General features: G+C 49.1%; 45 protein-coding genes and 2 pseudogenes (2 of these 47 only partly in view). 19 read left to right on the plus strand and 28 right to left on the minus strand.

The window, feature by feature from the left end; all coding sequences use genetic code 11:
* The 7 genes from AC6B99_RS05525 to AC6B99_RS05555 form a co-directional block, all read left to right on the plus strand.
* Positions 1-547 carry the 3' end of an Ig-like domain-containing protein gene (locus AC6B99_RS05525; RefSeq protein ID WP_494862604.1) on the plus strand. The gene continues 794 nt to the left of window position 1, outside the view, so 547 of the gene's 1,341 nt are visible here — the last part of the coding sequence; its start codon lies off the left edge, out of view; it ends in the stop codon at positions 545-547.
* Positions 548-618: 71 nt separating this feature from the next.
* Complete coding sequence (locus tag AC6B99_RS05530) at positions 619-2,553, plus strand: S-layer homology domain-containing protein (protein ID WP_496662942.1); 1,935 nt, start codon at positions 619-621, stop codon at positions 2,551-2,553.
* Between the two features lie 163 nt (positions 2,554-2,716).
* A complete protein-coding gene (locus AC6B99_RS05535; protein ID WP_496662943.1) occupies positions 2,717-5,560 on the plus strand; it encodes an Ig-like domain-containing protein in 2,844 nt (947 codons plus the stop codon).
* Between the two features lie 506 nt (positions 5,561-6,066).
* Positions 6,067-7,380, plus strand: coding sequence for a uracil permease (gene uraA, locus AC6B99_RS05540; protein WP_056033557.1), 1,314 nt, complete (start codon positions 6,067-6,069; stop codon positions 7,378-7,380).
* A gap of 107 nt (positions 7,381-7,487) precedes the next feature.
* On the plus strand, positions 7,488-7,736 hold the full coding sequence (locus tag AC6B99_RS05545) for a CPCC family cysteine-rich protein (RefSeq protein ID WP_496662944.1): 249 nt from the start codon (positions 7,488-7,490) through the stop codon (positions 7,734-7,736).
* Between the two features lie 52 nt (positions 7,737-7,788).
* Positions 7,789-8,127, plus strand: coding sequence for a L,D-transpeptidase family protein (locus AC6B99_RS05550; protein ID WP_494862612.1), 339 nt, complete (start codon positions 7,789-7,791; stop codon positions 8,125-8,127).
* A gap of 54 nt (positions 8,128-8,181) precedes the next feature.
* A complete protein-coding gene (locus tag AC6B99_RS05555) occupies positions 8,182-8,439 on the plus strand; it encodes a hypothetical protein (RefSeq protein ID WP_496662945.1) in 258 nt (85 codons plus the stop codon).
* Here AC6B99_RS05555 and AC6B99_RS05560 read toward each other — a convergent pair.
* Complete coding sequence (locus AC6B99_RS05560) at positions 8,417-9,217, minus strand: GNAT family N-acetyltransferase (protein WP_496662946.1); 801 nt, start codon at positions 9,215-9,217, stop codon at positions 8,417-8,419. The two genes, AC6B99_RS05555 and AC6B99_RS05560, sit on opposite strands and share 23 nt — an antisense overlap.
* A 118-nt stretch (positions 9,218-9,335) precedes the next feature.
* Here AC6B99_RS05560 and AC6B99_RS05565 point away from each other — a divergent pair.
* Positions 9,336-9,524, plus strand: a pseudogene (locus tag AC6B99_RS05565) (ATP-binding cassette domain-containing protein); the annotation flags it as partial.
* A 561-nt stretch (positions 9,525-10,085) separates the two neighbouring features.
* On the opposite strand, the gene AC6B99_RS05570 reads toward AC6B99_RS05565, so the two are convergent.
* Entirely contained in the window at positions 10,086-10,511 is a 426-nt protein-coding gene (locus AC6B99_RS05570) for a MerR family transcriptional regulator (protein ID WP_063892531.1), read from the minus strand.
* A gap of 232 nt (positions 10,512-10,743) precedes the next feature.
* On the opposite strand from AC6B99_RS05570, the gene AC6B99_RS05575 reads away from it, so the two are divergent.
* Positions 10,744-11,847 carry an S-layer homology domain-containing protein gene (locus AC6B99_RS05575; protein WP_496662947.1) on the plus strand — a complete coding sequence of 368 codons (1,104 nt, stop codon included), beginning with the start codon at positions 10,744-10,746 and terminating at the stop codon, positions 11,845-11,847.
* A gap of 116 nt (positions 11,848-11,963) precedes the next feature.
* On the opposite strand, the gene AC6B99_RS05580 is transcribed toward AC6B99_RS05575, so the two are convergent.
* Positions 11,964-12,722: an SDR family oxidoreductase gene (locus tag AC6B99_RS05580; protein WP_496662948.1), complete on the minus strand. Its 759-nt coding sequence runs from the start codon at positions 12,720-12,722 to the stop codon at positions 11,964-11,966.
* 179 nt (positions 12,723-12,901) lie between these two features.
* Between AC6B99_RS05580 and AC6B99_RS05585 the strand changes: the two genes are divergently transcribed.
* Positions 12,902-13,507 carry a TetR/AcrR family transcriptional regulator gene (locus tag AC6B99_RS05585; protein ID WP_056033489.1) on the plus strand — a complete coding sequence of 202 codons (606 nt, stop codon included), beginning with the start codon at positions 12,902-12,904 and terminating at the stop codon, positions 13,505-13,507.
* 82 nt (positions 13,508-13,589) lie between these two features.
* On the opposite strand, the gene AC6B99_RS05590 is transcribed toward AC6B99_RS05585, so the two are convergent.
* The gene (locus AC6B99_RS05590; protein WP_496662949.1) at positions 13,590-15,395 is read right to left on the minus strand and encodes an ABC transporter substrate-binding protein; all 1,806 of its coding nucleotides are present in this window, start codon (positions 15,393-15,395) and stop codon (positions 13,590-13,592) included.
* Between the two features lie 126 nt (positions 15,396-15,521).
* Between AC6B99_RS05590 and AC6B99_RS05595 the strand changes: the two genes are divergently transcribed.
* Both AC6B99_RS05595 and msrA read left to right on the plus strand, forming a co-directional pair.
* Positions 15,522-16,772: an MFS transporter gene (locus AC6B99_RS05595; protein WP_496662950.1), complete on the plus strand. Its 1,251-nt coding sequence runs from the start codon at positions 15,522-15,524 to the stop codon at positions 16,770-16,772.
* 103 nt (positions 16,773-16,875) lie between these two features.
* On the plus strand, positions 16,876-17,391 hold the full coding sequence (gene msrA / locus AC6B99_RS05600) for a peptide-methionine (S)-S-oxide reductase MsrA (protein WP_056033535.1): 516 nt from the start codon (positions 16,876-16,878) through the stop codon (positions 17,389-17,391).
* Positions 17,392-17,496: 105 nt separating this feature from the next.
* On the opposite strand, the pseudogene AC6B99_RS05605 reads toward msrA, so the two are convergent.
* A pseudogene (locus AC6B99_RS05605) lies at positions 17,497-18,182 on the minus strand (HAD-IIB family hydrolase).
* A 225-nt stretch (positions 18,183-18,407) separates the two neighbouring features.
* Here AC6B99_RS05605 and AC6B99_RS05610 point away from each other — a divergent pair.
* Positions 18,408-20,426 carry a methyl-accepting chemotaxis protein gene (locus AC6B99_RS05610; protein ID WP_496662951.1) on the plus strand — a complete coding sequence of 673 codons (2,019 nt, stop codon included), beginning with the start codon at positions 18,408-18,410 and terminating at the stop codon, positions 20,424-20,426.
* A 155-nt stretch (positions 20,427-20,581) separates the two neighbouring features.
* On the opposite strand, the gene AC6B99_RS05615 is transcribed toward AC6B99_RS05610, so the two are convergent.
* From AC6B99_RS05615 to AC6B99_RS05655, 9 genes are all read right to left on the minus strand, one after another.
* The gene (locus AC6B99_RS05615; RefSeq protein ID WP_494882053.1) at positions 20,582-21,367 is read right to left on the minus strand and encodes a hypothetical protein; all 786 of its coding nucleotides are present in this window, start codon (positions 21,365-21,367) and stop codon (positions 20,582-20,584) included.
* 180 nt (positions 21,368-21,547) lie between these two features.
* Positions 21,548-21,862, minus strand: coding sequence for a cupin domain-containing protein (locus AC6B99_RS05620; RefSeq protein WP_056033534.1), 315 nt, complete (start codon positions 21,860-21,862; stop codon positions 21,548-21,550).
* Positions 21,863-21,913: 51 nt separating this feature from the next.
* Entirely contained in the window at positions 21,914-24,322 is a 2,409-nt protein-coding gene (locus tag AC6B99_RS05625) for a hypothetical protein (protein ID WP_496662952.1), read from the minus strand.
* Positions 24,323-24,341: 19 nt separating this feature from the next.
* Complete coding sequence (locus AC6B99_RS05630; RefSeq protein ID WP_496662953.1) at positions 24,342-26,360, minus strand: heparinase II/III family protein; 2,019 nt, start codon at positions 26,358-26,360, stop codon at positions 24,342-24,344.
* A 77-nt stretch (positions 26,361-26,437) separates the two neighbouring features.
* A complete protein-coding gene (locus AC6B99_RS05635) occupies positions 26,438-27,853 on the minus strand; it encodes an ABC transporter substrate-binding protein (protein WP_056033475.1) in 1,416 nt (471 codons plus the stop codon).
* A 143-nt stretch (positions 27,854-27,996) separates the two neighbouring features.
* Positions 27,997-29,622, minus strand: coding sequence for a helix-turn-helix domain-containing protein (locus tag AC6B99_RS05640; RefSeq protein WP_494882062.1), 1,626 nt, complete (start codon positions 29,620-29,622; stop codon positions 27,997-27,999).
* On the minus strand, positions 29,619-31,391 hold the full coding sequence (locus tag AC6B99_RS05645) for a sensor histidine kinase (protein WP_496662954.1): 1,773 nt from the start codon (positions 31,389-31,391) through the stop codon (positions 29,619-29,621). Before AC6B99_RS05645 ends, AC6B99_RS05640 begins: the two co-directional genes overlap by 4 nt.
* A gap of 32 nt (positions 31,392-31,423) precedes the next feature.
* A complete protein-coding gene (locus AC6B99_RS05650) occupies positions 31,424-32,260 on the minus strand; it encodes a carbohydrate ABC transporter permease (RefSeq protein WP_496662955.1) in 837 nt (278 codons plus the stop codon).
* 15 nt (positions 32,261-32,275) lie between these two features.
* Positions 32,276-33,166: an ABC transporter permease subunit gene (locus AC6B99_RS05655; protein WP_494862647.1), complete on the minus strand. Its 891-nt coding sequence runs from the start codon at positions 33,164-33,166 to the stop codon at positions 32,276-32,278.
* Between the two features lie 285 nt (positions 33,167-33,451).
* Here AC6B99_RS05655 and AC6B99_RS05660 point away from each other — a divergent pair, with 285 nt between their 5' ends.
* The 3 genes from AC6B99_RS05660 (at position 33,452) to AC6B99_RS05670 (ending at position 36,854) form a co-directional block, all read left to right on the plus strand.
* Complete coding sequence (locus AC6B99_RS05660) at positions 33,452-34,915, plus strand: DHA2 family efflux MFS transporter permease subunit (RefSeq protein ID WP_056033463.1); 1,464 nt, start codon at positions 33,452-33,454, stop codon at positions 34,913-34,915.
* A 172-nt stretch (positions 34,916-35,087) separates the two neighbouring features.
* Complete coding sequence (locus AC6B99_RS05665; RefSeq protein ID WP_056033460.1) at positions 35,088-35,708, plus strand: TetR/AcrR family transcriptional regulator; 621 nt, start codon at positions 35,088-35,090, stop codon at positions 35,706-35,708.
* Positions 35,709-35,999: 291 nt separating this feature from the next.
* Entirely contained in the window at positions 36,000-36,854 is an 855-nt protein-coding gene (locus tag AC6B99_RS05670; RefSeq protein ID WP_496662956.1) for an alpha/beta fold hydrolase, read from the plus strand.
* A 74-nt stretch (positions 36,855-36,928) separates the two neighbouring features.
* On the opposite strand, the gene AC6B99_RS05675 is transcribed toward AC6B99_RS05670, so the two are convergent.
* The 9 genes from AC6B99_RS05675 to AC6B99_RS05715 form a co-directional block, all read right to left on the minus strand.
* Positions 36,929-37,699 (minus strand): response regulator, encoded by a 771-nt coding sequence (locus AC6B99_RS05675; protein ID WP_494862654.1) that lies wholly within the window; start codon positions 37,697-37,699, stop codon positions 36,929-36,931.
* A complete protein-coding gene (locus tag AC6B99_RS05680) occupies positions 37,674-39,473 on the minus strand; it encodes a sensor histidine kinase (protein WP_496662957.1) in 1,800 nt (599 codons plus the stop codon). Before AC6B99_RS05680 ends, AC6B99_RS05675 begins: the two co-directional genes overlap by 26 nt.
* Before the next feature lie 52 nt (positions 39,474-39,525).
* Positions 39,526-40,581, minus strand: a complete 1,056-nt coding sequence (locus tag AC6B99_RS05685) for an NAD(P)-dependent alcohol dehydrogenase (protein WP_496662958.1) — start codon at positions 40,579-40,581, stop codon at positions 39,526-39,528.
* 4 nt (positions 40,582-40,585) lie between these two features.
* Entirely contained in the window at positions 40,586-42,187 is a 1,602-nt protein-coding gene (locus AC6B99_RS05690) for a glycoside hydrolase family 43 protein (protein WP_496663012.1), read from the minus strand.
* A 36-nt stretch (positions 42,188-42,223) separates the two neighbouring features.
* Complete coding sequence (locus tag AC6B99_RS05695) at positions 42,224-43,498, minus strand: ABC transporter substrate-binding protein (protein ID WP_496662959.1); 1,275 nt, start codon at positions 43,496-43,498, stop codon at positions 42,224-42,226.
* A 56-nt stretch (positions 43,499-43,554) separates the two neighbouring features.
* On the minus strand, positions 43,555-44,412 hold the full coding sequence (locus AC6B99_RS05700; protein WP_162241889.1) for a carbohydrate ABC transporter permease: 858 nt from the start codon (positions 44,410-44,412) through the stop codon (positions 43,555-43,557).
* A gap of 18 nt (positions 44,413-44,430) precedes the next feature.
* The gene (locus AC6B99_RS05705; RefSeq protein WP_056033439.1) at positions 44,431-45,318 is read right to left on the minus strand and encodes a carbohydrate ABC transporter permease; all 888 of its coding nucleotides are present in this window, start codon (positions 45,316-45,318) and stop codon (positions 44,431-44,433) included.
* A 719-nt stretch (positions 45,319-46,037) separates the two neighbouring features.
* Positions 46,038-47,270 (minus strand): copper amine oxidase N-terminal domain-containing protein, encoded by a 1,233-nt coding sequence (locus AC6B99_RS05710; RefSeq protein ID WP_496662960.1) that lies wholly within the window; start codon positions 47,268-47,270, stop codon positions 46,038-46,040.
* Positions 47,271-47,331: 61 nt separating this feature from the next.
* The gene (locus tag AC6B99_RS05715; RefSeq protein WP_496662961.1) at positions 47,332-48,498 is read right to left on the minus strand and encodes a TerD family protein; all 1,167 of its coding nucleotides are present in this window, start codon (positions 48,496-48,498) and stop codon (positions 47,332-47,334) included.
* Between the two features lie 210 nt (positions 48,499-48,708).
* Between AC6B99_RS05715 and AC6B99_RS05720 the strand changes: the two genes are divergently transcribed.
* Both AC6B99_RS05720 and AC6B99_RS05725 read left to right on the plus strand, forming a co-directional pair.
* Positions 48,709-49,125 carry an Rrf2 family transcriptional regulator gene (locus AC6B99_RS05720; RefSeq protein WP_056033431.1) on the plus strand — a complete coding sequence of 139 codons (417 nt, stop codon included), beginning with the start codon at positions 48,709-48,711 and terminating at the stop codon, positions 49,123-49,125.
* Between the two features lie 157 nt (positions 49,126-49,282).
* Entirely contained in the window at positions 49,283-50,140 is an 858-nt protein-coding gene (locus AC6B99_RS05725) for an NAD(P)H-binding protein (protein ID WP_494862667.1), read from the plus strand.
* 900 nt (positions 50,141-51,040) lie between these two features.
* On the opposite strand, the gene AC6B99_RS05730 is transcribed toward AC6B99_RS05725, so the two are convergent.
* From AC6B99_RS05730 to AC6B99_RS05745, 4 genes are all read right to left on the minus strand, one after another.
* Positions 51,041-52,123, minus strand: coding sequence for a peptidylprolyl isomerase (locus tag AC6B99_RS05730; RefSeq protein ID WP_496662962.1), 1,083 nt, complete (start codon positions 52,121-52,123; stop codon positions 51,041-51,043).
* A 114-nt stretch (positions 52,124-52,237) separates the two neighbouring features.
* Positions 52,238-53,077 (minus strand): carbohydrate ABC transporter permease, encoded by an 840-nt coding sequence (locus tag AC6B99_RS05735; protein WP_496662963.1) that lies wholly within the window; start codon positions 53,075-53,077, stop codon positions 52,238-52,240.
* Position 53,078: 1 nt separating this feature from the next.
* Positions 53,079-53,963: a carbohydrate ABC transporter permease gene (locus AC6B99_RS05740; protein ID WP_056033524.1), complete on the minus strand. Its 885-nt coding sequence runs from the start codon at positions 53,961-53,963 to the stop codon at positions 53,079-53,081.
* A 243-nt stretch (positions 53,964-54,206) separates the two neighbouring features.
* Positions 54,207-56,345 carry a discoidin domain-containing protein gene (locus AC6B99_RS05745; RefSeq protein WP_496662964.1) on the minus strand — a complete coding sequence of 713 codons (2,139 nt, stop codon included), beginning with the start codon at positions 56,343-56,345 and terminating at the stop codon, positions 54,207-54,209.
* Between the two features lie 244 nt (positions 56,346-56,589).
* Between AC6B99_RS05745 and AC6B99_RS05750 the strand changes: the two genes are divergently transcribed.
* Complete coding sequence (locus AC6B99_RS05750; protein WP_496662965.1) at positions 56,590-56,748, plus strand: hypothetical protein; 159 nt, start codon at positions 56,590-56,592, stop codon at positions 56,746-56,748.
* On the opposite strand, the gene AC6B99_RS05755 is transcribed toward AC6B99_RS05750, so the two are convergent.
* Positions 56,745-57,671: the 3' portion of a carbohydrate ABC transporter substrate-binding protein gene (locus AC6B99_RS05755; RefSeq protein WP_496662966.1), read on the minus strand. 519 nt of this gene lie beyond the right edge of the window; only the last 927 of its 1,446 coding nucleotides appear in the window; its start codon lies off the right edge, out of view — the gene reads right to left on this strand; the stop codon is at positions 56,745-56,747. The genes AC6B99_RS05750 and AC6B99_RS05755 overlap by 4 nt on opposite strands.

Genomic DNA, 57,671 nt, shown 5'->3' on the forward strand with positions numbered 1-57,671 from the left:
CACGAAATGGTTCCGCGGTACTCAAGCTGACGGCTCTGACCGGGTGGAAATCATCGGTGAAACGGCGACTACTTACAGCCTTCAGCAAGACGATGTCAATTATTATGTGTTCGCAGAGGTAACGCCGGTTGCCGCATCAGGCGATCTGCTGACGGGCCAGGCCGTCCTCTTGAAGTCAAATGCTGCCGTAGCAAGCGCTGCTCCTTTCATTGTAAGCCGCACCCCTGTAAACGGAAGCGTCAATGTCAATCAATATGACGATATTGTTTTTACATTTAATAGAGACATTTCCGCCGTTGCTGGTAAAGAGATCAAATTTATTGATACCTCAACTAACAGTGAAGTGCTGAGCTTTCCAGCCGACTATCCGGCTCACGTTATCATTAGCGGAAATACGGTTACCCTTAGCGGTTTAACCATTTTCCTGCCATCCGATACACAATTCAGCATTATCATCGATGATGGCGCCTTCGAAGATATCGATGGAAATGATTTTGCAGGCGTCTCACTTTCTGAATGGATGTTCACAACCCAATATGTAGGTTAACAGTGTCAAGACTATCAAAGGTCAAAATACCCAGGCCCCACACATCTACCCTTACTATCATGGAGGTTATTATGCAACCATTATTGAAGCAAGCTCCTGCAAGACGCCTTCTGCTGCTCATACTGAGCAGCCTGCTCGTATTGCCAGCCGTTCTTCTTCCAGCTGCCGCACACGCTGAATCTAGCGCCCCTGCGCAGGTTACGATTACGAATACCCGAGTTGCAGTTGGACAATCAGGAAGCGTGCCTGTCATGCTGACGAGTGCTGGCGATGGCGTTGGTGCTTATAACATGCAAATCGATTTCGATCCTGCTATTTTCAGCATCGTCAGCATCACGCCTACCTATGGCGAAGTTGCTCCAGAAGACGGCAGCCCCTCTGATACGGGCTATTTCCAGTCCAACTTCGACAATACGGCTGGCTGGGTCCGGGCGATCTGGATCGATTCCACTGGCGGAAACTCGCGTATTCATGACCCGCAGCAGCTGTTTACTATTGAAATTAAAGCGCTTAGCAGCGAAACGACAGGAACTTATAATTTGACTGTTGATACGTCCAAAGATGAAAATTGGGCCATTTACCGCAGTTCCTCTTATAAGGTGCCTTCTACACTGGCAGGCGGAGAAATTGTCGTTTACAAGGATTCTCCAAATAATCCAGACCCAGGCTCCGGCTCCGGCTCGGGCGGCGGTTCCACAACACCGACACCTGCTACAAGCACACCGGCGCCGACAACAACATCGACACCGGTCATCGTCTACATCGACGGCAAGGAGCAGCCACAATTTGCGACTTCGAAGTCTTCTGTACAAAATGGACGCAAATCGGTGCTGCTTGAAGTAGACAACGATAAAGTGCTCAAGCAAATCAGCACTTCCGGCATTAAAGAGCTGGTGCTTCCGGTTCAGGATACTACTGCTGCTATCGTGACTGGCGAGCTGAACGGCCAACTGGTGAAAGAACTGGAAGGTCGCGGTGCTTCCGTTAAAATTCAAACGCCTACGGCTACTTATACACTGCCTGCGAGCGATATCAACATTAACAGCATTTCCGCACAGGTCGGCGCTTCGGTTGCCCTGTCTGATATTAAAATCACGATTTCCATCACAACAGCGGATAGCTCAGCGGCAAATGCAGTAAAATCCCAAGCCTCCAAGCAAGGGCTGAGCGTTGTTGGAACGCCAGTTGACTTTGAAGTCATCGCGCATTACAACGGCAAAAGCATTGTCGTTAACCAGTTTAATCATTATGTAGAACGTGCGATCGCTCTTCCTGCCGGCTCTGACGGCACAGCGATTACAACGGGCGTAGTGCTTGGTTCTGATGGCACCTTGCACCATGTACCGACCCATATTTCCGTTACGGGCAGCACGTATTGGGCGAGCATCAACAGCTTGACGAACAGCAGCTATGCGGTCGTTTATACCCCGGCTTCGTTCAAGGATGTTGAAAATCACTGGAGCAAAAATGACGTCAACGATCTCGGCTCCCGCCTGATCATGAAGGGCGTATCGGGAACTGAATTTGCACCGAACGCTTCCATTACTCGCGCTGAGTTCACAGCAACCTTGCTGCGCGCACTCGGCATCCATGCCGCTTCCGGCAGCACAGCGGTTTCCTTCTCCGATGTGAAGGCAGGCAGCTGGTACGAAAATGAAGTGAAGCTCGCGGTTTCGAGCAAGCTGATCAGCGGCTATTCGGACGGCACCTTCCGTCCAAACGGCTTGATCACTCGTGAAGAAGCGATGATTATTTTGAACCGCGCCCTTGCGCTTACCTCACTAGCACAAGTCAGCGATACCGCTGAAATCGACAGCCTGCTGGCAGCCTACCAAGACAGCGCATCGGTATCAGCTTCGGCTAAAGCCGCAGTTGCTGCTGCTTTGAAAAACGGCATTGTCCAAGGCGCCGATGGCGCTCTGAACCCGGATTCCAATGTAACCCGGGCAGAGACCGCTGCTATCGTGAAACGCCTGCTTGTCAAAGCTGGTCTAATTAACGGTTAAGCTTGATCTGCATGATTTCAATCCGGCTGCAAAATTCTATCGCTAGAATTTTGCAGCCTTTTCCTTCGACTTATTTCGACAATAAGATTCAGAATCCGTTCAACCGCTTGTTTTACAATAAAGGCAATATCTCATCAACCCTCTTATAAGGAGAACTGGACGAATGAATAATTATTGGCGTAAAATGACTCATTTCTCCCGCAGCAAAGGACCTGCGATTATTTTGTGCGCGACTATGCTGGGGACCGCTCTGCCACTGCCAAATGGAGCGAATGCCACTCCGGCCACCTCCAACTTTTTCACCCCGATCGTCAACAAGGATATTCCCTGGATTAAGCCTTCCTCGGATTCTACCACCCCATTTGGTGCGGCTATCGAGCATCACGGCTCCCGTATTTCCTTGGATGCAAGTGTGCTGTTCTCCGGTGTTGCTGGCCTTTCCCAGCTGACAGCCTCGTCCAGCGATTCCGCCGTTGCTACGGCAAATGCTTATCAGCTTTATACAGAATTAGAGATTATATTGGCGGGGACAACTACGATTACGCTTGAAGCGCAAACCCCAACGCTTGAAAAACTGACGGAGCAGTTCCAGTTGACCGTAACCCGCATCGGGGATACGACTGGCGACGGTGTTGTCACTGCTGCGGACGCCCTGTACATTATGAAGGTCGTGAACAGCGGCGCTGTACTGACGCCGGAAGAGATTAATCTGCTCGATATTAACCGTGACGGCGTTGTCACCGCTGCGGACGCAACCAAGCTGCTAAGCAGCTATGCGGGCAAAGGCTCCTCGGCAACCAGCTCCAATTACATCATCACGCTCAGTTCTATCAACGATGCTCCTGTGCTGCACGGCGCTTCGCTCGCTGGCTTGCTGAAAGCAGGCGAAATGATGACGGTGCAATATAATTATTTTGATGCTGAAAATGACGCCGAAGCCGCTTCCCGCTTCCAATGGTACCGCGGCACGCAGGCAGATGGCTCGGACCGCACGGCCATTGCCGGCGCAACTTCGCCAGCCTATCCCGTTGCGTCTGAAGACGTCGGCTTCTACTTATTTGTAGAAGCTACACCAGTTGCGGCGGCAGGCATAACTGATGGCCGATCCGTTATGCTAGCGACCAGCACGGTAGTGCCAGATACGTCCGCGCCTTATATTCAGAGCCGGGTTCCGGCCCATTCAGCGGGCGAAATTAGCGTAGCTGCCGATTTGGAGCTGACAATGAATAGGCCCGTTACAGCTGTTTCCGGTAAAAAAATCTATATTACAAATACGGCGAATCCGCTTGATGTTTTGGCCTACGATGCAGACGATGCTAGTCATATCATCATAGATGGCAAAAATATATCGATTAAGCATGCCGATCTAGGCAGCGAGACAAGCTATTCCATCACGATAGACGCTGGCGCATTCATCGATCAGGCGGGCAATACCTTTGAAGGCATCAGCAGTTCTTCAGCTTGGAGCTTTGCAACTGCCGATGTCGCCGCTCCTCTGCTCGTGCAGACCTCTCCTGCAAATCAGGAGCCGAACTATGCTTTGTCAGCCGAGCCTTCCCTGTCCTTTAACGAGGATATTGTTCCGGTCACAGGCAAAAAAATTACGATTCGGCAGGCCTCAGACGATACGGTCGTGCAAACCTACATCGTATCTGAATCAGATCAGGTTACGATTCAAGGCGGTAAAGCGATTCTCCATCCCTCATCACAACTTTTTCAATTCACGAGCATAACTGCTTATTACGTAGAGGTTGAGGAAGGCGCATTTACAGATGTGCATGGCAATGCATTTGCAGGCATCAGCGATGATGCAGCCTGGACGTTCCTGACCGCAGATGCGCGGACGTTAACTGCTGTCGATCTTGAGGATTTGACGGAGGATCAACTGCGAGCTTCAAGCGGGGCTATTTTCGCTGTCGCATTAGAGGAGGATACGTTCGATTCGGCGGCAAACACGGGCGACTTTGAGTTGAACCATGCTCCACAAGGCATGACCATACTCGATGTGTCGCATTTATCCCCCAATGAGATTTGGCTATCGGTAGATTACGATGGCACCGACTTTGATACGGATATTACAAACTTCAGCATTACAGCCAAGGCAAGCGCTTTGACCAGCGGACGCACACTTAAGACTATTGACATGCTCATTAGCGCAACGAATGAGCTGGAAATTACCAGCCTGTCTCCTGCTAACCATGAGCTAAATACGAATAAAAATTTGACGCTTTCGCTTACGTTTAATCGGCCCGTTACAGCGGCAGCAGGCCAAACGCTTACCGTGTATAAAGCATCAGACGATACCGTTGCCGCCAGCATCGCCCTCAATGACCCATCCCAGGTGACGTTCAGCGCCAATATGGCAAATGTCCAAGTTGCCGGGCTCTCAGGCGCGACCGCCTATTATGTAAAGTTTGCTGCCGGAAGCTTTAAAGACAGCAATGGTCTGGCATCGACGGGTATGACCTCGAAGACACAATGGACGTTTACAACCGCTGCCGACGCTTCGAGCTTTACAACCTCGCCAGTTTACATTGCCGAGTTTTTACTTGAGAATCAAAACCGGTCAGCCGTCGAAATTTATAGCAACAGCAGTGACCTTACAGGCTATAGCTTGTTTGTTTACGGCCGCAATTCTACCAATGGGCAGTACTACGAGAAGGAGCTGGCGTTTCCTTTCCTCATGCCCAACAATATTACCGTTATTATAGACACAGCATTTTATGATTTTATGGATATAACTTCAGCTGTTTATTTTAATTTTGAAGATAAGTTTGCTCCAGAATGGAATATTACGGTGAGCGGCCTTGCTCTTAAGAAAAATGGCGTGGTCGTTGATGTAGCTGGCGATATCAGCTCAAACGGAGCTTTAACCAGCACCCTGTTCCCAAGCGGCGGTACAATGGTCCGCAAGTTGGGTCAAATCGGCAAGAGCTTGTACGATACCAGCCAGTGGTCCTATTATCCTAAAGGGACGTACGAGTATATGGGTCATCACACGCCGTAAATGACGATAATACTGTAAGGATGGCTTGCACTGCCTTGAAAACCAACACGGTGCTAAGCTCATATAGCTAACGGCATCAGGCTGGAGTCCGTTCTGGGGACGGCTCCGGCCTCTTTTTTTGCTCCGCCCAAGGTGAAACGGCTGTCGCCGTCCTTTGGCGGCACGGCGCGTTTCATTCCGAGAAATAGAGAGGAAGGGCGGAAAAATCAGCTCCTTCCCTATATTTCAAGGTGAAACGGCTGTGGCCGTCCTTTGGCAGCGCGGCGCGTTTCATTCCGAGAAATAGAGAGGAAGGGCGGAAAAATCAGCTCCTTCCCTATATTTCAAGGTGAAACGGCTGTCGCCGTCCTTTGGCAGCGCGGCGCGTTTCATTCCGAGAAATATAGAGGAAGGATGGAAAAATCATACTTTCTCTCTATTTTGAAAAAAAGCTTGCCAACCTTCACCGAACTAGGTAGAATCGACAAGGATTATAGACGTAGAACACTCGGGAGGATCAATGGTTTATGAAAAACCGTAATGCAATTGGAATTATGGATCGCCCTCCGCTAGGGCAGAGCCTGATGCTGAGCTTGCAGCATCTATTCGCCATGTTCGGCTCCACCGTGCTTGTGCCGAATTTGCTCGGCGTCGATCCGGCTGTGTGCCTGCTTATGAACGGAATCGGCACCTTGCTTTATTTATGGATTTGCAAAGGCAAAATCCCCGCTTATCTCGGCTCCAGCTTTGCCTTTATCACTCCTGCCGGAGCGGTAATCGGCCAGCATGCAGCTGGTGAGCCGGGCAATTATGCCGCAGCGTTGGGTGGTTTTATTGCCGCAGGCGTTATTTTCACACTTGTCGCCTTGATTATTCATTATGCGGGAACGGGCTGGATTAACGTCGTTTTCCCTCCTGCGGCGATGGGCGCGATTGTCGCGATTATCGGGCTGGAGCTCATTCCGGTCGCAGCGAAAATGGCTGGCTGGATTATGCCGGACAACTATAAAGACCCGGCAAACTGGACGATGGACGGTTCAACGGTCGCATTGTCTACCATTACGCTGGCTATAACCGTGTTTGGCTCGGTGCTGTTCCGCGGGTTTATGAAGATTATTCCGATTCTAATTGGAATCGTGTCCGGCTATGTTCTTGCTCAATTTATGGGCATGACTGACTTTTCCGGCGTTAGTGAAAGCGGCTGGCTGCAGTCTCCTCAGTTTACAATGCCAGTCTTCCAGTGGGCAGCCATTCTTGCCATCGCTCCCGCTGCGCTCGTCGTCATTGCCGAGCATATCGGCCATTTGGTCGTGACGAGCAATATCGTCGAAAAGGATTTGTCGAAGGACCCGGGGCTGAGCCGCTCCATGCTGGGCAACGGTATTTCAACGATGATCTCCGGCTTCGTCGGCTCCACGCCTAATACGACCTACGGCGAAAACATTGGCGTACTCGCGATTACGAAGGTATATTCGACCTTTGTCATTGGCGGCGCTGCCGTCATCGCCATTGTGCTCTCTTTTTCAGGAAAATTCTCGGCGCTCATTTCGGGCATTCCGACTCCTGTCATGGGCGGCGTTTCCCTGCTTCTGTTCGGCGTTATCGCCGCATCCGGCTTTCGGATGCTTGTGGAATCGAAGGTCGATTACAGCAAGCCGACAAATCTGTTTCTGACAACGGTTGTCATGGTAACCGGACTCAGCGGCGTCACCATCAAGCTGGGCGATTTCTCCATCTCCGGCATGGCGCTTGCGACAGTCGTAGCGATTTTGCTAAGCCTGCTGTTCAAGCTGTTTGATGTGCTGAAGCTGTCCAACGATCATGAGGCATCGGGGCACTAGAACAAGCAGCAAAGCTCGAATTAACTATAAAATGACGCACAAACTAACCATAGTTTGATGCGTCATTTTTACTGTAACATCAAAATTTTTATAGAGGAGAAATGACTATGAAATTCGCATGTCCTTGTTGTGGTTACATGACTTTAGACTATGAACCGCCAGGCACATATGACATATGTGAAATTTGTTTTTGGGAGGATGACGCTGTCCAATTTAATGACCCTGACTTTGAAGGCGGAGCTAATATTGAGTCTTTAAGACAATATCAAAAAGCTTTTTTATTAGGAAGAACTAACCGAAAGCCAACAGATAAAGATAAACGAGATGAAAAATGGAGCCCCCTACCCAATGCCTAATGCCCCTGCTCCCCCTCTTACATAGGATAGAAGCAAAGGAGGGAAACCTTTCATGCCTTCATACCGCATTATCGTTGATCTATCTGACCGCAGGCTGTATTTGCTTGATGGCAATACGGTTGTAAACGCCTATCCTGTTGGCATCGGCAAAATGCTGACGCAATCGCCACTCGGCGAATTTACGATAATCAATAAACAAGCCAATCCCGGCGGACCGTTTGGTGCTTTCTGGATGGGATTATCCAAGCCGCATTACGGCATTCATGGCAACAATGATCCTTCCTCTATCGGGCGCATGGTGTCGCATGGCTGCATCCGCATGTACAATGACGATGTTGTCGCTCTCGCCCATTTGGTTCCGATCAATACCCGTGTGACCATTCGGGAATAACGGCTGACCTAGCCGGTCTCCATTAGCGCAGCTGCGGCGCAAGCGATCTGGCGATTGCAGCTGCAAGAGACCGTACTGATCGCTATCGACCACGCGCGTATTGAGCAAATGCTTGCCAACATCGTGGCGAATGCGCTTAACGCATCCTCCCCAGGCGATACGATCCGTATAGAGGCCGAGCTGGATGCGAACAAGGAGCAGCTTATGGCGGCTCCATTGCGTCCAGAAGCAATAACGGCAGTGGCACCGTTTTTCATTTCACTATTCCCCTCTGCTAATCGCATAATGGTTAACCGTTGTACCAATACATAGGATGCTCGTCTATTTGCTCAAAACAAAGCTTTTGGGCGACACTTAAGGACTCCAGGTTATCGGAATGACAGCACCAGTTTGGTGTCAGTCCTTTGTTAAGACACTCCTTAATAAAATGGACACCGGCCCATGCAGCGAGCCCTTTTCGTTTATATTTTTCTACTGTAATGATGTCGATTTCAGCGTAACCGCCTCCAACATAGGGAGAGGAACAAACACTGACAATCTTATCGTCTTTCGTCACAAAATGACCGACACCATTATCGATAAATTGTTGGGCCGAATCCCAAACTATTTTATAATACGGATAAAAGTCCTCTCGATATTGGTTAGCTATTTCTAGATTTAATCCTTCATCGTTGAATTCAGCATTGAGCACAAACGGATAATCGCAATAAGTTTGAAGAAATTTTTCCTTGTTAAATTGGAAATAAGCCCTTTTAATCTTGGCCGCATTTATTAGATTTTTTTCAGCCAGCAGCAGTTCCCAATCCGCTGAAAATAAAGCTAGAGCATAAAAACGAATAGAATGGCTGTCTCTATCGTTTAGGAACCGTATAACCCCCTCATTAAATAGAACATCGTTTGCAGCTCCCAATAAACAATAGAATCCACCAACACTCGTTATGAATGCGGCTGTAGGACTTTTCTTATCGTTTACTAACACCTTTCCTGGTTGAAGCTGCTGGATTACCGATAAAGCATAGACCGCTTTATTTCCTACCTTTTCAAGCATTGGATTAACCATATTAAACTCTGTTGCTGTTAGCTCCTGCATAGAAACCGCCTCCTTGTGAAGTGCACTTCACTGTAAGGATTTATTAATAACTTGATAAGCCTTTATATATATTGCGTAATTATAATGGGGTTAAGACAAGCTTTCGGGAGAGATATGCATGACCAAGCAAGCGATTATTCGAGCTAGAAACCTATGTAAAACCTATTCGACAGGCGGCGAGCAATATCATGCCATCCGCAATGTGGATTTAGACATTTATGAGGGCGAATTCACTGTCATTATGGGCAACTTCGGCTCCGGCAAGTCGCCGCTGCTGTACTTGCTGAGCGGGCTGGATCAGGTGACTTGCCCGTCGTCTCGTGCCTGAGTATTTTCTCGGCGGTGCTTGGCTCATGGGCCTCGTCGAAAGTGATTAAACAAGCTGCGCCGCGTATTCTCGTGACGGAGTAGACGTTAGGTATAGACAGGTTTAGATAGGCTTAAATAAGCATAGATGCATCAAAGCTGTAGGCTTGCTCGTTCGGATATGTATGCGGAGACGATATGAAGTGGCTTAATAACCGGGCTAAGTCGGTAGCGGAAATTTGGCGGACACAGACGACGCTATTTTAACCAGATTAGGGTTTTTGGCGGTACTCGCGGACTCAGGAGCCGCTAATGAGCCCCTCATACTCATTTTCACGCAATTATGGGGACAATAACGGCTTTCCTGTCCGCTCAGAGGCTGAAATCGCATTAAATGCTAAAATAGCGGCTTCTCAGTCCTTCAAAATGCAAGGTGCCCTTCACTTCCCCCTTCCTTCCCTTCCTTATCCTGTCCTACCCTACCCGCGTTGCCTAAAATTAATTCCCCTTGCTCATCCTCTTCATTTTGATTTGAGTCAAGGGGTTGTCCTAGTTGTTGCAGCTACTGAGGGCAGCCACCTTGCTCAAAAGAGGTGATTTTCAGCTTGTCATCAATGAAGTCCAGCACCTGCTGCAAATCCGCTATTTGCTGCCGAATTTGCTGCTTATGATTCAGCATTAATTGCACCAGCTCGGGGTAATCCGACGGTTTATTGATGAAGGACACACCTATAAACGGTCTTATCTCGTCAAGCGACATGCCTGTTTTCTTCAGGCAGACCAGCATCTTCATCGTTTCAATATCCTTCATCCGGTAAAAACGATGGGTGTTGTTTTTACGCTCCGCCTGCGGCAAAACGCCGATTTTCTCATAATAACGGATTGTATCCTCTGATAACCCTCCTAGCTTTGCGGCTTCCTTAATGGTGTAAATCTTTCCACTATCTTGTACCCGCTTCATTTCCATCGTTTTCTTTCCTTCCGCCATCCCGATTCCCCCTGTTTCAACATAGATATAGAAAGCGTAACAAGGTTTCGGGGAAATTGCCAGTTTATAAGATAGGGAACGATCCCTATGGTAGAACCTTACAAAAGGCCGCTTTTCAACCGATAATACTATGTAAGAAGTTTCATTCACAACAACTTTAAAGATAAGAAGGGCTGAGGTATACATGTCTATCGTCCGTCGGACTTTCATTTGTCTTATGGTGGTTTCCAGCATGCTTGGGGGAAGCATCGCTGCTGCTGAAACCTATGGACCAAGCAATCAAGGGTCAGATACATTAATGCAATGGGCCAGAGAAAATGGAATCATTGAGGGTTATTCGGATGGAAGCTTTCAACCGGATCGACTTGTAAGCGAGGCAGAGTTTTTGAAAATATTGTATGAGGCGTTCGATAATGGGTTGTTGAGGAACGCTGAAACGGATGGGACAATTAAAAGTCGGGTAAACACGCTATATCAATTTGCGAAAGAGTGGAACCATCCCGTTGTCGGAGCAGCCAAGACAGAACTTCGTACAGCACCGATCACTCAAGCACAAGCAGCCGCGATTATTGCCTCAGCCAATGGCGTCCACTTTGAGGGACAGGATAATCTGATTTATCTAATTGGACATGGGATGGTACACGGTGATGCCGCCTCGCTGTCTACCTTTAAAGCCGATTCTCCTTTGACACGGGCTGAGGCTATTCAATGGATTAGGCAGTTGACGGTTGCAGGAATGATGGGTATCGAGGAGCGTCCAAAATCCCTGTCCAAACGCAGCATGCTGCCGAGTCTGGTGAATGCGCCAAAACCTTTGCCCCTATTCAGCACGCAGCCATTAACCAAAGGGGATTTTGATTTAATTGGAACCGAGCCTAATTCGACAGTGAAATTTGGGGATACGAAATCCTCTATCGATGCACGGTTTGGGGAGTCTCAGACTGTCTCATTTGGATTTAACCAGTATCCTTCCTTCTCAGTTATATACAATAAAGCGGATCTGTTAGGCCTTTGGTCTATATCTACTGATTCAGAATATACGGACACTAGTAAGATTTTCTCTACCAGCAAAGGTATAATAGTCGGAAAAAGCACATTAAGGGATGTCCTTCTGCAATATGGAACAGCGGGCTATTTAAGACCAGGCAAAGCGTACCTCTTTTATGAGCAGGCGGAGGATGGAAGCTATTTTTCGCTTGATCCATTTTTCGATGGTACTCCCATTAAAAATAGAAACAAAACCTATGGCTTTGCCTTCTTCTTTGAAGAAGAAACATTAAAAGTCGAATACACTATGTCTTTTTGGCTGCCTGTAATCAGCGGAGATGATTCATAGTATACTTTTAAAAATCTAATATAAAAAATCCCCTCCAGTTCCCCCCTTCCCTACAATTTGTATGGGAAACGGGTCAACCAGTGGGGATTACTGCTTCTGCTTGTGATTGTAAAGCTTTAGTAAGCCGTCCAGCCCGCATCCGCAGTAACAACCGTGCCGTTGACGAAGCTTGCATCGTCGGAGGCCAGGAACAGAGCAACCTTCGCAATTTCCTCCGGCTCGCCCGTACGCGGGTTGAGGCCCATGCCTGCCATCGCACGCGACGCTCCGAAAGCGTTAGGCTCCGTTAGCGACGCCGCAATGTTCGTTTTCACACCGCCAGGTGCAATCGCATTGCAGCGAATGCCGAGGTCGGCATATTGGAAACCAATATTTTTCGTGAGGCCCACGACTGCATGCTTGGAAGCTGTATAAGCAGCGCCCGCTCTAGAGCCTTGCAAACCTCCAGCAGAAGCGATATTGACGATAACCCCACTCTTTTTCTCGGTGAAAAGAGGGAGCACTTTCCGAATCGTACGCATCGGTCCCGTTGTATTAATAGCGAATACCCGCTCCCATAGCTCATCCGTTAAGTCCCCTGCCGGAACAAAGTTATCCATAATTCCCGCATTATTAACTAAAATATCCACTGTGCCGTATGTTGCTACGGTCGTATCGATTAATTGCTGAACATCCTCTTCCTTCGCTACATTGGCAGCGATTGCAATGGCTTGTCCGCCGCTTGCTTCAATAGCGGAAACAACCGTTTGAGCAGCATCTACGCGAAGATCGGAAACGACGACTTTAGCTCCTTCTGCTGCGAACAGCTCGGCAATCGCTTTCCCCATACCTGAAGCTGCGCCAGTTACGACAGCTACTTTTCCTGTTAGTCTCACGGTTCATTCCTCCATTTGAAATCAAGGATACAATAAACACATGCTCATTACAGAACATCTGTTACTTCGAGTATAATAAAACGTAAGGTTAAGAGACAATCAGCAAAAAAACCACATTTGCCCGGTAACAGACACAATGCGGTTTTTTGTATATAAACACGTCAAGAAGGTGGAGCATAATGTCTGAAAACAATCCAAAAATCGACCGCCGAACTTTGCGCAGCAGACGTGCCATGCGGGAAGCACTGCTCACTCTAATGGCGAATAAGCCATTCCAAGCAATCTCCATTACGGAGATTGTAGAATGCGCTGGCTACAACCGGGGAACCTTTTATGCCAATTATGATAGTAAAGAAGCGCTGCTAGATGAGATTACGAATGAGCTGCTCGATAAGCTGCTGCAATCGTTTCGGGAACCCTACGAGCATGTCGAGGTCTTTAACGTTAGCGAGCTTCCTGCCCATGCAGTCACGATTTTCAGACATATTTACGAGCATTCGGGCGTCTACACGATTCTAATGAAAAATGATGTGCTGCCCAATATGAAGGAAAAAATGCTTCATGTCCTTAAACAAATTTCGATGGCGGAGCTTTTGAATCCTACGGATGATATTGATCCGGAGCTGTTAGCCACCTATAGCATGAGTTCTGTGCTTGGCCTCGTATGGCACTGGATTGAAACCGGCTTTAAGCATCCGCCTGAATATATGCAGGAACAGCTCGTTAAGATCGTTAATATGAATCCCAATGATGCAAATATGGCGCGTCCAGGAAAGCGGCCCTAATAGCTGTCTTAATAATACGCTCCCCCATTCCAAATTTCGACCTAACTGCAGGAGCATTCGAACTGCATGCCCCTTGCATCTGTCATGTCGTTCTCCGAACCCAGACATCCTTATAATTGATGTTGCCCCAGGCATTCAAGGCAATGCCCTGCAAGGACTGGTGATGCCCAACCAGCTGCCGGCTATGATGCAGAAACAACAGGCTGAACTGCTGCTTGAGCCGCTCTTGAATACGCATTAAAATGTCCAATCGGGCCTCCTGCTGCTGCTCCCGCAAACATAATGAAATATGCTCATCGACAAAGGCGCGGTCTTCAAGGCAAAGACCGCTAGCTACGAAGCTCGTCTCCGACTTATACAGCTCAATTAGCGTCATATCCGGCTGCTCCCCCAGCACCTCTCCGCCTAAAATAATATCAGCTTCCTTCCGATGCTCAGCGCACGCCACCAGCTCCTCAATTGGGAACACCCCCATTTCGATTCGAATACCCAGCTTCTCGCATGCCTTCCGGGTCCATTCCGCACTTTGCTCATTGCTGGGCATCTCATACGTGTACAGCTTGAGCGTTTCGCCTGCGTAACCCGATTCGCTTACCAGCTGCACCGCATAGGAGAAATCATAGCTGGTGCAATCGTCAGCATCTATCCCCTCTTCCAAGAAGCCCGTTGACGCCTGCTCGCGAATGCCGCCCAGATCGGCAATCATCTGCTGGCGGTTCAAGCCGTAATGAATCGCTTGGCGCAGCTTCAGCGACTGCAGCGCTCCTTTTCTCGCAAGATTAAAGGCTAAATACGTACTGCCCTGCTCCAACTGCTCCACTTGCTCCAACTGCTCCTTCTTCCCATCCGCCTGCTGCTTTAGCTGTGCTTCAAAATAGGCCAGCTGCGACTGCTGCTCTGGAACAGACCACCCTTCGCTCGACTCATAGTTTGGCCACACCCACATTTCAATGCGGTCCAGATGGGGGCAGCCTTCGAAATACAGCTCATTCGCCTCCACAATGAGCATTGATTCATCATTCCGGAGCATGCGGAAGGGCCCTGTCCCAATCGGCATTCTAGCAAATTCCTCTGCTCCCCCCAGCTCGCCCGCATGCTCCGGCACAATGCTGAAGCGCTCCGTGCACAAGCTGTGCATAAACAAAGCATTCGGCTCCTTCAGCGCAATGGTGAGGCTGTACGTTCCGGTTATGTTGATCGCTGCAATCATCGAGGTCAGCCACTCCGAAGGAGAGCTTGCCATCAGCCGCTGAAAGGTAAAAGCAACATCACGCGCGGTCAGCCGCTTCCCATGGTGAAAACGTACGCCCTTACGCAGAAAAAAAGACCACTGCGTATGCTCCTCATTGCTTTCCCAATAGTGGGCCAGCTGCGGTTGAAACGTCCCCCGCGAAAACTTGACCAGCGTATTAAAAATCTGTTCAACCCAATGCGACTCCGTACGCCGGAACACATAGGCAGGGTCCAGCCTTAAGACAGGACGATAGAACGGGAAGCGCAGCACATCCTTCTCCTCCGTATCCTGCTGCAAGCCAAACTGCCGGGTCAGCCATGCCATGAACTCGGCTTTAATCGCTTGATCCTCAAATGGCTCCATGAGCTTCCATGCCTCATTGATTTTCTCCTTTTCAACCAGCTCCTGCGCTTTGGCGAACGCCAGCTCTCTATAGGATTTCAGAAATGCCAGCTGCGATAAATTTCCCCGTCCGCGCCCTGGCGTCCATTCCACAAGCCCAAGCTCCGTCATTTTGTGCAAAAGCATTTGCGTGTTGCGGCGTGTGCAGGCAAGCAGCTCGCTTAGCTCCTCCATCGATACAGCAAACCGCTGCCGCTTCGGCATGTCGATATAATGCTTCCTTAACTGGCCGTAATAGTCGTGGACGTCCATTTAGACTCCTTTTCCAATAGGCAAATGCTAAAAGGCGAAAAATAAAATCCTCACCTTTCGCTTTTCCTTCGTCTTTTTCGAAAGTATACTTTGATCCATAAATACGGTCAAGAGGAGCAGCCCCACATGTTCATAAAAACTAATCGTCTTCCCCTATCACGGCAGCAGTCGCACACGGCAATATGGGGCCATCGGAACTTTCTTATTCTTTTCTTTACTAGCGGCATCATAGCCTTCGGCAATAAAATCTATGAGCTGGCGCTGCCGCTCATTTTATATGATTTGACGCAGTCGGCTGTCGCTATGTCGACGATGAAGGGCATCGAGTTTCTGCCGAATTTATTGCTGGCCGTGTTCATTGGCGTATTAGTGGATCGGGTGCATAAAAAGAATTGGTCGCTCGCTTCGATTTTGCTGCAAATGCTCGTTCTGCTCGGCTTGTATGCCGCACTTGCCTATGGCGACCCTTCGCTGTATGTCCTCTACGCAGGCGGATTTCTGCTGATGGCCTTCGGCTATGCCTTCTCCAATGCGCGGGTAGCGATCGTCAAGCAGGCGATTCCTACCGAGCTGCTCACCTCGGCCAACGTATCGCTCAATTTCGTTACGACGCTGATCGGCATCATTGGGCCTGTACTGACGGGACTTATGCTCATGCTGCCGCGGCTTCATGACGGTTTGTTCGTGACGGCGGTGGCGTTCGGTTTTGCATTCATTTTGCTATTATTTCTGCAATCGACTGAGCAGCCGCGGGCGCAGCGGGTATCAAGCTTTTGGAAGGAGCTGCTGGAGGGCTGGCGCGAGCTGCGCCGCAACCGCTTATTGTGGCTGATCACGTTAACCGTTATTTTCCTCAATTGCGCCTCCGGCATGGTCGATACAACGGTTATTTTTTATGCCAAGGACGCATTGCTGCTGAGCAATTTCGAGCTGGGACTCGTATGGTCGGCGGCTGGGATTGGCGGCCTGCTTGGCAGCTTCATTATCAGCTGGCTGCGCCGCAGGCTTAAGGTAGGAACGTTAATTACGCTAACGACTTTATGTCTAGCCGTCACTTATTTCATGATGTATCTTTCCCATTCTGCTGCCATGCTGGGCGTGTCGCTGTTTCTGAATGGCTGGTTCGAAACGATCAGCGTCGTCTGCATTTGGACGTTCCGCCAGGAAACGACGCCGCAGCACTTGATCGGGAGAATTAGCGGCATTACCGGCTCGCTGTTCAAGCTTGGCATGCCCTTCGCCGTCGCGGCGGCTGGCTGGATTTCCGTGTTTACTGCGCCATCCATCGTCTTTCTTGTGGCAATGCTCATCAACTTGATTTTGTTCGTCTGCTGCCGCTTTAGCCCGCTATGGGAAAAGCAGCGAAGCTTGCTTTAAAATCGGATTATACTTGTGAGGAGCAAGTGTTTATAATAAAATTAAATATAATTAGATATAAATAAATATATTTAGCCGCAATAGGAAATGAGGAAATCATATGATACAAAAAGCAACGTTTGCCGGAGGCTGCTTCTGGTGCATGGTCAGTCCGTTTGAAGAGCAGCCCGGCATTCACGGCATTTTGTCCGGTTATATGGGCGGAGAGCTGGAGAACCCTACGTATGAGCAAGTATTGACAGGAGAGACCGGGCATTTGGAGGTTGTACAAATAACGTATGACGATGACATTTTCCCATATGAAAAGCTGCTAGAGCTTTATTGGCCGCAAATTGATCCGACCGATGCAGTCGGACAAGGCAATGATCAGAAGAGCCAATATCGGGCGGCGATCCTCTATCATACGGAGGAGCAGCGCGAGCTGGCCTTGCAGTCCAGAGAAGCTCTCGCGGGCAGCGGCCGCTTTGACAAGCCTGTCGTAACAGCGATCGAAGAAGCTTCCGTCTTCTATCCGGCGGAGGAATACCATCAAAACTATCATCGCAAAAACCCGGAATTTTATAAGGAATCGCGTATTTATTCCGGCCGCGAAGCGATTATCGAGAAGTATTGGAAATAAAACGAATCCATTTAATAAAGGCAGCCCGCAATTAGGGCTGCTTTTGTTTTTGCATTTGCTTTTGCATTTGCTTTTGCATTTGCTTTTGTCGGGAACTTCACCTTGTTATACAGCATACGCTTGGGAAAGCTGCTTTATTTTTTCAATAATCGCGCCTTCGTAATCCCCTTCCACTGCGATGCTTGCCGTCGCATATGGTCCCAGCTCCGCATGATCGCCGATTCTTACCGCATAAAGCGCCGCCTGGAACATGCTGATGTCATTGGCATCGTTGCCGAAGGCGATGAACTGCTTCGCTTGCAGTCCCGCTTTTTGCAGGGCGCTCCATTTATGGATGTTCTGCGGGCCCAGATCAAGCACATTTTCCCGGCTATGCTGGTGGACCACTAGCTCAAGTGCGGCTAATTCTGCAAACAAGCGCTCCATATTCACCGACGACAGGATGAGGATTTTTACGATTGTGTTAAGCGACAATCCCACTCGCTATCAATTAAGTATGTACCCTGATACGCCGTAATTAATTCCATTATTTTACTTACTTGTTCAGTGGCAAACACTTCTCCAGGCAGCCGTTTTCCCGCTTGAGAGATCAGCGAGCCATTGCCGCCAATGAATAGAAGATGATGAAATCTCTGGTCCACCACAGGAAGCATGTCCCTGATTGGGCGGGCTGAAGCAAATACAACCTCATGTCCTGCCTCGATTAAACCCTCCAACGCGCAAAGCAAACGTTCCGATATCGGTTTTCCTTTAAAACAAATTGTTCCATCCAAATCAAATACAAATTGCATCCTCCGCCTCCACTTTAGCTGCATTTCAACTAAATTTTATTAAATAATAATTCCTACGCAAAAAATAATATTTAAATTGACTATCGCCAACTATTTTGCAAGCGATTTCATTCCCAATTCATTAAAAATGAAAAATTTTCAAAATAAAATGAAAATAATAGTAATAAGTTTGCAAGCTGCAACCGATATTAGAAGTACACACATTTTATCAAAAGGAGAATAGTAATGTCATTAAAGAACTCGCGTTTTATTCGTAATTTGCTCATTCTTGGTTCGATTCGTCAGACAGCAGGTAGAATTGTATTGTCCACCCTGCTTATTATCGTCGTTTGTGTCTCCGTGCTCTCCTACACCTTCTACGTTCCAACCTCCAGAGAAGTCCAATCCCAAGCCGAAAAACAAATGGAGCTTTACTCCAGCCTTCTGGCCAAAGAAATTGATGCCAATTTAGTTGAAAAGCAGGCGATTATGCAGGTCATTGCGGAGCAGGGCTCCAAGGTGGAAGCAGAACGGCAGCAGCAGCTTGATTTTCTCGTCCAGGCCCATAATCAGCATCCCGAATTTGAATCGATTTTTTTCTCGCTTGATTTAATCGGCGCCAACGCCGTTAACATTAAAAATACGGACGTCGATTTATCTGATCGGCCTTACATCAAGCTTGCCAAGGAAGGCAAACCGTTCATTTCTGAGCCGGTTATTTCCAAAACGATGGGCACGATGGTTGTTGTTGTCGGTGCTCCACTAATCAAGGATGGCAAAGCTTATGGATTTTATGGAGCCTCCTATTCGATTAGCCAAGCGGTAGAAAGCGTCAGCAAAGCTCAATTCGGCGAGACCGGAAAAGCTTATATGACCTTAGCTGACGGAACATTCCTTTCGTACACGGATGACTCGTTTGTGTTAAACAAAAAACTATCCGATCTGGGTATCGCTGCACTTGATCAAGCGCTCACCAATGCGACCCAAGGCCATACCGCCCCGATTCATTATAAGGAAAATGGCGTTAATAAAATTGGGTTTATGAGTGTGACTGGCCTGGGCTGGGTCATTACGATGTTCGCAGACGAAAGTGAAATTTTAAAGCCTGTCGATACTTTGCTAAACTTGATTATGTTGGTCGGCTCAGGCATTATCATCCTTGCCCTGATTATGACGGTTCTCATTGCTCTGCGGATTGTGTATCCGATTCGTCAGTTGACACATGGCATTGATGTTTTGGCGCAAGGCGATTTAACGTATCGCATTCCGGTGAAAGGCAAAACCGATATTAGCAAGGCGCTGCATTCCTTTAATACCGCTGGCGATCAAATGCAGCTGTTGATGAAGGAGGTTAATGGCTTATCCGAGCAGTTGACGGATTCTGCGAAGCAGCTTGCTGAGGGAGCGGATCAAGGCGCACGTGCGGCGCAAAGCATTTCCGAAGCGATTCTCGTCGTAGCCGAAAGCTCGGAGCGCCAAACATCCAGCTTGCAGGATGGAAGCCAAGCAGCCGACAGCATCGCTGTGCAAATTGATGGTATCGCTTCTTATAGTACAAATGCAGCTGACATCGCTTCAGAAGCCTCCAACCTCTCCGATGACGGAGCGGCTTCCATGGATCAGCTTAATGGAAAAATGGTCGCGATGGAGCAAGGCATCGGCGAGCTTGCCCAAACGATTCATGCGCTCAGCGGCTTGTCCGGCAAAATCGGCGATGTCGTAAGCAGCATCAGCCAAATTGCCCGCCAAACGAATATTTTGTCGTTGAATGCAGCCATTGAGGCTTCACGCTCGGGAGAAGCAGGACGCGGCTTTGCAGTCGTAGCGGATGAAATCCGCAAGCTTGCCGGCCAGTCGATGGAATCAGCCGAGCAAATAGCTGGCTTTATCGGAAGTATCCGCCTCGAAATTGATCGGACGCTGCAAGCCTCTGAACAGACCGTCAACCAAGCGGCTGAAGGCAAACATACGGGTGAAGAAGCCCGTGAGCTGTTCGCCCGCATTCGCTCTTCCATTCAGGAGGTAGCCGTGAGCATTCAAGGCGTATCAACCGCATCCGGCGAGATGGTGTCCGGTACAACTACATTGGTGGAATCCATTCGCCTCATCTCCGACTCGGCCAGTGAAACCGCAGCCGAATCACAAAACGTGTCCGCTGCGGCAGAGGAGCAAATGGCTTCGATGGAGGAAGTAGCGTCGTCCTCCGCAGAGCTTGCTAATATGGCCGAGAAGCTGCGTATTCAAATTAATAAATTCAAGCTGTAGCCTTGAGTTGAACGAACCGTCCCGGTGCATCGTCAAAAACAGCAAAAGCCTCATGCTTTTGCTGCTGACGATTCATCGGGATTTTTTTGCTTTCAATCCATTCAAAAAGCTTTCCAGCAGCGCTAATGCCATTTCGACGACGCAGCTCTATAAGTCTATAAGCCTGCTGCTGCTTTGATTTGGGCCCGCTGCTCCATAATCAATTTTTTCAGGCTGTCTGTTCCGAAGGCGCCAGTATGAAATCCATTCCCCTCGGGATAATACACGAGCCGGAAAGAGCTGCCATCCAGCAAGTATACCCTTAGAAAAATACCGGATTCATGCTTCGTTTTTTCATAAACCTGTTTAAACCCTACATGCTGCAGAGGAAGCAGCTCCTGAATAAATTGTGCAGACGCTTCTGCACTAAAGTCGCCGATCGGACTGCCATCCTCGGCACTTTCCAGACCTACTTTATCAACTTTGCCTTCGATATCGAGCAATTGTCCCAGCGTTGCCGCCTTTGGATTATCCATCACCTCATAAACCTTGTTGAATGCTACGACACGGAACTCCGACTTGTAGCCCTTTATCGCATAAATTTCTGTGCCGATAGGCAAAAAGGCGGCATTCCCATCCTTCTCCACATAATCCGTGCAAGCATGATCGTTCAGCATATAAGTTACCTCGCCTACTTTTTCACCAAGCTGGTCGTCAGATACCTTCCCGCTTCCCTCGTAGTTGTATTGATATTTGATGCCATTAATCATCAGAAAATCGACCCACTCGATAATTGCATTACAAGTTTCAGCCGGTTCCTCGGGTTCTGGACCCGCAGCCTTAACCTGATTTTCGGTTGCCTCGGGCGCTTCACGTTCCATCGCACTACTCCCGCAGCCGACAGCTGTCAGCATAAGGAGCAGCACGATTAAAGCCTGGCCCGTCCGTTTTATTCCATTCATCGCCAATCACCTCCCTTCCCTAGACGCTCCCGCGAATCACAATGTTACAGAAAACCGGGAAAGGCCGCGCTGACCTTCGCTCCATAAAAAAAGGGCTGCCCCCAGCCATTAATTATGGCTTTGGGACAACCCTCACAGCATAGCTTGCTCAGCTCAGCCGTCTATACTGACCTTATTTCATTAATTGATCAAATCCTGCCGAAGCGGCGTGAAGGTATCGAGCAGCTTGCTTGCTTTCAAGGCGCGGCAGCCATGCTCGGCATTGCTAGGAATAAAGATCGTCTCGCCTGCGGAAATGACGGTCTTCTCCCCATTTATCGAAAACTCCAGCTGCCCTTCCAGGCAGTAGGAAAACTGCTCATGCACATGGCTGTGCAAATAACCTTCCGCTCCTTCCTCAAAATGCACCTCCATCATCATAATCGTCTCGCCCGGTGTGAAAATTTTCCGTTTTACGCCTGGCTCGGCATTTTCCCAATTGTTCAATCTGCTCATCATTCGTCAATCCTCTCAACTATTATTGGATTAGATTACACATAATTGCGGTTAGACATATTGCGACTTGTTGCTGCTGCGGACGAAGCTCAGCTCATAATCATCCGCTGCGGTCAGCTTGAGCGCCGAACAATCGAAGGCAGGAGCAAGCCGGTAGCATTCCGCCTTAAACTGATCCCAGCTGCCGAACTCCTGCTCCGAGCCCAGCTTGCAGAAATACGCATTTTTGCGGCTGTATGCCCGGTATTCGCAATGGAATAGGCGATCATGATGGGGAACCATCGGCTCACTGCACCAGATCGCGGCATAGCCGCTGCCTTTTTGCCCAAACAGCCAATGTCCGTCCTGGACGAAATCATCAAACTTCGCCTCTGGGAAAAAGAGATGCGTAAACGCGACCGGATGCTCTTCCCCGATTTCATAAATCGCGCCGAGCGCGCTGCCCTGCTGCTTGACCGCTGGCATGATGCCATTGCCATACCAATAACCCGGCCGCATGCCGCCATCGTCAGCCAGCTCTCCCGGATGGTTCGTATACAGCACCGTATCGTTGTCCAGCGCCGCATACCACATATGCTGCTGATACCCGTACACGCCCGGCTCGAAACGCGATGTGCCGTGAAAACGCTCATTAAACGATTTAACATAATGGCCCGATTCAATGTCAACGGACTCGTCAAAGCTAATATTTTGCCAGAAGGACGGGCTGGCATCATATCTCGGTGATTGAACCGAGGTCAGCATATAATCAGGCTGCTTGTTGAGCTTCACCCATGCGTTCCCGGTCTGGTACTCCAGCTCCAAGGATTCATCCATCAGGCTTGTGAAATGCTGCGGCATCACGTATTTGCTGTTCATCAGAAAAACGATCCATTCGCTGTTGCCCATAGGCGTATCCGGATTTAACAGATGAATTAAAGACTGGGCCGACTGGGTGAATGGCAAAATGACGGAGCGGTAAATACGCGCTTGCGGTGCGACGATTGAACCACGGAACGTATGATAAGCGAAGGATTTCAGCATCTCGTCAATTAACCGGCTTGCCCGAGCAGACTCCTCTTCCTCCATATAATCGACGACATTTAGGAGCGCACCTAGCGTCACGCACATGTAATCCGCGCTGAGAAACTCCTCAAAGCCATATTCCTCGACATCATCCAGCCACTCGCGGATTTTGCCGAGCGCCACATTGCTTGCCTGAACACCCGTACGGCCCGATCTTGTGAATAGCTGATCCGGGTACTCGCGGCCTGCCATATAAGCGCAAATATAGAACATCAGCGCGTGATTTTCGCTCCAGAAGCACATGCCATCTGAGCCGTTCTCCGTCATCCAGAAGCGGTAGTCCAAAATCGCCTGCTTGGTTCTTTCCGTTAAATGGGCCGGAAGCTCTTGCTGCTGCATGAAGCGAAGCAGGCCCGCGAGGATAAAGTCCGAGCAATCCTCGCGCCGCTCAATTTGTCCAAGCGCGTGCAGAATATGCTGTTCATCATTAACACCGGGTTGTCCCAAGTTCCAGCGCGCCAGCACATAAAATAAACCAAAACGCAGCGGTTGAAACGCCTTCTCCGTGCCTATGGCGGCAATCTCCTCGAACATGGCGCCTTTAACCTCGGCCGCTGCCGCTCCTTTGCGATAAACCGGCTTTTTGTTTTGCAGCAGCTCGATTTTGCGAACCAGCTTTCTTTGTCCGATTTCACCATATACGATTGCCATTGGCGCACCCTCGTCAAGCTTCACGCTGCGCTTGCCGCTAATGTCCTCGGCGATCAGGCTGTCATTTACTTCTTCTCCATATGCCAGATAGATGCTGCAAGGCGCTTCCGCCGGGAAGCAAAGCTCATTGCCCTTCAGCGTAATGCCCGACAAAAAGCGGTCCAGCGCAAGAAATGGCTCGGCCTGCTCCGCATCCGGCAGCGTCACCGAAATCTGGTCCAAATGCTCCAATAGTTGGATGCCGAATATGTTCCGCGTATCACGCACTGCCAAATTTTGCATGCGGATGACCATCGTGTTGCTGCCTTTGCGCAAAGGCAGCTGTATTTCCTGCTTATTAATCGGCTTATACACCGGCACGGCAACGGAGCTTACCTTCTCTCCATTAAGCCATACTTCAATCGCCGTATAAGTCCATAGATTTGCCAAGACGACAAGGTCTTCTTCCGCCACAAGCACGGTAGCGGCGAGCAGCTCTACTTTTTGGGGCGTAAACGAAAACTGGCTGAAATTAACGAAGCCGCTGCACGGGTAAAGATATTCCCAAGGCAGCCCCAGCTCGCTCTCAGCGCCGATTTGGATGGCTTCTGATCCCGCTGGCGCTGGAAGCTCCCTGTCCGCGACAATCGAGCGCAAATATTGCTCGTAGCGTATTTGGTTTTTATCGGATTTGTCCGATATAAAATCACTCAAACGCAGTCCTGAAGTTAGATAATGAGTAATAAATCCGTTTTGCTTATCCACATGCTTCACTCCAATCGATTCATTCAGGCATTGCGAACACGGTAAGACGCCCGTCACGGTTTAAGCTCAGAACAGGGCGGCCCTGCTCGTCCATGGCGACGCTCCATTCAGAGATCGCCAACTGCTGCGTGCCAAGTGATGGCTTCATCACGGTAATAAACCATGCACCTTCATTTTCCGTTGTCAGCAAGCCCTGAAGCACCTTCAGCGGCTGCATCTTCATTTGGTGCACGGATTCCCAGCTATCCTCCACATCAAGCTCCAACTCTGGCGGTCCAAATACGAGCAGCTCGCAGGCGAGCGGCGAAGCGGCAGCAGCTTCTACTCCATTGGTCAAGCCGCTGCCTTTGGCATAGTAGCAGGCAGGCTCAACATTGGAGCCTGTTTCATTAGCTGCAGCAGCGCTGCCTGCTGCCCGTTTGTGTGTCTCCCACTCCAGCAGCCTAGTGTGCAGCCGGTGCTGATACGTATGCTCGCCAGTACCCGTCAGGCGGTCATAAATGACCCATTCTCCGCTATCCAGAAACCATAGGGAGCGCCTATGCGCAACGCCGCGGGAAGCATATCCGTCATGCTCTGCGCAAATCATTTGCTGATCCGGCTCCCAAGCGATTAAGGAAACGGATGCCTCCGGCACGCCCCATCTTTGGGTGCGCAAATAAGGCGTCTGATCCTGCCCGTCCACAAGAACGGTATTATGGGCAGATGTGCTTTTGAAATAACGGCGCCATGGATTTTCCATATACGTGTACGTGCCCGGATCGACGAACAGCGCTTCGCCATAGGCGCACCATTCGAAGGACAACGCATCGGCATGGCCATGAGGGCCTCCAAGCGCAGCTGCATCGAAAATGAGCTGCTGCTCCGTATTGCCAAGCCCGTAATAGCCTGCCGCCGGGAATGCAAACGGCAGCCGCTCCTCCGCATAGGAGCTCGTCGCTTCTGCTTCGCCTGCCGTTGAAGCCGCCCGCGATACTGCCGCATCTGGCGACTTTGCTGTTGCTTCTGGCGACTTTGCTGTCGTTTCTAGCGTCTTAGCTACCGCTGCCAGCAGGCGGTCGATGGCCTCAGGGCCGACCGTCCAAAACTGCTCATACAGCTGATCTTCCAGCAGCAGTCCTGGACGATCATAATACAGCGCCGCCGCATTCAAATCGGGCGGCTGGTTCGCGAAGGAATCGGCAAACGGCGCCATGCTGCCGTCCTGTCTGATCATCAGGCTTGCGAAACGCGTCATGCCGGCTACAATGCGCTCGTATTCGCCTGAGAACGCAAGCCCGCGCTTTTTCGCCATAACGGCACAATCGACGAACAGCTCCAGCGATACCATATGGTAGTGCGGCGTAAGCTCCGAATGGACGCCACCCTGCAGCACCTGCACGCGTATGCATTCCTCCAGCCGCTTCATCGCGGTGCTGCGCCATTCCGCGCTTTCCTCCCACGTCACAAAGGTCAGCCCCGCGCCCAGCAGCCCAATCATATGCATAATCGAATGATTGATTTCAATGCTCGCTTTGTAGGTGGAGAGAAACCAAGCATGCTCTTTTACCGATTGGAGGAACCGCTGCTTCGCTTCAGCATTCCAGCTTTCCGATTGATCGAAAAAATGATAGGCATATATCCATTGGCGCAGCCTAAGTCCAGTTTCCAGCAGGCGCCACGGGCCGGGCCTTTGAAAATAGGTCAGCTCCTCTGCCGGCAAATTCCGCGGGCATGGCTGCGTATCGATCCAGCCTAAAATATGCTCCAGCGCTTTAGCCGCATATTTCTCGTCTCCGGTGCACGCATAGGCGGTGCCTAAGGAGCGAAGATGCTTAAAGCGGTTAATGCCCCAAGTAAATTCCTTGTCTCCAGTTGGGTTGTAAAGCCAATTAATAGGCTGGCCCAGATCGATTTCAAAACCTTTCCAAATAATAGGCTTATTCTCGCACCAACGATCTGCCTGAGCCATTGCAGCGGCCGCCTGCTTGGGAAAATGCTGCTGAAAGCTTGCTCCCCACTCGCTTCTCTGCTTCGGCCTAAAATACAAATGATCCATTTAAGCACTCGCTCCTCTCCCATCCATAAAAGCAGAGGCTGCCCGCAGGCAGCCTCTCTTTTCCTTCAGCTATACGGCTACTGGCCGAGCGAGCCTTGCAGGCTCTTGGCGCTGAACGACGGATTAGCCTGAATATTAGTCAGCCCTTCCGTACGAGCCGCTGCTAGCGCTTTGTTGTATCTCGTATTCAAATCCTTAATCGCAGCATCCAAGTCCTGATTGCTGGTCAAAATATATTCAATAAATACGTCGCTTGCTTTTTTGCCTTCCAGCTTCGTTTCGGTAACCGAAATCGGAGTTGCTGGATAGATGCCATCATATTTCGTTGGAAGGAAGCCTTCGATGCCTTTCAGCTCTGGCTTGCCTGCCGCTTCATTGACGTAAGGCAGAACGGATAGTCCAAGACCTTTCTCTTGATATTCCGTACGAAGCTCCGTGTTATACAAGTATTCTAAGAACTTCACAGCTGCTGCCTGCTTGTCCGATTGTGCGTTGATTCCGATATAACCGCCTGCATTAACCCATGTTACACCGTTGATTTGACCATCTTTAGTCGGTACAAGCGTCGATGACCAATTGATTTCCGTCGGGAATTGCGAAGTGTAAACAGCTGGCTCGCTGGAGTGGTTCACATACATCGCGATTTTACCTTGGGCAAACTGTGCGCGAAGCGGATCAATATCCAGCGATTCAGCGCCTGGGATCATGCTGCCATCTGTTTTCATTTGGTGCAGCGCTTTTGCAATGTCGGCGTACATGCCGAAGTCGAATTCACCGGTTTGGTAGTTAAAGCCCTCATGGCTTGTCTCTGAGCTTAGCGAGCCCGATGCAAAAGCCGGACGCGTAAAGCCGGAGCCATTTTTGAAATTGCTAGCGAAGCCGTATACGCCTTCAGCCTTGCCTTGCTCTGTCACTTTTTTCGCGATTTCTACCATTTCGTCGAGCGTCTTAGGAGGCTCTGTGTAACCCGCTTTTTTGAGCAGGTCTACATTGTACAGCAGGCGCCAAAATTGGCCCGTGTTTGGAAGCGTATACACATGTCCGTCTTTTGTATATACATCCTCTACCAGCAAACCGTCGAATTTCGCCAGAAACTCTTTGCTAAGCAGCGTATCAAGTGGAGCAAAATAGCCTTTGTTCACATAAGTTTGGAAGTCTCCGCTGCGGAAAATATCCGGAGCCTGATTGCTCGCAAACGCAACCTCAACCGCCTGATTGTAGTTATCCGCCATAACCTTCATTTCTACTTCAATGTTATCTGTATTCGTTGCGTTATATTTGTCTACCTGCTCCTGCATATAATCCATGTCATGACGATCTATTGTCCAATAGGAAATTTTCGTCTTTGCTGCGCTGCTTGCACCGTTTGTGCCAGCGCTTGCTTCTGGTGCGGCGTTCGTTCCGTTACCCGTCGAGCATGCCCCCAGCATTAAAGCCATTACAAGCAAGCTGCAAAGCAAAAACGAGCGTTTCGTTGCGAATCTTTTTTTCATCTGTCGTACCTCCCCTTTGTTTGGCAAGCGGCGTTCAAGCGGTGTCTACCACCCAGCCCCTCCTGCTGACCTCATTGTAGCACCGTTGCACTCTTGCCCATGAAGGACAAAAACACGATTCTGGGAGGGCAAAATCACTATGATTACGCTTCCGGCTCCGAGCTTTCATATTTGCTGCGGAATTCCGTAGGCGTCAGCCCCGTATGTTTTTTGAACAGCTCGGTGAAATATGGACGATCCCGATAACCTAGCTCATACGTAATATCCTGCACCTGCATGCCTTCCAGCAGCAGCTCCTTCGCCTTGTCCATCCGTGCAGAAGTGACGTATTGCATAAACGTCATCCCAGTCTCTTTTTTAAACAAATTGGAAAAATAGCTCGGGCTCAGATGCACGACATTCGCGCATTCCTGTACCGTCAAATCGGTGCCGAGCCGTCCGCCCACATAATTCATAGCTTGATGGATGAGCTGGCCGACATTGTTTTTTTGGCGCTTCTGGAGCCAGTCGCAGCCAGTCAGTCCTAATTCCTTCACATCTTTAATCAGCTCGGAGGTGGATGAATACCGGCCTTTCTTAATGACGCTCAGCCGTTCATCAAGCCACATGCGCTGCTTGCTATCCGCCTTCTCCGCTATGACACGGTAAATGGAGAAGGCCAGTCCATAAAACAAATTCGTCATCACATCGGGATCAGGCGGCGTCGGATAACGCAGGCATTCCTCGGCAATGCTCACCAGCAGCTTCTCCGTCCCTTCCCGGTTGCCTGAGCGCAAGCAATAAAGCAGCTCCACTTCCTTGTCTGCGGAATAATGCGGTGAAATATGATTTTGCCGTTCAATATCGCTATACGAAATAACACAGCCGCTGCCGGAATAAAACTGATAGCTGAGCGCTGTTTTCGCCTGATTATAGGAAAGGGCGATTTCGCTGATTCCTTCCACGCAGCTTCCGACGCCAATGGAAATGTCCCGCTTGGCATAGCGATTCACATTGTCCCGGCACGCTTCTGCCAGCGCCAGCATTTCCTCTTCCTCATTCGGATTCAGCAATATGACAAATTGGCCCAGATGCTCCCGAAAAACGACACCTTTCGCCTGTTTTTTAATCGTTTCCTCCATAATGTTTTGCACAGCGAAGCGGGTTAGCTCCACTTCCCGCACGGACAGCGGGGAATGCTCGTCCATTAGCCCCTCAATCTGCACAGACATTGCAACGAAACGTCGGGTATCCATATCGATGCTGAGAAACTCCCATTTGTCATAGGCCCGCTCGGGCAGCTCATCATGCCGGATCAGCAGCCGAAAATACTCCTGGCGCAAATAAGGCAGGCTTTCCCTTACTTTGCGCTCCAGCGTCATCCGGTCCAGCTGCTCCAGGCGCTGCGTTTCAATCTTCGCTTTAGCGCGCAGCACGACCTCGACAATTTGCTGCGTCGTAAACGGCTTGACCAAATAATCGAATGCCCCAAGCCGAACCGATTCCTGGGCATAGGTGAAATCGGTAAAGCCGCTGAAAAAAATAACCTTAGCCTCCGGTTCTCCGCTTTCCTTCATCTCACGGACCATATCAATGCCGCTGCGCATCGGCATCCGAATGTCGGTCAGCACAATATGCGGATGCTTCACTTTAATAAGCTGCAAGCCATCATGGCCATTTGCGGCCGTTCCTACAATTTTGATGCCATGCTCCCCCCAAGGGATTTTGGTCACTATGCCATCGATGACCGTCTTTACATCGTCTATAATGCACATCGTAATTTCGCTCATTCGCTTATCACCTCTTGAATGGGAATAATTAGCTTAACAGAAGTCTGCACGCCAGGCTCGCTTTCAAGCTCCATGGAAGCTTTATATCCGTAATACAGGGATAGTCTTGTTCGTACGTTCGCCAGTGCGTAGCTCGTCCGCTCCACTTCCGGACCATTCAGCATTTTCTCCACACGCTCGGCCTCCATCCCAGTACCATTGTCTGTAACGGTTAGCATGAGCAAGCTCTTGGCAGCATCGGCTTCCACCTCAATGCGGATAACCCCTTCATGAGGCAGCTCCTGAAAACCGTGCAAAATCGAATTTTCCACTAGCGGCTGCAGTAAAATTTTGAGCACGGGCGTATCCAGCAGCTTCTCATCGACCGTCTGTATGCTGTACCTAAACAAATCCGGATAGCACATTTGCTGCAAACTCAAATATTGCGCCACATGCTCCAGCTCCTGCCGCAGCGTCGTAATTTCCCGGCCATTGTTCAGGCCCAGCCGGAACAGCAGCGATAGCGAAACGATCATGCCGCTGACCGCCTGCTGCTCCTCCATCTCGCTTTTCCAATAAATCGTATTCAACGTGTTGTATAAAAAATGGGGATCAATTTGCGCCTGCAGCGCTTTGATTTCTGATTTGCGCTTGTCCTGCTCGGATGCTTTCACCTCTTCGATTAATTCGCCGATTTGCTCCAGCATCCGGTTGAACTTGTGGCCGACCTGGCTGATTTCATCCTCAAATACGCTCTCGAACCTGACGTCCAGCTTATTCTGCTCCACCTTCACCATAAGATTGCGCAGTTTGAACAGCGGCTTAAGCAGCAGCTCCGACAGCATGCTGGACATAACCAGCGCGAGCAAGACGCAGCCGCCCATAATCGTTAGAATCGTCCAGTTCATGCGCTGAACAGGCTTCAGCAGCTCCGACTTGGACTGATAGCCAAGCAATATCCAGTCGGGATTCATCCCTAGCGCCGCGTAATTGAGCAGATAAGCTTCCCCGCTCTGGCTTGTATATTCGAAGTTCCCTCTTGCGCTGGAACCGACACGCTCATAAATTTGCTGATTGCTTTGCGGCATGCCCTCAGTGGAAGCAAGAACGTTTTTCCCCGTACGGTCAACCACAAGCTGGCTGAGGCTGGCGCTCTGCATATCCGCCTGAATCAAATCCAGCAGGTGATCCTCACGGATGTTGACAATGACATACACACCCGGCAGCTGGATATCGAAAAACGGTTTAATAATTAAGGTAATAACGGAGCTTTTCCGGCTGAACAGCTCATCGGCATGTCCCGGCACCCATAGCTTGCTCCATTTTTCCTGCGTATCCGTTATTTTCTGATTAATAATCGTGCTCTCAAAATCGCTTTTCGGGCTGCGCCGATTCCCCGTTGGATAAAAATCCCCGATTGGCGTATGCACCAGCACCGAGTCAATCGACTGCTCAGCCAGCATCAGCTGGGCAAAAGGCGTTTGCAGCTCAGACAGCCGATTATAATATTCCTTCTTGCTGCTCGACTGCACATCCTTCAGCGTGCGCTGGAAGGGCTCGCCCATCATGAGGGTGGAGACAAGCACAACGATATTTTTCAGGCGCTCATCGAGCACCCTCGCCGACTTATTGAGCGTATCCTGGCTCGTCTTCGTTGCCTGAGATTCCATTTCACGAGAAAAAAACACGGAAACATAAGTTCCCGTGACGGATATACAAACGACGGTCAATAATACGAACGAAACCCACAGACGTCTTTTTAGCGACATTTTTCGAAATATACGTTTCATGTTGTTCATCGCCTCAATGCATATGGAGTTTGTTAGCCTTTAACCGAGCCAGCCGTAACTTGCATAAATGAACGGTTAGCGAAAATATATACGATGAGCATAGGTAAAATCGAAATACATGCGCCGGCGAGCATTAGTTGATTTTCAACTGCGGCTCCCGCCCCGTAGCGCAAGTTCGCAAGTCCCACGGGCAAGGTTTGTAGATCAGGACGCGAAAGGGAAAAGACGAGCGGCAATATATATTCATTCCATGCATTACGGAAGGTGAATAGCGATACGACAGCCAGCGCTGGGCGCAGGAGCGGTAAAATAATGAGCCAGAAGGTGGTGTAGAAATTACAGCCATCAATGAGCGCCGCTTCATCCAGCTCCCGCGGAATGCCGCGGAAAAAGCCGATTACCATAAAAAAGGCTGTTGCATGCGCACTAATTAGAATAATTATGACGCCCCACAGCGATTTCTGCAAACCAATGGATACCATTAAATCAAATTGCGGACGCAGCACAACCGCACCGATCGAAATAAACAAAGTGAAGGATTGAAGCAGAATAAACAGTTTCTTTCCTCTGAAAGCAACGCGATCGACCGCATAAGCAGCCATGGAAGATACGAGCAAAGTGCCGACCGTAGCGAACACAGCTACATATAAGCTATTGAAGGTATAAGCGGAGAAATCAGCTTGATTCCACGCCTGCAAATAGTTTTTAAACTGCCAGGTAGAAGGGAGAAACGTCGCTCCCGTTGTCAGCTCCAGATTCGTCTTGAAGGAGCCGAATAGCGCGATTACGATTGGAAAAAGCATCAGTGCTGCCGTAACAAGAAGAAGCAGCCATACTGGTGTACGAAGTACTATTTTACGAATGGTCATAATCGTTCCCCCTTTTTAATAAACGTTATTAAGCTTTTTCGACATCCAGAAATACAGCCATGTGACGATACCGACAATAACAGCCGTTGTAAAGCCGACCGCGCTGCCGTAGCCAATATTTTGCACGGACGTGCCAGACGTCGTCAGCGGGAAGAACAGTTTGTACAGGTATAAATACATAACCTCGGTTTTGCCGAAAGGACCGCCCTCCGTCAATACCATAATGCTCTCGTAGCCTTTAAGCGACGTTGTAATCGCAAGCATAATAATCATTTGCAAAACAGGACCGAGCATTGGAATCGTAATGTACCACATCCGCTGCACCGGGTTTACGCCATCCAGCGATGCCGCTTCATACACATCCTCTGGAATGTTCTGAAGACCGGCGATAAATAGCAGCATATAGTTGCCGACTGCTCCCCACACCGCAATAATGACGATCGTCGTCATGGCATGTGCAGCGCCCAGCCAGTCCACTGGAGCGGATACGATGTTCAGCTTCATTAAATACTGATTAATAATGCCGTTGTAGGAGTTAAACACAATATAGAAAACGATGGACATGACAGAGGCGCTGAAAATCGTTGGCAGGAAAAAAATCGCCCGAAACGCATGCCGTCCCCGCAGCTTCCGATTCAATATAACCGCCAATATGAGCGATAGCGGCAGCGTAATAATTAATTTTCCACCCGCATAGATGAAAGTATTCAGAACGGAGTGCCAAAATTCAGCATCCCTTCCCACTCGCGCAAAGTTCTCAAGTCCGATAAACTTCGGTGTCCCAAACCCTTGATAATCAAAAAACATATATCGAAGCGCCCATACAACCGGATAAATGCCGAGCGCTATGGTTAGAAAAAAGCTTGGAAAGCTGAACAAATACGCCCCGATTCGATTTTTATGCATGCCGTCATCTCCCCTTCTTTTGTAGCTTCATTGTATAGGATGGCGCCTTTCATACGGGATGGGGCAATCAATGATGCTGGGGGGACGAAACGACTATTGTCGTTGTTGACTTGCGGACAATTGTCCGCTAAAATGGTTTTCAGCAGTGCGGACAATTGTCCGCAAGTAAGGAGCGGCATAGGCTGCCTGAATGGAGGCTGAGTGAACCAGCAGGAGCGGGGACATACTGATTTTAGAGCGTTAGCAGCATTGGCACACAAACGAAAGGCATGAGGAGGAACGATTTTGAACACAGGAAGTCTAGATACAGCACCCAAGGATTTGAGTGGAATAAAAAGAGGACCTATTGTAGCGGCACTTATTATAGGCGCATTTGTCGCAATACTGAACGAAACCCTGCTTAATATTGCTTTCCCCGATTTAATGAAGGAGTTTGATATTAGCTACGCGACTATTCAATGGTTGTCGACGGCATATTTGCTCGTAGTCGGCATTTTGGTTCCGATTACGGCACTGCTTCAGCAATGGTTTACCACCCGGCAAATGTTTTTGTCGGCGATGATTTTATTTCTTGTCGGAACCGTCGTCTGCGGCACGGCAACCGTCTTCCCGATGCTGCTTGTCGGCCGCGTCATTCAGGCGCTTGGCACCGGCTTAATGCTTCCGGTCATGATGAATACGATTTTGGTTATTTTCCCGCCGGAAAAACGTGGCGGCGCCATGGGCATGATCGGCCTCGTTATTATGAGCGCGCCAGCTATCGGTCCGACGCTGTCGGGGCTTATTATTGAATCCTTCAATTGGCGCTGGTTGTTTTTCTTAGTTATTCCGCTCGCCGTTTTCTCCATTGTGTTTGCGGCGGTTTATTTGAAAAATGTTTCGGATATCACTCGTCCAAAGGTTGACCTGGTATCGATTTTATTGTCATCCATCGGCTTTGGCGGTCTGATTTACGGCTTTAGTAAAGCAGGTGAGGATGGCTGGGGCAGTTCCATCGTCATTTGGTCTATCGTCGTCGGCGCAATCGCCTTGCTGCTGTTCATTGTGAAGCAGCTCATGTCGAGCCAGCCGCTGCTGGATTTGCGCGCCTTTAAATATCCGATGTTCAGCCTTGTCGCCTTGCTCATGCTGGTGATGATGATGACGCTGTTTTCCACGATGATTTTGCTGCCGCTTTTCCTGCAAAACGCGCTTGGCAAAACCGCTCTGGCTGCCGGACTTATTTTGCTTCCGGGCGGTATTATCAACGGCCTGATGGCTCCGGTTTCCGGCGTGCTGTTCGACAAGTTTGGACCACGGGTGCTCGTCATTCCGGGGCTCGCTATTACAGCGGCAGCGGTATGGATGTTTAACGGCATCGACGAGCTGACAAGTATAGGTTATATTATCTTTATCCATGTTGTGCTGCTAATCGGCGTTTCCATGGTGATGATGCCTGCGCAGACGACAGCGCTCAATCAGCTGCCGCGCAAGCTGTACCCGCATGGCACAGCAATTTTGAATACTTTGCAGCAGGTTGCCGGCGCAATCGGTACTGCTTTATTCATCAGCATTATGTCATCCGGCACAAAAAAATATTTGGAAAGCTCCACTGATCCGGGCTCTCCGCTTGAGCAGGTCAAAGGCTTCGTATCCGGCATGCACAGCGCGTTTCTGGTTGGGCTTATTATTGCCTTCATCGCCTTTGGGCTTGGCTTGTTCATCCGGCGCACCAAAGCACCTGATGTGGAGGAGAAAAGAGCGGCTTAGGGAGTAAATTAAAACTGGGGTTTTCAGTTTTAATTTACGACCCAGGAATAACAAAAAAACGGGCCTTTTCGTTTTTTTGTTATTCCCCTCCGAAGCATTTTTCCTAGAAAGTCGGTTTTGTGTTGCTCCCTCGGAGCGGCTTCGCAGTGAGCATAAAGGAAGTGAAAGCTAGTTGAATTTTGAAATGGATGAGGTGGGCCGGGATATTATCGAGAAGGCCCGCCAGCTTTTTAACGAGCATGGCGTTGAAGCGGTCAATATGCACCAAATTGCGAAAAAGGCAGGCATCGGTCAGGGCACGCTTTATCGGCGTTTTCCAAACAAGGGCGCGCTGTGCATGTCCGTTTTGGATAGCCAATTCGAGCAGTTCATGGCGAATACGATGCGGGACCTAACGGAAAAAGCCGCGCAGCCCGTCGTCATACGCCTTTCGGCCTTTATACAAAGCCTGCTGTTCTTTTCTCTTGAGCTGCGTGAATATATACGTCCTATTCTTTCCGCTATTTGCGCCGAAGAGAAGAACAACCAAGACTGGTTCCTAGCTGAGCCATATACCTTCATGCATGCGACGGTCAGCGGACTGTTGGAGGAAGCCGCAGCAGCAGGGCAGCTGCGACCGCAAATTTTGCCAACCATCGCCGCATCCCTGCTCATTTCCTCATTTTCACCAGAGCTGATGGCCCATTTCGCAGAACAGGGCTACAGTAAGGAATTTATTTCTGAGCAATATAGAGCGACTTTTATTGAGCCAATGTTTATAGAAGCGCCAGAGGCGGGCAAGGACGGCAATTGATTTGCTCCTTCGCCAGCCCAGCTAAGAAATGTACGTATATCCTTATTATCAAATAAGAGGGTGTCCTATCGGCCTAAATGGCCGTGGACACCCTCTTTCTGTTATATAAGATGGTTTATATGAGCTTATTGTATTTTATGTCCTTGTTCCGTTAGAACCCGCCGAAGCTCTACATGAAAAACGGCTGGGCAGGGCATTACTTTTAACAATAGAGGTGATCTTCTGTGCTGCGAAAAAAATCCGTGTGCACCGTTACAAATTACGAGCAGCAGCTGGGAAGGATGGGACGTCATGGATCGCCAAGTGAGCACCATACAAGTAGGTGAATATGTGCTTGAATACTCCATTGTGGGCGAAGGTACGCCGCTGCTGCTTTTTCATGGCGGGCACTCCAACTGCTATGAAGAGTTCGGCTACCAGAACCTTGTCGCTTCAGGGTATTCCATTATCACCCCCTCCCGAGCAGGCTATAGTCAGACCTCCCCTGTTGCCGAGCTGCAGCAAGCCTGTGAGCTATACTTGGCTCTGCTGGATCACCTGCATATTGCAAAAGCACATGTTATTGCCGTTTCAGCGGGTGGGCCGACAGGCATCCTTTTTTGTGCGCAATTTCCTAAACGAGTGGCAAGCCTGACCTTGCAATGTGCAATCACCAAGCCCTGGTTCTCTTCAAACGATACAGCCTATCGCATTGGAAGGCTGATTTTCAAACCCGGGGTGGAAAAAGGAACTTGGCTCATCCTAGCTAGGATGAATAATCTTCTGCCGCGGCTCACGTTTAGAATGCTGCTTTCTTCCTTTTCTACCCTAACACAAGCTGAGGCGTATGCCAGACTGGATAATCTTGCTGTAGAATTATTTCGCGAAATGAACAACAGACAGCGTTCATATAAAGGCTTTCTTATTGATCTCGAGCAAACCCAGAAAAATTATACGAGAGAGTTACGTTCCATTAAAGCTCATACACTAATTATGCATAGCAAAAATGATCGCTGCGTTGCTCCCAGCCATGCTGAGTATGCCGAAGCCCATATTGTACATTCTGAAGCTTTTATGCTGGATGCATGGGGCCACCTGATCTGGATAGGCAAGCACGCTGCCGAATTTGATCGTAAGCAGATTGCCTTTTTAGCTGAAAATCAATAACAGCCCTCTTCCTTCTTCTTCCTTAAGACAGTCGGAATAAGAAGGAAGAGGGCTGTTCGGGCAGCTTTTAGAAGCTAAGACAACGGCCCTTGGCTCCCGTGAGCTGCCATCAGCTTAAGCTGCTCTCGGTACTGCTTCGGCGTAATGCCTTCATATTTTTTGAAAATCCGAATAAAATAGCTCGCCGTCTGCAGGCCGATTTGCTCTGAAATGCCATCCAGGCTGAGCGGAGAATGATAAAGCAGCTCCTTGGCCCGCTTCATCCGCAGCCGGATGACATAGTCACTGAAGCTTACGCCCGTCTCCTCCTTGAATAACACGCTGAGATAGCTCGGATTCAGATGGACATGCTGGGCGACCTCCTTGATGGACAAAGGCATGCCGATACTTTCATGGATATACTTAACGGCACTAAGAATATAAGCATTGGTCGATGGCACGCCATAGGAAAGCCCGTTTGCCGCTTCCTCCGACTTGGATTGAAACGCTTTTCCGACCGCCTGAATGAGCTGCTCCTGCCGAATCGGCTTCAGCAAATAATCGACGGCGCCAAGCTTCAGCCCTTTCTGGGCATACTCAAATTCTGCAAAGCCAGTGAGCAAAATCGTATTTATGCCATTCTGCTCGCCGCGCAGCGCCTCAAGCAGCTCGATGCCCGTCATGATCGGCATCCGAATATCAGTTATGAGCAGATCATACGGCTTCTCCCGAAGCAGACGGATCGCCTGCTTTCCATTGTCGGCCATATCGACCTGCACCTTGTCCTCCCCCCACTGCTCCAGAGTGAAGGCCACCCCCATGCGCGAGTTGTATTCATCATCAACGACCAATATGCTGTGATTCATCGTCAGAAGCTCCCCTCTCCGGCTCGGGCTTTAGCGGAATTTTCAATACGATCGTCGTCCCGGCGCCCGGCGCGCTATCAATGGTTAAGCCGTATTGCTTGCCGTAATGAAGCTGGATCAGCTTGCATACATTGAACAGGCCGATCCCGTTTTTGCCCGTAACAAAGGCAATGCTCAAATCATTCTGTAAGCGTTCTCTTATTTGATGCAGCTGGTCCGGGTCTATGCCAATGCCATTATCGTGCACCGTAAAGGAAATGACGCCCGCTTCCTCCCTTACGCGCAGCTTGATCGTGCCGCCATGCTCCATAGGCTCTATGCCATGCACAATAGCATTTTCAACCAGCGGCTGAATCGCGAGCTTGGGAATTCGCACGCTGCCGAGCTGCTGCTCGCAGTCGATTTCAATGGCGAGCCTGTCGCGCCAGCGCATTTTCATAATATCGCCATACCGCTTGACCTGCTCCAGCTCCTCATCGATGGTGACAAATCCGTCCTGGGTGCTTGAATGAATCGTATACCGGAACAAATCAGCCAGCTGAATGACGGTTTGCGCCAGCTCCTGCTCTCCTTTGCGGATATGATCCCAGTAGAGCGAATCGAGCGTATTGAATAGAAAATGCGGATTGATTTGGGAATGAAGCGCTTTAATTTCACTTTTGCTCTTCACAATTTCAATCTCGTATACGGATTTAATCAAATAATTAATCTGCTTAACCATCTGGTTATACGTCATATTCAGCTGATTAACCTCGCGGTTGAAATACTGGTCGGGATTTTCCCGCGGACTGCCGTGCTTGCCGCCCTGAATGATGCGCGTCAGGCTTCGGATCGGCGAGGTAATAAACTTGGACAAATAATAAGACAGCAGGGCAAATACGAAGATGCTCAGCACGCTCGCCCACAGCAGCACATCACGCAAAAAGTAAATGTCGGCGGTCAGCGTTTGCTTGGGAATCATAATTTGCAGCTTCCAGCCTGTCGACCGTATCGCCCGCTCTACCGTTACATAATCGCCGCTCTCCCCTTCAAGTGCGCCGACAGACAGAAGCAGGCCGCTGTCTTCCCCCACGTTCATGCTGTTATTGTTCTCGTCAAGAAGACGCATCACCCGGCCTTTATCCTTCGCCTTGTCCGTAGTGGCCAGCTCAATAATCGAAGGCTTAAGCCGGATGAGCAAATAGCCGCCCTTCGCATATTTCTCTTTCTCCAGCTTGACCTGCCTGACAGCCAGCAAATATGCCGGATTGTCCGGATCACGTCCGATCCATATAATGGCTCCGGCCTGATGAATTTCATCCGCCTGCTTTAAATAACGCTCCTCTACCCGCTCTGCGATGCTCTTCTCCACGATGGGGTAGAGGCTGCGAGACAAGCTGTAAAGCTCAATATCCTTTATCGTATCTGAGTAGGCCGTCTTCTCGATGAGCAGCCTCCTCAGCTTCATTCGTTCGTCATAAACCGCCAAGTGCCCCTGCTTCTCGAGGCCGAGCGCTTCTTGTATCCGGTCATCCATGGCGAGCTGCAGCGTCAGAACGTTAACCTCGTTAAGCTGCGATTCCAGCCTCCCGCTTGCTTGCAGCGCAATCTCGTCAATGTACAGTGCCGCATTTTCCCGCTGCACCTTGGACAGCAGCACATAGAGGCTGCTTACCGTAATGAGCAGGACAATGGACATGGTCAAAATAAAGCTGACAAAAATTTGGCCTCTCGTCTGATCCAGCCCTATTTTTTTGAAATAGCCCACTTCGTCTTCCTCCAGTAAAACTTGCACAAAACCTATCCTCTCGAAAGTTCATGAAAGGATAGGCTTTGTCCGCATACGATTATTTATTAGGATAGATCATGATTTTTATACTCGTGTCCTTCTGCGTGCGGGCCATTTCTACCGCTTCCTTCGTATCCCGCAGCGCATATTTATGGGTAATGACCTTCTCGATGTCCACGCTGGACTGGCTGAGTGCTTGAATGGCGCCCGGGTAGGTGTTCGCATAACGGAACAATCCGAGCACATCTACCTCTGCATCGATGATCGCGTTCACATCAACCGGAATTTCGGAGGCTGCCGGCATACCGACAAGCACAATGCGTCCGCCGCGCTTGACGGTGCGAACCGCATCGGCGATCGCCCGTCCGTTCCCCGATGTCTCAACGATAACGGTAACGCCTTTTCCGCCGGTCAATTCGGCAATGCGCGCCTGCACATCCTCCTTCATCGGATCAATAACCGCCGTAACGCCCATTTCCTTCGCCAGCTCCTGGCGGAAGGGCACAACGTCCGTCGCATAAATTTCACTAACGCCAAATACCTTTGCTGCCTGAATGGCAAGCAGGCCGATCGGGCCAAGCCCGGTTACGAGCAGACGGTCTGCCGGAGTAACCTTTGCGCGATTCATCGCGTGAAGGCCTACGGACAACGGCTCCAGAAGCGCGCCCTGCTCAAAGCTGATTTCACCCGGCAGCTTGAATAGGAAATCGCTGCGTACCGCTACATACTCAGCCCATGCGCCGTCAACCGGCGGCGTTGCCATGAACACAACGTCCGGGCACAAATTGTAACGGCCCGACTTGCAATATTCACAGCGTCCGCAGGCTACGCCCGGCTCTACCGCTACCCGGTCGCCAATCGCGACATTGGATACGCGTGCGCCGACAGCAACGACCTCGCCAGCCAGCTCATGGCCGAGAATAATCGGTTTTTCTACGACGTAGCGGCCAATTCTTCCGTGCTCATAATAATGAACGTCCGAGCCGCATACGCCAATGCAATATACTTTGACGAGCGCCTCATCGTCTTTCGGCGTCGGAACGGGTACTTTTTGAATCTCGATATCCAGCGGTTTGTTCATTACGGCTGCATCCATTACGTTTATGCTCATCATCAGCTCACCTTTCAGAATACTTGAAATAATCAAAGTCCGCATACTTGCCTCGTCCGCTTAAATCCTGTACGCAAATGCCGATAAATGCCCCGGTGAAGCCTTGATCAAGCGCAATGCCATCCTTCACCAGCTCGGCGTTTTCATCCGATATTTTGCTGGCATCCAGAACAGGGCCAATTGGCTGCCAAGCCGCTCCATCCAGCGAATAATAAAATTGCAGCGCCTCATGGCGGACTTCCGCCTTCAAATAACAGCGCTCAGCCCCATCAATCGATACGGGCTGCTCAAGCGGCTCATCATATACAGCGCGGTCGCTCGACATAATGCCGAGACATTTGCCCAACTGCTCATCGCGGCTGATCCATAAGTAATAATAATTCTTCGTATTGTAATAGTATACAAGCCCGGCTAGCTGCTGATAAGTATCTGGCTCAAATTCAACGACCGTTTCAGCATCTACTGTGAACGATTGCTGGCGGCGTGCGATCAGGCTCTGCCGGTGGGAGGAATACAGCGATTCTCTTCCCTTCAGCCTCATATGGCCCGGACGGTCCTTCAGCGTTGCCCATTGCTCGCTCCGCGGCTCGCGCAGCGTATGAAGATGAATGCTGATCGCATCCCCGTCAAAATGCTCGATCTCCGGCTCCGCCGCAAAACGATGCTCCGGAAGCGCAGACGCGCTCACCTGAACTTCTGGAGAATGGCCTCCGCTGATAAGGCGCAGCCAGCCGTCCTCCGTCCAAACGACCCTCTGAAGGGCCGTTTCCCGTCCAAGCGTGCAGCTTCCCGAAGGGTTGAGCGGCCGCGCGCACAGATGGGCAATGTACAGCTGCCCAGCCTGCGTCTCAACCAGACTGACATGACCCGCCTTTTGCAGCTCAAGCTCTGGGCGGTCCGCCGACGTAATAAGCGGCCCAGCCGGATCGGCCTCGTAGGTGCCAAGCAGCGTCCGGGAGCGAGCAACCGTCGCCGCATGGCCAAAACGCGTGCCGCCCTCGGCGGTAATCAAATAATAATAGCCGTCATGGCGGTAAATGTGAGGACCTTCGGTCAAGCCAAGCGGCGTGCCGTCGAATAACGTTTGAATCGGCCCCGTCAGCGCCTTTAGTTCCTCGGAATACTGCTGAATAACGATGCCGCCAAACGGGTTTTTCCCTTTGCGGTGATCCCATGTCAAGTTGACCAGCCATTTGGTGCCATCCTCATCATGGAACAGGGAAGGGTCAAAGCCGCTGCTGTTCAAATAAATCGGCTCTGACCAAGGTCCCATAATATCAGTTGCGGTAACGACATAGTTATGCGTGTCCTTGAAAGGTCCCATATGGCTCTTTACATCGGTAAACACCAGGTAGAAGATGCCGTTATCGTAGCTCAGGCACGGCGCCCATACTCCGCCGGAGTCGGGATTGCCGATCATATCGAGCTGGCTCGCCCGGGTAAGCGGGTGCGTGAGCACCCGCCAGTTTTTCAAATCGCGAGAATGATGAATTTGGACACCGGGAAACCATTCGAAAGTCGAGGTCGCAATATAATAATCGTCTCCGACACGAATGATCGAAGGATCGGGGTTGAATCCCCGCAGTATCGGATTGTTAATTACGTTAATCGTAAACGCCTCCTGTCTCGTAAGTTCTGGTAGTTATTACTTGATTTTCGCCAGCTCGTCTTTTACGCTGCTTGCGTTTTGACCGACGATCGCACCGACCGAGTTCAAAAACTGCTCCGCACGCTTCGCGTCAAGCGCTTGGTCGTAGTAGCTGAAGAAGCCTTCCAGGCTGCTGCTGATCGAGCTGTCGTAGGCAAACGCCAGCGGATTCATTTTCGCCTCGTCAAGTCCAGGGTTTTTCATTGGGCTGATGTTCGCGCCCTCGTTAATTTCTTTCCGTTGCAGCGAGTCTGTGAGGAAACGGATCGCCTCATAAGCAGCTTCTTGGTTCGTCTTCGAGGAAATCGCCATGCCGGCGCCGAAGCCGCCTTGGTAAATGTTAATGCCGCCTTGGCCGCCATCAACTGTCGGGAATGGCACGAAGCCTACTTTATCGGCAAAGTCGCCATCCAGGAAGGAGTTCATTGCCCATTCGCCTTGCAAATACATTGCAGCTTTGCCGTTCGTGAACAGCGATTCAGCCGCTGCATAATCAAGGCCAAGGAAACCATTGATGAAGCCTTTATGATCGACAGCAAGCTCACGCAGCATTTCGCCCGCTTTCACAAAGCTGTCCTGAGTGAAGTCGGCTTCGCCTTTTTTCGCTTTCTCGAACGGCTCCATGCCGCCGATGCGCTGGGCCAGATAAGAGAACCAGTGCAGAACCGGCCAGCGGTCTTTGCCTGCAACTGTAATCGGAACGATATTTTTAGCGTTCAGTTGGTCTACAACGCTTAGCAGCTCCGCGTAGGTTGTCGGAGGAGTCAGGCCATTTTCCTCAAAAATTTGCTTGTTGTACCACAGGGATACACCGCTAAACAGAACGGGAATACCGTAGTTTTTGCCATCGTAAGAGAACGTTTCCAATCCGCCGTTAAGCACATCGTTTTTGAATGCTTCATCCTTGCTAAGCGGCTCGGTAATATCGCCCAGCATGCTGTTTGATACAAGCGTATCGAAAGTTTCGCCGCTCCAATACGTAATAATATCCGGTACCTGGTTGCCTGTAATGGCTACTTTCATTTTTGTTTTCAAAGCCTCGTCTTCAAAAAACTCAGCCGTAAGCTCTACATTCGGATGCTCGTCGTTGAATTGCTTAATCGACTTTTCAATAATATCTTTGTTTCTCGTTTCCATGCTCCACATGGTCAGCTTGGTTACATCGCCCGATGCTGCCTCCGTCGATCCGCCTTCCGCTTTGTTTCCAGCGTTAGAGCAGCCTGCCATTACTACCATCATCATTGCCAACAATAAAATAAGACCCTTTTTCATGTTTGTTTCCCCCTTGAATAGTGTCGAATGCCGCAGCTCATAAATAGATGTTTCGATCAACCTTTAACCGAGCCCGCTACAACCCCCTTTTGAATATACTTTTGCAGAAACATATATAAAATAATGATCGGAGCTGTCGTAATGACCAATGCCGCGCTGATGAGCGAATAATCGGCACTGAAGTTGCCTTTGAACATCATAAGGCCGAGCGGCAGTGTTTTGAGCGATTCTTTGGATACCATAACGAGCGGAAAGACGAAATCATTCATAATGTTGAAAAAGGAAAGAATCGTAATCGTCGCCAGCACAGGCTTCGCAATCGGAAAATACACTTTGAAAAACGTCTGGTAGATCGAGCAGCCGTCAATCATGGCCGCCTCCTCCAGCTCCTTCGGCACCCCTTGAAAGAAACCATGGGCAATAAAGACAGCGACCGGAAGATTAAAGGCGACATAAGGGAAAAACAACGCCCAGAACGAATCATACATGCCCAGCTTGTTCGCCATCGTAAACAATGGAATCAAGGTGCTGTGGATCGGAATCATCATGCCGAGAAAAAATGCCCCCAGCAGCAGCTTCGAGCCTTTAAACGGCCGAATCGATAAATAAAAGCCAATCAGCGTCGATACGACCAGCAGCCCGACAACCGAGAAGAAGGTAATGTACAAGCTGTTGAACAAATAGCCGTTGATTCCTTGGTTCCAGGCCTGCACAAAATTATCGAAATGCCACGATTCCGGCAGCCCCCAAGGGTTGGCGAAATACTCTTTGTTGGTTTTGAATGAGGAAATGACCATCCATACGAACGGATATCCTGTAAATACGAGATGCACCAGTAACAGCACATACAGCAGCAATCGGGAAAAACCTTTGCCACGCGTCCCCGCCGGCTGCATTGTTTGAGTCGCGCTCACCTTCATCTCTCCTTTCTCTTATTCGAATCTGGCGCCTGTACGGCTCAGAAGCTTGGAAATAATAAATGCGAGGCACAGCCCGAACAGCAGCAGGAAAGTAGAGATGGTGCTGCCATATCCGAAGTCCATCATGCGGAATGCATTTTTCATCATATAGCTTGCTAGCACTTCACTGCTATTATTCGGCCCGCCGCCCGTCATAATATAAATCAGGTCGAAATATTTCAAAGAATTAATCACACAGTTCAGCACCGTGAACGTAATGGTCGGCCAGATCAGCGGGATTTGGATGCTGAAAATAATTCTCCACTCTCCTGCGCCCTCTACTCGTGCCGACTCCAGCACCTCTTCCGAAATGCCCTGAAGCGCTCCGAAATAGACGATAATATAAAAGCCGATAAACTGCCAAGCAACAACTGCGATTACCGACCCTAGCGCCGTCGCTTCCTCTCCGAGCCAGGCATGTGCCCAGTTGTCGAGCCCAAGCTGCATAAGCAAATTATTCAGCAGCCCGAAATTCGGGTCGTAAATTTGCCCCCACAAAATGCCAAGCACGGCTGTAGACAGCATAACCGGCGTGAAATAAATCGTTTTCAAAAAATTCGACCCTCTCAGCTTGTAGCTAAGCACAATGGCAAAGAACAAACCGACAGGCAGCTGAATTAAAAGCGCTCCCAAAGTTAAGTACACGGAATTTTTGAGCGAGGTCCATAGAATCGGATCATGAATCAGCCGATTGAAATTGTCCCCTCCATTAAAAATCTTTGCCGAAACTCCGTCCCATTGGAAGAAGCTATAATAAATGCTCATACTGATCGGCACAACTACGATTGCCAAAAAAATCAACAGCGCGGGACCCATGAAAAACAGTCTGCTGCCCAAGCGTCTGACGCCTGTCTCGTTCATCCGTAACACCCTCTCCTAGCTTAATGCGCATGATGCCTGTTGCGTTGTATCCGTTTTCATTATTTTATCAATGACATAAATCATTGTAATGACACGTTGATTAGGTAAAATAGCACTTTCATTGGTTCGTCCGGTCGGGCGATGGAATAAAACAAAAAAAACCGCATTCGTCTGAATGCAGTTGAATGCGATTTAATGCGGTTTAATGCGGTTGAACGTGGTTGAATGCGATTGCATGCGGTTCTTTGAGAGGATACTTTTAATATGTGCCGACTATTGCAGGCCGTGGATGGAAACGTAAGCGAGCCAGATCCTGATAAAAGCAGCCCGCGTCAAACATATTCCCGATTGATAGGCTTTTGGTGGACACAGAAGACCCTATTTCAACCGAATCACGGGTTATGGCATAGTTCGCGGACTCAGGAGCAGCTATTGCAATGCCAATCACCATATTGAAGGGATAATGAGGACGATAACGGCTCTCCTGTCCGCATACTGCCCGAAATCGCATAAAAAGCCAGAATAGCGGAACCTCAGTCCTCCAAAAAAGGAGGAGTGTTGCGGTGTTGCGATCTGCGAGACCTCGGCAACAGCGGTCATAGACACAACAACCTGCTACGTTTTCTAAAACCTTGAATCGTCAGATGAGATTTGCCTCGAATAAGCGCTGTGCAAGACGCAGCGGGCTGACTCCACTTTGCATAGACACCCCGGTTCCTTTAGCTTTCAGTTTGAATGCTGGACGGTGCATATTCCTCTCTATAATTATAATCCTGATCAATATCAAGGTCAGTTCTATAGTTCCAATGACCATTTGCATACTCTAAGTAAATGAGAGCTTCAAACACTACCTCACCTTCCGCTACGCCTTCCGTTGAATCACTCCAATCCAACATACCTTGCACGACTGCATCCTTTTCTCCGATGAAGACTACGCGTTCTTTAGAAAGCTTGTACCTTATTTCTTTATGGTCAAAATAAAACCTTAAATGTTTCTCCCACGTTGAATCTATCTTCATCATTTTTGCATCCCAACGTCTAATAAATGAAGGGGACGTATATTGAAGCGTGAGATCCAGGTTTTCTTCGTTATAAGCTTTATAATAGGTTTTTAAATCAGACAAAACGGCGAGCTGTGCTTTATTTTGTTTTTCTACTATGTTTGATGCTGTATTATCGATGTCCGTTGGAAGATCCATTTGTTGCGACATCCCAATAGAATGCGAAATCTTCCACTCTCCACCTTCATTTCGGATTTCGAATATAATTTCATCTTTTTGATTTAATACTTGTGAATTTTGAGTATAAGTAACTTGTAGGGACGCTTCATAAGCAGAAGTATATTTAATACTATCGATCTTTACGATGAATTCCCTATCAGGAACTTCACTGACATATCGGTATGCATCATAATCAAATTCGTGATCAAGATACAGCCACTCACGATTGTCCCCTGTTAATAATTTCGGGCTGCGAGTTTTGTAATATTTTACAAGAAGATCGTGGATGGCCTTTTCCTGACCATAACCATATTTCGTCATATGTATCGTTTTCTTTTGCTTGTTATAAATGATTGAATGCTTGGTAAGTTCACCTACAAGTCGAATAGGCAGATAAACTCGTCCATCCATTATAGAAATAGGTTTATCTAGTAGGTATGATCCTTCGTTAGATTTTACGATATCCTCACCCACCCAGAAAAAAATTTCAGAATCATTATTTGATGCAGAGATCTCCCCAGCACCCGAATCATAAGCAACCTTATAACCCAGTACATTAAAAAGCTTCCGGAATGGGACATACACTTCTCCTGACTTTAGAATTGGATTTATTCCCATCACCTTGTCATTATTCATATATAATTCGATCGTCTTGTCATCAGCAAAAGCATGAATCGGGATATTCAAACCCAAGCAAAGAACAAGCAAAATACCGATAAACCTTTTAACCATATAACACTTCCTATTCGCATGTTAAATGCAGCACGATGTAATAGCATCGAAACATCGTCATTCAGCCCCAATAACCCTTAAATTCTTCTGGGCCAACATCCATTTTAAAATCACCTTTTTCATAAAGAAGCGGACTGCGCTCCACCCCGTCATTGGAATATTTTTCAACGTGGCTGACTCGCATTTTCTTGGCATTTGTGAAATCGATGTGGGCAATTGCCACCCAATAAGCGTAATCGTTTTTTTCGAGCAGTGGTGCTGTTACGGTTTGGCCCTGATGATTATCAACAACTGCACGAACCTTCATCGATCTAAAGCTACCCGATCCATTGCTTATTGCGCTATAGGCGGCAAATAAAACGAATTTTAACGCTTCCGGACGATGAATAACTATCGTTTCTTTACCATGCCCCGCAGCATCCCCATCCAGTTGAATGTACGGAGCAGTATGAGGCGATCCAAGGTTGCGATAATAGATTTTGCCAACCTGCCTGTCCTTTGTTACATAAAAACAATACAAATCCAAATCCTTATCCGTTTGCCATTCCAGAGTCGCCGTAACCTTGGATGACTTTTGAATGCTAATGCTCTCTTTCTTCTTGAGCTCTATTTTTAGCAATTGGTTTGGCTTTGCAGGGGAAACAGCGGGTTCAGCAGCAGCAGCCACTTCCGCATGTGATTCGCTGTATACTTTGAGTCCAAAGTTGCTAACAAGAGCGGCGAGCCCTCCCTCAAAACCGCTTCCGACGGCGCTAAACTTCCACTCCCCTTTATGGAGATAAAATTCGCCAACAACGATGGCTGTTTCTTTGCTAAGGCCTTCTCCGAAGTTAAATCTTCCTATCTCTTCTCCGTTGATCGGATTATAGATTCGCCCTATGGCGCTGCGAACTTGCGAAAAGGCTTGGCCGTTCAATTCCCCATCATGAATGGTGAGTGTTACCGCGATTTTATGTATATCACTCGGTATCTTTCCTACCGATATTTTTATAAGCTCTCGATCACCATTCGCCTGACCTGAGTGTGCAACGGCATGCTGCCGGCTGGACTGTTGATTGTAGAAGATCATATCTTCATCCTGGGCACATACACCTGCTTGATTTAAGAGAAAAGCTGATGCATTTATATCGATTGCTGGATCTGCCGCCTGCCAAGAAAGCCCAATTGCAATATCAGTAATCCCGCGGCCTTTTGTAACATCGATTTTTTGACCTTTTGTGAGGATCATGGATAACCCCTCCTTATCAATCTCCTATTTTACAAAATGACACATTTTTAGTATATCACACGAATTAATGACTATAGACATCGTAACAGCTTCTTAGATTTCTCTTCACCCAAGTCATGCAAAAGCAATGAACCAAACACAAAAAATAAAATAACAGGATTGACTTTCTGCTCAGAAGTAACTATGATAGTTACAACGGTGGTGATAACAATGAAACAACTCAGCAGCCGCTTCTCGATGGGAGTCCATATTTTGACGTTGATTGCTGTTATGCCGGGAGATTGCACAGGGGATATTATTGCTGGCAGCGTGAATACGAATCCCGTCGTCATCCGAAGAATTATGGCCCAGCTGAAAAAAGCCCGCTTGATTAGCGTCCGGCCCGGTGTTGGGGGTGCTACTCTTTTGAAAGACCCCGCATCTATTAGCTTATTGGAAGTGTATCATGCGGTTGAAGTCATTGATGAGGGGCCCTTGTTCAATTTTCATCAAAATTCTAGTCCGCGCTGCCCTGTAGGCAGAACCATTGAAGCCTCGCTTACGGCAGAACTGGCTGAAGCCCAAGCTGCTATGGAGCAGAAATTAAGCAGCGTGAGCATCGCGAAGATGATGGGACAAGTAGGTTGAAAAAAGCTCTTGCAGCAGCTTTTTTTATGCGCTCGTTGTAACCACTTGAGTTATAACATTGAAAGTTTCAATAGTAAATAAATCTAGGCTACAAGGGGAATTCGATAGTGGAGTTCCGTTTTATTACACACAAAACCACCTAATGGAGGAATGAATCATGAAAATTTTAGTAACTGGCGCAACTGGACAATTTGGCTCTCACGTAATCGATTCCCTGTTGAAAAAGCTGCCCGCTGAACAGCTCGCGGTAAGTGTGCGTACACCAGAAAAAGCCGCGCATTTGCAGGCACTAGGCGTTGACGTTCGCTACGGTGATTTCGATCAGCCCGAAACCCTTGATAAAGCTTTTGCCGGTGTAGACCGTTTGTTGATCGTTTCCGCTGATGCAGATAATGCTACGCGTATTCGCCAGCATCAAGCTGCTATCGATGCAGCTAAAAAAGCAGGCGTAGGCTTCATCGCTTATACAAGTGTTGCCAAAGCCGATAAGAGCACGCTTTCGCTCGCAGAAGTACATCGCGCTGCGGAAGCAGCCATTCTGGCGACGGGCATTCCCTATTCGCTGCTGCGGAACAATTGGTATGTTGAAAACGAAGCAGGCAGCGTGCAGGGCGCCATTCATGGCGCTCCATGGCTGAATGCCGCAGGAACTGCTCGCACAGGCTGGGCATTGCGCAGTGATTATGCCGAAGCGGCGGCGGCTGTTCTAGCTGGCGAAGGACATGACAATACCGTTTACGAGCTGTCGGGCAAGCCTCGTACGCAAGCTGAGCTGGCAGCTATCACTGGCGAAGCATTGGGCAAAGAGATCAACGTCGTGGATGTAGACGATGCTGCATTCGGCCAAGCATTGACTCAAGCCGGATTGCCTGATTTTGTCGTAGCGATGTTTGTGGATATGCAAGGCGCAATCCGTGAAGGCTCCCTCGATGTAGAGAGCAATGATCTGGAAACGCTGCTTGGACGTCCGGCTGCTCCTTTGAGCGCATTTGTTACAGCTCTATCTGGACGTTAAGCTATCGCGGATAATAGGATATTTATGGTAAAAAATGAAGCGAGGCTGTCTCGAAAGGTCAGAAATGACCTCCGGACAGCCTCGTTTTAAATACAACGGCTTGAAACCGGACTTGGATATGTGCCCCCCTTGTCAAGGCGATCATACATACCGAAAGGCAGCTTCATGCTCTTCGTTTCAGGGATTCGGGGATTCGGGGTTTGCACCCGGCACAAAGCTAGACTCGGCGGACACAGCAGACGCTATTTCAACAATATCAGGGTTATGGCACAGGCTGCGGACTCAGGAGACGCTAATGCTCCACAATCGGCCATTTTGGCGGGGTACGGAGGGCAATAACGGATTTCCTGTCCGCTTAAGGCCAGAAATCGGGTCAAAAGCCAGAATAGCGGAACCTCAGTCCTCCAAAAAAGCAGTGAGCATCCCGAGCTTCGAATTCTCAACTACAGTGCTTCAGCTAACTTGCTCTCAGCTACAGTGCTCTCAGCTACAGTGCTTCAGCTAAAGCGCTCTGAGCTACAGTGCTCTCAGTTACAATCGCAAATTAAGGTTCCCCTTTCCTTGAATCATCAGATGAGATTAGTCTTGAATAAACACGCAGCAAGGAGTTGCACCCCAGCTCCGGTTTACATACACACCTAGTTACTCAAGTTTGGCTGTCCGTGCTCCTATTTGGCGTTTTAAACACCTGTGTGGCTGTTCATGTTCCTGTTTAGCAATTCATGCTCCTGTGCGGCTATCCATGTCCCTTCGCGGCTGTTCCTACTCCTGTCTGGCTATCCATGTCCCTTCGCGGCTGTTCCTACTCCTTTCTGGCTATTCATGTCCTTTCGCGGCTGTTCCTACTCCTTTCTGGCTGTTCATCTCCCTGCGCAGCTGTTCCTACTCCTATTTGGCTGTTCACGCTCCTGCCTTCAACCGATCAAAGGCCTCTTGATTTACCGTAATGTCCACTGCTTTTACCTTTTCCTCAAAATAACGCTCGAATTTATGATGAAGCACTTCGCTTTGCAGCTGGGACTCCAGACTCGCAAGGGGAACCGCATACTGTTCATTTTTGTCGATCAGCTGAATAATGGAGAAGCTGCTGCCCTGATCAATAATGGCAGAATGCTCGCCAACCCTTAATGTTTCAGCAGCCTGCTTCAGCAAGGTGTCGGCCTTGAGCGGAGAGGCTTGCTGCTCTAGAACGAGCGAGCTCTGGCGTATGCCGTTTTTGCCGTACTTCCTCCCCACTTCTGCAAAAGGCGTGCCGGAGTCTAGCTGCTTAAGAGCCAGCTTTATTTTCTCGCCTGCCGCTTCCCGTTCTTCCTTGCTGTAGGAGACGGACAGTTCATTAAAGGTAATTTGGATTTGATTTTCAAACTTTGCAGCATGGAATTGATAACGGTCCTTCACTTCGTCCTTCGTTACCTTTAATGCCCCTTCTCCCAGCTTCTCCTCAAGGTCCAGCCTTAATTGGCTTAAGGAGTAGAAATAATATTGGCTGAGATCGTATTGGGCCAGGCCAAAAATTGCCTTCCCCTGCTCTTTGCTTTCGCCCCGCTCTGCATTGTTTTTCTCCCAACGTTCAACGAAGCTTCGAAAGGAGCTGTCTGCCACAAGCCCATGCTCTACGGCCAGCAGCTGCAAGGTTTTTCCTTTGACAGCCTCGTCCATTGCTTGCTGTCTAAGCTTATCAATTGGACGCTCTGCTCCGAACGTTTCCGTCCAGTAGGCTTCACTATCTTCGGCCCCATAGGTTACGTTGAAATAGTTGGTGACGGCCCCTTTTTCCTTCTCCATATAAAGCAGAAATTCGGCTTCGGTGACAGGCAAGCCGCCCACCTCTAGGATGATCTCCTCTCCTTGAGGCTCGGAGGGCAACAAGGCTGCGAACCCTGCGACTGAAATAACCGCCACTACTCCAACAACGACAGCAAATAGCACAATTCGAGACTTAGCTGTGTTGAAAAACATTTGGTTAGACCCTCTCCGATTCATCCGTCTCCTCCATTCGCATCCGATATCCCCCGTTCCTCTCAGTTAAAGCTGCACTCCGCCTTTCACTCGGCCTTTCACTCAGCCCTTCACTCCGCCTTTCACTCGGCCCTTCACTCAACCCTTCACTCCGCCAAGCGACATGCCATTCGTTAATTTTTTTTGCAGCAGCGCGTATACAATAATGGTAGGTGCAAGCACAATGACTAGGCCGGCGAAAAGAGAGCCCCAATCGGTAGCAAATTGCTGGATTTGCATCAAATTAGACAAGCCAACCGGAATCGTTTTCTTGCTGTCGCTCGTAATGAAGGTCATAGCCAGCACGTATTCATTCCAAAAATCGAAGAAGCTGAAGACGGTCAGCGTAATAATGCCCGGCCGGGCCATCGGCACAATAATGCGCAGCAATATGCCAAAATAGCCGCAGCCATCCATCATGGCCGCTTCCTCGTAATCGTGCGGAATCGACTTCATGAAGCCGGTGAGCAAATAAATAGAAAAAGGCAAGCTGCCCGTCGCATAAACGGTGCTTAACCAAAAGCGATTATCGAGCATATGCCATTCATTCATTAAAATGAACAGCGGCACAATAATATACACGCCCCCAATAAACAGCCCTGCCATATAAAATTGCGCTATAAATCCACGCAAGCGGAATTGCATCCTCCCCAGCACATAGGCAGAGGGAACCGCCGCAAGCAGCAGCACCGCCATCGATAATAGAACGATAATAACGGAGTTGATCATGTAGTCGCCCATTTTCGCCGTCGTAAAAGCATGAACGTAATTGCTCCAATTTAGGCTCGACGGCAGCCGCCAAGGGCTTTCCATAACCTCCGTATTGGTTTTGAAGGACGCCAGTACATTCCATACAAGCGGATAGACGACTAAGAGCGCCTGCACGAGCAGAAAGAGGCGAAGAACGATTTTCCCCGGAATGGCTGTTAAAGAGGACATGTTAATACGATCCCCTTTCCGTTAATTTATTGCTTACAAGCGCGAGCAGCATCGATATTACAAATACGACAACCCCGATCGCCATCGCATAGCCAAAATTCGAGTTCGTGAAAGCTTGGGCATATAAATAAGTCATCACAACTTCCGAATGCCGATCAGGCCCGCCCCCCGTCATAATCGAAACTATGATAAAGCTAATGCTAAGGACACCGTTAATGCTGAAAATAATCGTGACGCGAATGATCTCCCACAGCATCGGAATCGTAATGCGGAAAAATTGCTGTATGCGGGTTGCCCCATCAAGGTCGGCAGCTTCATAAAGCTCCGGCGAAATGCTGTCGATTCCTGCCATATACATGACCATGTAATACCCGGCCGCCTGCCAGATCAAGGTAATCGCCAATGCCCAAAGGACGGTGCGCTGGTCGCCCAGCCACGGCTTCGCCCACTCCCCAAGTCCAATCATCTCTAGGCCAGTGTTCACAAAGCCCATCGTAGGGTGATAAATAAAGGACCACAGAATGGCGATAACAACGAATGACAAGATGCTTGGAAAAAAGAAAACGGTGCGGTAAAAGCCGCGTTCCTTGAGCTTCGATTGCGTTAAAATAGAGGCATTAATTAAAGCGATCATAATCGTAATAATTGGCACGACCAGCATTAAGAAGCCCGTATTGCGCATAGACAGCAGAAACGTCTCATCGTGAAGCATATCCGTAAAATTTTTAAGCCCGATATATTTCGGCTCATCACTTAACCCCGTCCACAGGTACAGCGACTTTTGAAAAATTTGAAACGTAGGGTACACCTTAAACAAGGAGAACAGCAATAGTCCTGGCAATAAACATACGAGGATGAAAAAGGTTCTTTTGGTTTTCATGGTCATCGTTTTCATTCCTTCCCCTTGCTGCACGTACTGCGCTCATGCTTGCTGTCCTTTTGCTTTTGCAGCACAATGGTCTACTATGGGCGTATTATTGATTTGCAGAAGCCGCCGTGCTAAGGTGAAACGGCTGTCGCCGTCCTTTGGCGGCGCAGCTCGTTTCATTCCGAGAAATATAGAGAATGGATGGGAAAATCATATCCTTTCCTATATTTGAACGATAAACGGCGGCCACTGCCTTCCTTTTTAAGTGAATAAACCGATCTCAGCGAGCTGCAGTTGTGCTGCACCGCCGCTATTCGCCGTTACGTTCAAGCGATAATACGAGTAAGCAGTTGAATTGCTGAACGTATACGTCTTGGTCAAGAAACGGGTGGCAAATGCTTCATTCGTGCGTGTATCCAGCGTCGTCCAGTTCGTTCCGTCGTTCGAGCCTTGCAGCGTCCAGTTTTTCGGGTCCCTCGCCGGCACATCGTTAGCGGACGTTATCGCATACGAGGTCACGATATGAGAGACACCGGTTACAAATTTGTACTGAATCCAGCCTGTTCCGGTTGTGATGAGCCATTTGGTCGAAATATTCGCATCGAAGGCCTTCTCCTTCTCTTCTCCTGACGGGCTGCTTGTGGAGCTCGCTGTTACCGTTCCACCTACCGTGACCGATGTCGGTCCACCGCCTCCGCCGCCTGTGACGGTCGATTCAAAAGCGCCTATATCCGGAGCTGCCCCATTAAATAATGCATTTCCATAAAAGTCGGTCGTTCCTAATTGCGGAACATTATAACCGGCATTTATGAGTGGAGAAGTGGCTTGCAGCTTGTAGCCATCCCATACGGTGGCGCCGCTTGTAAAGCCATTGGCTCCTAAAGTCGGCGCTTGCCCCGGGTTAACCATTTGAGGCGGCGCAATCACCTTCGCCGGATCATTCGGTTCGCCAGCCGCATGGCTGCCGGTAGTTACATAAAACGCATTGTTTCTAAATACAGCCGTTCCATAGCTGCCGGAGCTGCTCGGCCAAAAGCTGGAGGAAGGGGTATTTTTGTCATAAAAAACGTTATTGTAAAAATAATACGGCACACTTTTGAAATAAGTAGAGGCAAGGTTAGCGTTGGAATTCGTAAATTTCGTTACGCCGCCGTTATAAATAAAGACGTTGTTCAGGAAATACGTAGCCGAGCTATCGACGTCGAACCAGCCAAATTTGATCAAATAGGCAGCGTTATCGTCACTAATGTTGTATCTGGCAATATTATTGCTGCTTCGGCCCAGATAAGACATCCAGCCCATGGGGTTGTTATGGGTATAGTTGAATTGATAGACGATATTGCTGTTCGGCGAATCAAAATCGAAGGCGGTTCCATCTCCGTTATTAGCTCCCGTCGTCGTTGGTCCGCCGTAAACCTCGTTGTTTTGGAACGTTACATTTTGAGATTTCCACGGATAAATGCCTGCGCTTTCCGCGTTATAGCGCTTGGACCAGCCATCTACGACGTTGTATTCGATAATTGCGCCCTTCGCATCACATACATCAATCGCGCCTTGGCCGATATTGCGCATGTAGTTGTGCCCAATATAAATATTCGTTTGCCACAAGTTATACGGTTCGATTTCGTCTTGGAACGCCGTTGTCGTCGTGTAATTGAAATTGGCAATGGCGAGCAGATCGACCTTCTCGATGGTGTTATTTTCAATTCTGACGTCATTGAACGTCATGTTGGCCTTTAAAGCGCCAATGACATAAAACATAATGCCGCCATTGAACGAGGCGTTGCCATACTGGTTCGGCCATTCGTTCGGACTATCGACATCATGCACGTAATTATCATGAATATAAATATGATCCATGATCGTGTCGCCGCCTGCCGCCACTTGATTCGTATCCAGCACAACCAGAATGCCGTCTCTTATGTTGGTGGGCTTGCTGTTTGCATAAGTAGTCGTTACCAAATCTACGTTAAAGTTGTCGTCATTCGTCACTTCAAGATTGCTGATTTCCCAATACTGCTGGTTGCGCAGCATAACGGCGCCCGTCGCTTGATAATCCCTCTGCGTTCCGCCGCCATTAATGATCGGCTTAGCGGTTCCGCCATATTTATCGATTTTGATAGGAGACCCTGCTGCTCCTGAGCCCTTAGGCCACAGCTGCCCGTTCCATCCCCCGCCCGATTTAAACAAAATTTGGTCACCAGGCTGGAACGTCGTCGCATTCACTTTCGTTAGCGTTTTCCAAGCAGTAGTGGTCGAGGTGCCATTATTCGCATCATTCCCACCAGCAGAATCAATATAATACGTCGTATTTGCTGCACTTACCGCCACCGGCCCAATCATGAAAATAGAGGAACATAAAATCAGCAATACCAATAAGCCTGACATGCGTTTTTTCATTCTATTGCTTCCTCCCACATGTATTTGATTCAGACGCAAAGCTGAACAATGGAGCAATGGATTGCCTTCCTTTTTTTCATATTGCATTTCCAGATATCGCTACATGCTCATCAGCCCCTCTCCAATCGAAAATCTGTCGATCTTTGAATGAGACGGCGAAGCCACATCATTTGGAGCGCAAGCTGGTTTGCCAGCTAGGTTTGCCAGCTGAGCTTCAGTATAAATTCATAAGAGCGTTAATCAAATGAACAAAAAGGCAGATTCATATAGAGGATTTTTAGCTGTTCATCGAAAAATGCAGGAAATCATAAAATCCTTCAGGTTTATGAATCATGAACTTGCAAACATAAAAAAGGATGAGCCTGAGGTAAACCCTCATCTCATCCTGCCTGCCGCCCGTTAGGCTCCAGCAGCCTCAAGCTCCTTCTGAATTTCCGAATACACCTTATACAGCTTGGCAGCATATTCATCCAAGGTCATCTGCTTGCTCATAATCGAGGAAAATGGCTTATAGACTTCATCACTAGGGTTGAATTTGCTGCCTTTAGCGACCGGCTTAAAGGCGCCATTGACCGCAAGCATGCCGTCATCCGCCGCCTTATATACGTTGTAGGTCGTCTCCGTAATATACGATTTAACGAGATCCGGCGCGCCTTTGACCGCCATAACTGCTTTAGCCTTGTCGCCATTGAGCTGAACGATCTTATCCGTGTACAAGTACTTGAGGAATTCTTTGGCAAGCTCTGGATTTTTAGCTTTCGCCGGAATGACTACCGTTTCCACATTCGTCAGGGCCGATACCGGTTTGTCTGCTCCAAACGAAGGAACGCCTAAATAACCGAAGCTGAACTCTTCCTCGCGCGGCGCATCCTTCATTTCATCCTCAAACCAGCTGCCGTTTGGAATAAACATCGCTTTGCCTTGAAGGAACGCCGTCTGCGATTGCGTATGGTTAAGCGCAACGGTGCCCGTCATCAATGCATTTTCTTCGGTTGCAATTTTCTCCATGAGCCCCCATACCTGCTTATACGTATCGCTTTTCCAAAACTCAGGATCGTAGTCGAAAAATTGGTTCAATGCTTCCATGCCGCCCGCTGCATAAATGGCAGGAACGATCATTTCCTCCAGGTAGCCTGGATAAATGCCTTGGTACGTAAATAAAGCGCGTCCGTTCTCTTTAGCCGCCGCATTTGTAGCAAAGAAATCATCCCATGTTTTAGGCGGCGTCATTCCTTTCGCCTCAAACAGCGCTTTGTTATACCACAGGCCCATGACGCCAAAGTTATAAGGGGCCAAATACACTTTGCCATCATCATACGGGGACGT

This window comes from Paenibacillus liaoningensis (genome assembly GCF_059609455.1).

Excerpts from the sequence above, each read along its gene's own strand:
- AC6B99_RS05615 (WP_494882053.1), bottom strand. The coding sequence starts at position 21,367 with ATGAATGGAATAAAACGGACGGGCCAGGCTTTAATCGTGCTGCTCCTT.
- AC6B99_RS05725 (WP_494862667.1), top strand. The coding sequence starts at position 49,283 with ATGAAAATTTTAGTAACTGGCGCAACTGGACAATTTGGCTCTCACGTA.
- AC6B99_RS05745 (WP_496662964.1), bottom strand. The coding sequence starts at position 56,345 with ATGAAAAAACGCATGTCAGGCTTATTGGTATTGCTGATTTTATGTTCC.
- AC6B99_RS05695 (WP_496662959.1), bottom strand. The coding sequence starts at position 43,498 with ATGAAAAAGGGTCTTATTTTATTGTTGGCAATGATGATGGTAGTAATG.
- AC6B99_RS05645 (WP_496662954.1), bottom strand. The coding sequence starts at position 31,391 with ATGAAACGTATATTTCGAAAAATGTCGCTAAAAAGACGTCTGTGGGTT.
- AC6B99_RS05530 (WP_496662942.1), top strand. The coding sequence starts at position 619 with ATGCAACCATTATTGAAGCAAGCTCCTGCAAGACGCCTTCTGCTGCTC.
- AC6B99_RS05735 (WP_496662963.1), bottom strand. The coding sequence starts at position 53,077 with ATGTCCTCTTTAACAGCCATTCCGGGGAAAATCGTTCTTCGCCTCTTT.
- AC6B99_RS05585 (WP_056033489.1), top strand. The coding sequence starts at position 12,902 with ATGTCTGAAAACAATCCAAAAATCGACCGCCGAACTTTGCGCAGCAGA.
- AC6B99_RS05715 (WP_496662961.1), bottom strand. The coding sequence starts at position 48,498 with ATGATCCTCACAAAAGGTCAAAAAATCGATGTTACAAAAGGCCGCGGG.
- AC6B99_RS05575 (WP_496662947.1), top strand. The coding sequence starts at position 10,744 with ATGCTTGGGGGAAGCATCGCTGCTGCTGAAACCTATGGACCAAGCAAT.
- AC6B99_RS05750 (WP_496662965.1), top strand. The coding sequence starts at position 56,590 with ATGAACAAAAAGGCAGATTCATATAGAGGATTTTTAGCTGTTCATCGA.
- AC6B99_RS05655 (WP_494862647.1), bottom strand. The coding sequence starts at position 33,166 with ATGCATAAAAATCGAATCGGGGCGTATTTGTTCAGCTTTCCAAGCTTT.
- AC6B99_RS05635 (WP_056033475.1), bottom strand. The coding sequence starts at position 27,853 with ATGAAAAAAAGATTCGCAACGAAACGCTCGTTTTTGCTTTGCAGCTTG.
- AC6B99_RS05650 (WP_496662955.1), bottom strand. The coding sequence starts at position 32,260 with ATGACCATTCGTAAAATAGTACTTCGTACACCAGTATGGCTGCTTCTT.
- AC6B99_RS05630 (WP_496662953.1), bottom strand. The coding sequence starts at position 26,360 with ATGGATCATTTGTATTTTAGGCCGAAGCAGAGAAGCGAGTGGGGAGCA.
- AC6B99_RS05740 (WP_056033524.1), bottom strand. The coding sequence starts at position 53,963 with ATGACCATGAAAACCAAAAGAACCTTTTTCATCCTCGTATGTTTATTG.
- AC6B99_RS05570 (WP_063892531.1), bottom strand. The coding sequence starts at position 10,511 with ATGGCGGAAGGAAAGAAAACGATGGAAATGAAGCGGGTACAAGATAGT.
- AC6B99_RS05545 (WP_496662944.1), top strand. The coding sequence starts at position 7,488 with ATGAAATTCGCATGTCCTTGTTGTGGTTACATGACTTTAGACTATGAA.
- AC6B99_RS05610 (WP_496662951.1), top strand. The coding sequence starts at position 18,408 with ATGTCATTAAAGAACTCGCGTTTTATTCGTAATTTGCTCATTCTTGGT.
- uraA (WP_056033557.1), top strand. The coding sequence starts at position 6,067 with ATGAAAAACCGTAATGCAATTGGAATTATGGATCGCCCTCCGCTAGGG.
- AC6B99_RS05670 (WP_496662956.1), top strand. The coding sequence starts at position 36,000 with ATGGATCGCCAAGTGAGCACCATACAAGTAGGTGAATATGTGCTTGAA.
- AC6B99_RS05595 (WP_496662950.1), top strand. The coding sequence starts at position 15,522 with ATGTTCATAAAAACTAATCGTCTTCCCCTATCACGGCAGCAGTCGCAC.
- AC6B99_RS05640 (WP_494882062.1), bottom strand. The coding sequence starts at position 29,622 with ATGAGCGAAATTACGATGTGCATTATAGACGATGTAAAGACGGTCATC.
- AC6B99_RS05685 (WP_496662958.1), bottom strand. The coding sequence starts at position 40,581 with ATGATGAGCATAAACGTAATGGATGCAGCCGTAATGAACAAACCGCTG.
- AC6B99_RS05560 (WP_496662946.1), bottom strand. The coding sequence starts at position 9,217 with ATGCAGGAGCTAACAGCAACAGAGTTTAATATGGTTAATCCAATGCTT.
- AC6B99_RS05620 (WP_056033534.1), bottom strand. The coding sequence starts at position 21,862 with ATGAGCAGATTGAACAATTGGGAAAATGCCGAGCCAGGCGTAAAACGG.
- AC6B99_RS05535 (WP_496662943.1), top strand. The coding sequence starts at position 2,717 with ATGAATAATTATTGGCGTAAAATGACTCATTTCTCCCGCAGCAAAGGA.
- AC6B99_RS05730 (WP_496662962.1), bottom strand. The coding sequence starts at position 52,123 with ATGAATCGGAGAGGGTCTAACCAAATGTTTTTCAACACAGCTAAGTCT.
- AC6B99_RS05550 (WP_494862612.1), top strand. The coding sequence starts at position 7,789 with ATGCCTTCATACCGCATTATCGTTGATCTATCTGACCGCAGGCTGTAT.
- AC6B99_RS05590 (WP_496662949.1), bottom strand. The coding sequence starts at position 15,395 with ATGGACGTCCACGACTATTACGGCCAGTTAAGGAAGCATTATATCGAC.
- AC6B99_RS05720 (WP_056033431.1), top strand. The coding sequence starts at position 48,709 with ATGAAACAACTCAGCAGCCGCTTCTCGATGGGAGTCCATATTTTGACG.
- AC6B99_RS05675 (WP_494862654.1), bottom strand. The coding sequence starts at position 37,699 with ATGAATCACAGCATATTGGTCGTTGATGATGAATACAACTCGCGCATG.
- AC6B99_RS05705 (WP_056033439.1), bottom strand. The coding sequence starts at position 45,318 with ATGAACGAGACAGGCGTCAGACGCTTGGGCAGCAGACTGTTTTTCATG.
- AC6B99_RS05710 (WP_496662960.1), bottom strand. The coding sequence starts at position 47,270 with ATGGTTAAAAGGTTTATCGGTATTTTGCTTGTTCTTTGCTTGGGTTTG.